Origin of the sequence: Roseomonas acroporae, assembly GCF_023223525.1 — a bacterium.
GTDB classification, from domain to species: Bacteria; Pseudomonadota; Alphaproteobacteria; order Acetobacterales; family Acetobacteraceae; genus Roseomonas_E; species Roseomonas_E acroporae.
The window spans coordinates 1-50,506 of sequence record NZ_JALPRX010000055.1 but is presented as its reverse complement, the minus strand read 5'-3'; the positions used below and the strand labels follow the sequence as shown (position 1 = coordinate 50,506).

Annotated in this window: 40 protein-coding genes; 17 read left to right on the top strand and 23 right to left on the bottom strand. The window is 73.8% G+C overall.

Features of this window, described 5'->3' with window-relative positions; genetic code table 11:
* Positions 1-276: 276 nt before the first annotated feature.
* On the top strand, positions 277-1,314 hold the full coding sequence (gene rfaD / locus M0638_RS13320; RefSeq protein WP_248667482.1) for an ADP-glyceromanno-heptose 6-epimerase: 1,038 nt from the start codon (positions 277-279) through the stop codon (positions 1,312-1,314).
* Positions 1,315-1,560: 246 nt separating this feature from the next.
* Positions 1,561-2,409 carry an S-formylglutathione hydrolase gene (gene fghA / locus M0638_RS13315; protein ID WP_248667481.1) on the top strand — a complete coding sequence of 283 codons (849 nt, stop codon included), beginning with the start codon at positions 1,561-1,563 and terminating at the stop codon, positions 2,407-2,409.
* A gap of 223 nt (positions 2,410-2,632) precedes the next feature.
* Here the strand turns inward: fghA and M0638_RS13310 are convergent, their stop codons facing one another.
* From M0638_RS13310 to M0638_RS13295, 4 genes are all read right to left on the bottom strand, one after another.
* On the bottom strand, positions 2,633-3,319 hold the full coding sequence (locus M0638_RS13310) for a MarC family protein (RefSeq protein ID WP_248667480.1): 687 nt from the start codon (positions 3,317-3,319) through the stop codon (positions 2,633-2,635).
* A gap of 181 nt (positions 3,320-3,500) precedes the next feature.
* Positions 3,501-4,628, bottom strand: a complete 1,128-nt coding sequence (locus tag M0638_RS13305; RefSeq protein WP_248667479.1) for an alpha/beta hydrolase family protein — start codon at positions 4,626-4,628, stop codon at positions 3,501-3,503.
* A 125-nt stretch (positions 4,629-4,753) separates the two neighbouring features.
* Positions 4,754-7,633: an EAL domain-containing protein gene (locus M0638_RS13300; protein WP_248667478.1), complete on the bottom strand. Its 2,880-nt coding sequence runs from the start codon at positions 7,631-7,633 to the stop codon at positions 4,754-4,756.
* Between the two features lie 123 nt (positions 7,634-7,756).
* On the bottom strand, positions 7,757-8,524 hold the full coding sequence (locus tag M0638_RS13295) for an N-acyl amino acid synthase FeeM domain-containing protein (RefSeq protein ID WP_248667477.1): 768 nt from the start codon (positions 8,522-8,524) through the stop codon (positions 7,757-7,759).
* 430 nt (positions 8,525-8,954) lie between these two features.
* Between M0638_RS13295 and M0638_RS13290 the strand changes: the two genes are divergently transcribed.
* Positions 8,955-9,179 (top strand): hypothetical protein, encoded by a 225-nt coding sequence (locus M0638_RS13290; RefSeq protein ID WP_248667476.1) that lies wholly within the window; start codon positions 8,955-8,957, stop codon positions 9,177-9,179.
* 141 nt (positions 9,180-9,320) lie between these two features.
* Here the strand turns inward: M0638_RS13290 and M0638_RS13285 are convergent, their stop codons facing one another.
* Positions 9,321-10,349 carry an amino acid ABC transporter substrate-binding protein gene (locus M0638_RS13285; protein WP_248667475.1) on the bottom strand — a complete coding sequence of 343 codons (1,029 nt, stop codon included), beginning with the start codon at positions 10,347-10,349 and terminating at the stop codon, positions 9,321-9,323.
* 895 nt (positions 10,350-11,244) lie between these two features.
* Between M0638_RS13285 and aceE the strand changes: the two genes are divergently transcribed.
* The 3 genes from aceE to lpdA are packed head-to-tail and all read left to right on the top strand — an operon-like array spanning position 11,245 to position 17,463.
* Entirely contained in the window at positions 11,245-13,923 is a 2,679-nt protein-coding gene (gene aceE / locus M0638_RS13280) for a pyruvate dehydrogenase (acetyl-transferring), homodimeric type (RefSeq protein WP_248667474.1), read from the top strand.
* Entirely contained in the window at positions 13,920-15,383 is a 1,464-nt protein-coding gene (gene aceF / locus M0638_RS13275; RefSeq protein ID WP_248667488.1) for a dihydrolipoyllysine-residue acetyltransferase, read from the top strand. Before aceE ends, aceF begins: the two co-directional genes overlap by 4 nt.
* A 16-nt stretch (positions 15,384-15,399) precedes the next feature.
* Positions 15,400-17,463 (top strand): dihydrolipoyl dehydrogenase, encoded by a 2,064-nt coding sequence (gene lpdA / locus M0638_RS13260; protein WP_345893025.1) that lies wholly within the window; start codon positions 15,400-15,402, stop codon positions 17,461-17,463.
* Between the two features lie 85 nt (positions 17,464-17,548).
* Here lpdA and M0638_RS28820 read toward each other — a convergent pair whose 3' ends face one another.
* Both M0638_RS28820 and denD read right to left on the bottom strand, forming a co-directional pair.
* Positions 17,549-17,677 (bottom strand): hypothetical protein, encoded by a 129-nt coding sequence (locus tag M0638_RS28820; protein ID WP_282571992.1) that lies wholly within the window; start codon positions 17,675-17,677, stop codon positions 17,549-17,551.
* 224 nt (positions 17,678-17,901) lie between these two features.
* Positions 17,902-18,897, bottom strand: a complete 996-nt coding sequence (gene denD / locus M0638_RS13255) for a D-erythronate dehydrogenase (protein WP_248667473.1) — start codon at positions 18,895-18,897, stop codon at positions 17,902-17,904.
* Positions 18,898-19,077: 180 nt separating this feature from the next.
* On the opposite strand from denD, the gene M0638_RS13250 reads away from it, so the two are divergent.
* From M0638_RS13250 to M0638_RS13225, 6 genes are all read left to right on the top strand, one after another.
* A complete protein-coding gene (locus tag M0638_RS13250) occupies positions 19,078-19,815 on the top strand; it encodes a FadR/GntR family transcriptional regulator (protein ID WP_248667472.1) in 738 nt (245 codons plus the stop codon).
* Between the two features lie 73 nt (positions 19,816-19,888).
* Positions 19,889-20,953: a phosphotransferase family protein gene (locus M0638_RS13245; RefSeq protein ID WP_248667471.1), complete on the top strand. Its 1,065-nt coding sequence runs from the start codon at positions 19,889-19,891 to the stop codon at positions 20,951-20,953.
* 39 nt (positions 20,954-20,992) lie between these two features.
* Positions 20,993-22,216 carry an acyl-CoA dehydrogenase family protein gene (locus M0638_RS13240; protein WP_248667470.1) on the top strand — a complete coding sequence of 408 codons (1,224 nt, stop codon included), beginning with the start codon at positions 20,993-20,995 and terminating at the stop codon, positions 22,214-22,216.
* A 230-nt stretch (positions 22,217-22,446) separates the two neighbouring features.
* Positions 22,447-24,024 (top strand): class I adenylate-forming enzyme family protein, encoded by a 1,578-nt coding sequence (locus M0638_RS13235; RefSeq protein WP_248667469.1) that lies wholly within the window; start codon positions 22,447-22,449, stop codon positions 24,022-24,024.
* Positions 24,021-24,800, top strand: coding sequence for an enoyl-CoA hydratase-related protein (locus tag M0638_RS13230; RefSeq protein WP_248667468.1), 780 nt, complete (start codon positions 24,021-24,023; stop codon positions 24,798-24,800). Before M0638_RS13235 ends, M0638_RS13230 begins: the two co-directional genes overlap by 4 nt.
* A gap of 178 nt (positions 24,801-24,978) precedes the next feature.
* On the top strand, positions 24,979-26,208 hold the full coding sequence (locus M0638_RS13225; RefSeq protein WP_248667467.1) for an ABC transporter substrate-binding protein: 1,230 nt from the start codon (positions 24,979-24,981) through the stop codon (positions 26,206-26,208).
* A 106-nt stretch (positions 26,209-26,314) separates the two neighbouring features.
* Here the strand turns inward: M0638_RS13225 and M0638_RS13220 are convergent, their stop codons facing one another.
* From M0638_RS13220 to M0638_RS13195, 6 genes are all read right to left on the bottom strand, one after another.
* Positions 26,315-27,070, bottom strand: coding sequence for a tyrosine-protein phosphatase (locus tag M0638_RS13220; RefSeq protein ID WP_248667466.1), 756 nt, complete (start codon positions 27,068-27,070; stop codon positions 26,315-26,317).
* Positions 27,067-28,065: an acyl-CoA dehydrogenase family protein gene (locus M0638_RS13215; protein ID WP_248667465.1), complete on the bottom strand. Its 999-nt coding sequence runs from the start codon at positions 28,063-28,065 to the stop codon at positions 27,067-27,069. Before M0638_RS13215 ends, M0638_RS13220 begins: the two co-directional genes overlap by 4 nt.
* Before the next feature lie 39 nt (positions 28,066-28,104).
* Positions 28,105-29,256: an acyl-CoA dehydrogenase family protein gene (locus M0638_RS13210; protein ID WP_248667464.1), complete on the bottom strand. Its 1,152-nt coding sequence runs from the start codon at positions 29,254-29,256 to the stop codon at positions 28,105-28,107.
* Between the two features lie 4 nt (positions 29,257-29,260).
* Positions 29,261-30,265 carry a Bug family tripartite tricarboxylate transporter substrate binding protein gene (locus tag M0638_RS13205; protein ID WP_248667463.1) on the bottom strand — a complete coding sequence of 335 codons (1,005 nt, stop codon included), beginning with the start codon at positions 30,263-30,265 and terminating at the stop codon, positions 29,261-29,263.
* A gap of 242 nt (positions 30,266-30,507) precedes the next feature.
* Complete coding sequence (locus M0638_RS13200; RefSeq protein ID WP_248667462.1) at positions 30,508-31,572, bottom strand: phosphotransferase; 1,065 nt, start codon at positions 31,570-31,572, stop codon at positions 30,508-30,510.
* 40 nt (positions 31,573-31,612) lie between these two features.
* The gene (locus tag M0638_RS13195) at positions 31,613-32,875 is read right to left on the bottom strand and encodes an acyl-CoA dehydrogenase family protein (RefSeq protein WP_248667461.1); all 1,263 of its coding nucleotides are present in this window, start codon (positions 32,873-32,875) and stop codon (positions 31,613-31,615) included.
* 233 nt (positions 32,876-33,108) lie between these two features.
* Between M0638_RS13195 and M0638_RS13190 the strand changes: the two genes are divergently transcribed.
* Positions 33,109-34,083 carry an NADPH:quinone oxidoreductase family protein gene (locus tag M0638_RS13190; protein WP_248667460.1) on the top strand — a complete coding sequence of 325 codons (975 nt, stop codon included), beginning with the start codon at positions 33,109-33,111 and terminating at the stop codon, positions 34,081-34,083.
* A 255-nt stretch (positions 34,084-34,338) separates the two neighbouring features.
* Here the strand turns inward: M0638_RS13190 and M0638_RS13185 are convergent, their stop codons facing one another.
* Positions 34,339-35,358, bottom strand: a complete 1,020-nt coding sequence (locus M0638_RS13185; protein WP_248667459.1) for a Bug family tripartite tricarboxylate transporter substrate binding protein — start codon at positions 35,356-35,358, stop codon at positions 34,339-34,341.
* A 344-nt stretch (positions 35,359-35,702) separates the two neighbouring features.
* Between M0638_RS13185 and M0638_RS13180 the strand changes: the two genes are divergently transcribed.
* Entirely contained in the window at positions 35,703-36,266 is a 564-nt protein-coding gene (locus M0638_RS13180; RefSeq protein WP_248667458.1) for a DUF4337 family protein, read from the top strand.
* A 237-nt stretch (positions 36,267-36,503) separates the two neighbouring features.
* Here the strand turns inward: M0638_RS13180 and M0638_RS13175 are convergent, their stop codons facing one another.
* Both M0638_RS13175 and M0638_RS13170 read right to left on the bottom strand, forming a co-directional pair.
* Complete coding sequence (locus M0638_RS13175) at positions 36,504-37,934, bottom strand: amidase (protein ID WP_248667457.1); 1,431 nt, start codon at positions 37,932-37,934, stop codon at positions 36,504-36,506.
* Between the two features lie 255 nt (positions 37,935-38,189).
* On the bottom strand, positions 38,190-38,906 hold the full coding sequence (locus M0638_RS13170; protein WP_248667456.1) for a pyridoxamine 5'-phosphate oxidase family protein: 717 nt from the start codon (positions 38,904-38,906) through the stop codon (positions 38,190-38,192).
* Positions 38,907-39,132: 226 nt separating this feature from the next.
* Here M0638_RS13170 and M0638_RS13165 point away from each other — a divergent pair, with 226 nt between their 5' ends.
* The 3 genes from M0638_RS13165 (at position 39,133) to M0638_RS13155 (ending at position 42,389) form a co-directional block, all read left to right on the top strand.
* The gene (locus M0638_RS13165; RefSeq protein WP_248667455.1) at positions 39,133-39,531 is read left to right on the top strand and encodes a DUF4280 domain-containing protein; all 399 of its coding nucleotides are present in this window, start codon (positions 39,133-39,135) and stop codon (positions 39,529-39,531) included.
* Between the two features lie 22 nt (positions 39,532-39,553).
* The gene (locus tag M0638_RS13160) at positions 39,554-40,882 is read left to right on the top strand and encodes a hypothetical protein (RefSeq protein ID WP_248667454.1); all 1,329 of its coding nucleotides are present in this window, start codon (positions 39,554-39,556) and stop codon (positions 40,880-40,882) included.
* Between the two features lie 148 nt (positions 40,883-41,030).
* A complete protein-coding gene (locus M0638_RS13155) occupies positions 41,031-42,389 on the top strand; it encodes a DUF2169 family type VI secretion system accessory protein (protein WP_248667453.1) in 1,359 nt (452 codons plus the stop codon).
* 102 nt (positions 42,390-42,491) lie between these two features.
* Here M0638_RS13155 and M0638_RS13150 read toward each other — a convergent pair whose 3' ends face one another.
* The 7 genes from M0638_RS13150 to M0638_RS13120 form a co-directional block, all read right to left on the bottom strand.
* Positions 42,492-42,848, bottom strand: coding sequence for a helix-turn-helix domain-containing protein (locus M0638_RS13150; RefSeq protein WP_248667452.1), 357 nt, complete (start codon positions 42,846-42,848; stop codon positions 42,492-42,494).
* Between the two features lie 13 nt (positions 42,849-42,861).
* Complete coding sequence (gene argJ, locus M0638_RS13145) at positions 42,862-44,100, bottom strand: bifunctional glutamate N-acetyltransferase/amino-acid acetyltransferase ArgJ (protein WP_248667451.1); 1,239 nt, start codon at positions 44,098-44,100, stop codon at positions 42,862-42,864.
* 32 nt (positions 44,101-44,132) lie between these two features.
* Positions 44,133-45,134 carry a peptidylprolyl isomerase gene (locus M0638_RS13140; RefSeq protein WP_248667450.1) on the bottom strand — a complete coding sequence of 334 codons (1,002 nt, stop codon included), beginning with the start codon at positions 45,132-45,134 and terminating at the stop codon, positions 44,133-44,135.
* A 213-nt stretch (positions 45,135-45,347) separates the two neighbouring features.
* On the bottom strand, positions 45,348-46,115 hold the full coding sequence (locus M0638_RS13135; RefSeq protein ID WP_456316039.1) for an ABC transporter ATP-binding protein: 768 nt from the start codon (positions 46,113-46,115) through the stop codon (positions 45,348-45,350).
* Complete coding sequence (locus M0638_RS13130) at positions 46,105-46,947, bottom strand: ABC transporter ATP-binding protein (RefSeq protein ID WP_456316038.1); 843 nt, start codon at positions 46,945-46,947, stop codon at positions 46,105-46,107. The genes M0638_RS13135 and M0638_RS13130 overlap by 11 nt, the downstream gene beginning before the upstream one ends.
* On the bottom strand, positions 46,944-48,845 hold the full coding sequence (locus M0638_RS13125; protein ID WP_456316037.1) for an ABC transporter permease: 1,902 nt from the start codon (positions 48,843-48,845) through the stop codon (positions 46,944-46,946). Before M0638_RS13125 ends, M0638_RS13130 begins: the two co-directional genes overlap by 4 nt.
* A 229-nt stretch (positions 48,846-49,074) precedes the next feature.
* Positions 49,075-50,364, bottom strand: a complete 1,290-nt coding sequence (locus tag M0638_RS13120) for an ABC transporter substrate-binding protein (protein ID WP_456316036.1) — start codon at positions 50,362-50,364, stop codon at positions 49,075-49,077.
* Between the last annotated feature and the right edge of the window lie 142 nt (positions 50,365-50,506).

The window sequence follows — 50,506 nt, the reverse complement described above, 5'->3', positions numbered from 1 at the left end:
CCCCGGGGCCCCGGGCCCGAGGAACCATCGGGGGCGCCGTCCCACGCCCCGCCAGGGGGCGAAGCCTCCCTGGCGCCCCCCGATGCGATGCAACGGCCCCGCCAGCGGCGAGGCCGCGAACCCCACAGGGCCCGCCCGCGTGGCAGGGCCGTCCGATCCACCCCGCCCCACCGGCCAACCCACTGGCCACCCCCACCCCGGCGGCCTCCCCGTCGCCAGCACGGCAACCACCCTCCGCCGCCCCCTGTGCCCGCCAACCACACGAAGGCCCCGCGCGTGCCAGACGGCCCCGCCCCCGACACCGACAGCCCACCCGCCATCCCCGCCCCGGACGGCCTCGTCCTCGTCACCGGCGCCGCCGGCTTCATCGGCTCCAACCTCGCCCGCGCCTTCGCCGCCGAGGGCCATCGCGTCGTCGCCTGCGACCGGCTGCGCCAGGGCCCCAAGTGGCGCAACCTCGCCGACGTCGCGCTGCACGACCTGATCACGCCCGAGGCCCTGCCCGACTGGCTCGGCCGCCACGCCGGCGCCGTCTCCCTCGTCCTGCACATGGGCGCCGTCTCCGCCACCACGGAGACCGACGTGGACCGCATCGTGCGCGAGAACGTCCGCACCACCCTGGACCTCTGGGAATGGTGCGCGCGGCAGCGGGTGCGCTTCCTCTACGCCTCCTCCGCCGCCACCTACGGCGACGGCGCGCTGGGCTTCGACGACGACCCCGCGCCCGCGGCGCTCGCCGCGCTGCGCCCGCTCAACGCCTATGGCTGGTCGAAGCACCTGGTCGACCGCCGCCTCCTGGCCGACGCCCGCGATGGCCGCGCCACCCCGCCCGGCTGGGCCGGCCTCAAATTCTTCAACGTCTACGGCCCCGGCGAGGACCACAAGGGCGAGATGCGCTCGGTGGTGAACAAGATCATGCCCGTGGTGCGCGACGGCGGCACGGTGCAGCTCTTCCGCTCCCACCGCCCCGACTACGCCGACGGCGCGCAGCGTCGCGACTTCATCCACGTGGACGACATCGTCGCCGTGATCCGCTGGCTCGCCGCCAAGCCCGAGGTCTCCGGCCTGTTCAACCTCGGCACCGGCGAGGCGCGGAGCTGGAACGACCTCGCCCGCGCCGTCTTCGCCGCGATGGGCCGGGCGCCGCGCATCGCCTACATCGACATGCCGCCCCACATACGCGGCCAGTACCAGTACTTCACCGAGGCGCGCATGGACCGGCTGCGCCGCGCCGGCTGGAACCGGCCCTTCACCTCGCTGGAGGAGGGCGTGCGCCGCTACGTCGAGGCCGCCATGCCGGACGCCGCCGCCTGATCCGGCCGGCGCCGCGCCCTTCCGCCCCGACGGTGCGGCCGGCGCCGATCGCGCGCCCGGCGCGGGACGCAAGCCGGGCCACGGCGATACGCGGCCCCGTGCCGCGGCGCCTTCGCCGGTTCCGTCCCGCCGCCATCGGCGCCAATCTCCGGTGCCGGCCCGGACGCAGCCCGGTGGCCGAACGCGACGGAGACATGCCGATGGATGCCCCGATGCTTCCCCGATCCCTGCCCCGGTAGCCGCCCGATGGACGCCCTCGAGCCGGTTTCCGCCGCGCGCTGCTTCGGCGGCACGCAACACGTCTTCCGCCACCAGTCCCGGGCGACCGGCACGCCGATGCGCTTCGCCGCCTTCGTGCCGCCGCAGGCCGCTGCCGGCCCCGTGCCGGTGCTGTGGTTCCTGGCCGGGCTGACCTGCACGGAGGAGAATTTCACCGTCAAGGCCGGCGCCCAGCGCGTCGCGGCCGAGCTGGGGCTGATGCTGGTCGCCCCCGACACCTCGCCGCGCGGCGAGGGCGTGCCCGACGACCCGGACGGCGCCTACGATTTCGGCCTCGGCGCCGGCTTCTACCTCGACGCCACCGAGGCGCCCTGGTCGACGCACTACCGGATGGAAAGCTACGTCGTGGAGGAGCTGTCCGAGCTGGTGGCCGCCGCGCTGCCGGCCCACCCGGCGCGGCAGGGCATCATGGGCCACTCCATGGGCGGGCACGGCGCGCTGACCCTGGCGCTGCGCCATCCGGACCGCTACCGCTCGGTCTCCGCCTTCGCGCCGATCGCCTCGCCGATGCGCTGCCCCTGGGGCGAGAAGGCGCTCTCCGGCTATCTCGGCCCGGACCGCGCCGCCTGGCGCGGCCACGATGCCTGCGCGCTGATCGAGGACGGGGCCAGGCTGCCGGCGCTGCTGGTGGACCAGGGCACCGCCGACGGCTTCCTGGAGACGCAGCTCAGGCCCGAATTGCTGGAGGCCGCCTGCGCCGCCGCCGGCATCCCGCTGACGCTTCGCCGGCAGGCGGGCTACGACCACTCCTACTTCTTCATCGCCAGCTTCGTCGAGGACCACCTGCGCTGGCACGCGGCGACTCTGGCCACGTAGCGGCGCGCCGCGTCGGCCGGGTAAGGGCGCGCCCGCCGACGGCCCGCGCGACGCGGCCGGGGGGGCGCGCCGGTACGCCCCGGCCTGTCGCCGGACCTCGTGCCGACGGCGCCATCCGTCGGCCCGCCCCGGGCCCCGCCACGGATCCCGCGCCAGGGGATCGCCGAGGGGCGGAACCCCTCCCGAGCGGCCCTTTCCGCAGGGCCGGCCGCCGCCCGTCCGGTCAGCCCGCCCGCGCGGCGCGCAGGATCGGCACCAGCAGGTCCTGCACGCCGGCGCTCAGGATCTGCACGCCGATGCAGAGCAGCAGCAGCGCCGAGAGCCGCGAGACGACCCGCGTGCCGGCCGTGCCGAGCAGGTCGGTCAGCCGGTCCGCCGCGCCGTAGGCGATCCAGACGATCGCCGCGTTGGCCGCCGCCGCCGCGGCCACGCCGGCCGCGAACCACCAGAGGCCGGGCCCCGTCGGCCGCGCCGAGCCCAGCGCGATCGCCACCGAGATGGTGCCGGGCCCGGTGGTGAAGGGCATGGTGAGCGGGAAGAAGGCCGCGTCGTCCAGGTTGCTGGCGGGGGCGGCCTGGCGCTCCTTCTTCGCCTCCAGCGCCTCGGGCGCGTTCAGCATGTTCCAGGCGCGCACCGCCACCACCAGCCCGCCCGCGACGCGCAGTGCCCCGATCGTGATGCCGAAGAAATGCAGCACGTAGGCGCCGATCGAGAGCGAGGCCAGCAGCACCACCAGCGAGTAGAGGCCGACCCGGCGGGCGATGCGCACGCGCTCCGCATGGGTGCGGTCGGCCAGCACCTGGCTGAAGATCAGCGCGCCGCCCAGCGGGTTGACGATGGAGAACAGCGCGGGGAAGGCCAGCAGGAAGGCGCCGGCCATCCCGCCGAAGGGAAGCTCGTCGAACGGCATGGCCGATCATCCCGACGGCGGGTGGGTGCCGCAAGGTGGCTGCCCGCCGGCCAGATCCGCAGGCCGCGCGACGCTGTGGAGGGCAGCCGGCCCGGCCGGTGCCCCCCGTCCCGCGAACGCCGCCCGGGCAGGCGAAGGCAACCGTCCGGGGCCGGAGCTGCCCGCCCCGGCGCCGGAAGCCTCAGCGCCAGAGGCCGCGCGCCGCCAGCCAGTCCTGCACCAGCGCCGCCACCTGGTCGCCGTTGCGGTCCATCATCACCATGTGGCTGTTGCCGTGGATGCCGCGCTCGGGCAGGTCCACCACGTCCACATGCCCGCCGGCCGCGCGGATCTTCTCCGCGAAGGCGACGCCGTTGCGGCGGATGGTCGGCCAGCGCGCATCCTGCGCGATGAAGTCGCCGTAGACGACGAGTTGCGGGATGCCCTTCAGCGCCTCGATCTTCGCCGGGTCGCCGGTGGTCGCGGGCTCCACCAGCACCAGCGCCCTGACGAGGTGCGGCCGCTCCTGCGCCGCGCGCCAGCCGAACAGCCCGGCCTGGCTGTGCACCACCACCACGCAGGGGCCCACCCGGTCGAGCAGGGCGAGATAGGCGTCGAGCGTCCAGTCGTCGGTGGTGGTGAAGCGCGGCACGCACTGGCGGACGAAATTCAGGTAGCTGTCGCGGTCGGTCGGGAATTGCACGCCGGGATTGGTGCTGCCGCGCCGGAAGGAGCCGGCGCCGTCGCCGATGCGGAACCGCTCCCAGGGGTTGTCCACCGGCAGGAAGACCGGCTCGCCCGGGAAGATGTCGGGGAACATCGACCAGCCGGCGCGGCCGCGCTCCACCGCGTCGGAGACGTAGACCGGCCAGCCCTGGCGCAGGAAGAAGTGCTGCCAGCCCTCGCGCCCGTCCGGCGTCGTCTCCCAGGTCACGCCGGTCAGGCCGCCGCCGTGCCAGAGCAGCAGCGGCACGCTGCCGCGCGGCGCCTCCGGGATCATGTACTGCGCGTACATCCCGCCGGCGAGGTAGGTGCCGTTGGGGTCGAGCCGCGCCGGCACGCCGCCCGGGCTGAAGCGCACTTCCTTCACCGGCTTGCCGCTGACCTCCACCTGACGGCCGCCGACGTGGAAGCTGCCCCAGCGCGCCAGCGACACGGGCGGCTTCGCGGCGGGGGTCGCGCCCGGCGCGGCGGCGCCACCGGCCGGTCCGGGGGACGGCCCGGCGGGTGGCGTGGCGGTGGCGGCGGGCTGGGCCTGCGCGGCGATGGCGCGGGCGGTGCCGGCCAGGGCTGCGGCCAGGGTCAGCAGCGGACGACGCAGTACCGACATCTCTCTCCCTCTTCGTTCTTTCCGGGCCGCCCCGCGGGCGGCGATCGGGCCTGGAGCCGTACCATGACGGCGCCCGGGAAGGGGAGGGCGCCGGTCCGGCCGCCTGCGGCTCGGGAGCGGGCGGCTCAGGAAAGGTACTCGGCGTGCCTCGCGGGGGGTGTCTGGAGCGGACGGCCGAGGAGGTAGCCCTGGGCGAACTGGATGCCGTTCTTGCGCAGCCAGTCGAGCTGTTCCGGCTCCTCCACCCCTTCGGCGACGACGTAGATGTTCAGGTCGAGGGCCAGCCGGGCGACCATGCGGTAGATCGCGGCGACCTTGCGCGAGGGCAGCTTGCGCGTGAAGCTCGCGTCGATCTTGATGCCGTCCACGTCGATGTCGTGCAGGTAGCTGAGCGAGGAGTAGCCGCTGCCGAAGTCGTCCAGGATCAGGTTCACGCCGAGGGCGCGGATGCCGCGCAGCTGCTCCAGCGTCCGTTCCGTGCCGTCGAGCAGCAGCGTCTCCGTGACCTCGATGGCCAGGCGCCGCGGCGGCAGCCCGCTCTCCTCCAGCGTCTCGGCGAGGATCTGCAGGAACTGGCCCGAGCGGAGCTGGCGCGGCGAGAGGTTGACGTTCACCTGGATGGCCGGCTCCCAGGTGACGGCGTCGCGGCAGGCGATGCGCAGCACGAGCTCGCCGAGACGCTCCATGAGGTCCGTCCGCTCGGCCGCCGGGATGAACTCGCCCGGCATGACGAGGCCGCGCGTCGGATGCGCCCAGCGGACCAGCGCCTCGCTGGAGACCACCAGGCCGCTTCCGATGTCGACCACCGGCTGGTAGGCGACGACGATCTCGCCGTCGGCGATGCCCCGGCGCAGGTCCGCCTCCTGGCTGATCCTGGTGCGGTACTCCTGCTCCATCCAGTCGGCGTACAGGCAGGCATTCCCCTTGCCCTGCTCCTTGGCCTTGTAGAGGGCGAGGTCGGCCAGCATCATCAGGCGCTGCTGGTCGTCCGCATGGGCCGGCGCCATCGCCACGCCGATGCTGGCCCCCGGCAGGAGGCTGATGCCGCCGACGACGAAGCGCTCGCCGATGACGTCGGCGAGCCGGCGGACGATCGCGAGTCCCTGCGCCTCGTCCACGTCGCAGAGCAGGACGGCGAACTCGTCGCCGCCGAGACGGGCGGCGACATCGTCCGGCCGGACCACCTGGCCGATCCGCCGTGCCACGCATTGCAGCAGGCTGTCGCCGACCTGGTGCCCGTAGGTGTCGTTGACGCCCTTGAAGCTGTCGAGGTCGACGAGGGCGAGGGCGAAGGACCGCCCCGCCTCGCAGTGCCGGGTGAGGGCGTTGAGGAAGCTCTGCCGGTTCACCAGGCCGGTGAGGCCGTCATGGCTCGCCATGAAGGCGATCTTCTCGCTCGCCTTGCGACTGGCGGTGACGTCGCGGCCGATGCCGCGGAAGCCGATGGGCGCGCCGCGGCCGTTGTAGACGGGGTGGCCCGTCAGGGCGAGCCAGCGCCTCCGGCCGTCCCGCTCGTGGCTGACGATGAGGTCGCGGAAGGCCTGCTGGTCGCGCAGGCAGACGGCGAGGTCGAGGTCCTGCGGCTGGCAGTCCTGGCTGCGACGCTCCGTGGCGACGATGTCCTGCAGGCGCATGCGGCCGAGCGCCGCCGGCGCCATGCCCAGGGCGGCGGCGATATGGGCGCCGGGGTCGCGGAGCCGGCCCTGCCGGTCCGTCTCCCAGAGCCAGTCGGACGATCCCTCCTCGTACTCGCGCAGGAACACGTTCACCGTGTCGATCTCGCGCTGCAGCGCGGCGCGCGCCTCGGAACGGCCGGCGAAGGTGGCGTTGGTGTAGGCGATGGCGACCGCCGCGTAGCAGGCGAAGGAGGCGAAGGCGCTCGCCGTCAGCGTGTCGGCCGTCGGCATCACGACGCTGACGGCGATCACGGACAGCACGGCGACCGGGATGAAGAAGCCGTAGGCGATGGCGGTCGGGACGCTGATGATCGGCGTCGAGACGAGGCCGGTCGCCAGCCCGAGCAGCAGCGCGGCCTGCCGCGGCGGACCGTGCAGGGCGTAGAGCATCGTGATGCTGCCCCAGCCGAGGCCCAGCAGCGTGTAGAGGACCCTGGAGCGCCGGAGGAAGCGCAGGTCGTCCTGGTCGCGCCGCCAGCGCAGGGCCGTGACGGTGATGGCGGCGTAGATCACGAGCAGCGCGCCGGCGTTGAGCAGCATCGAGGGATGCCGCATGCCGCCGAAGGCGATCGAGGTCAGCGGCGCGTTGACCGCGCCGGTGGCGCTGAACAGCAGGCAGAGGAAGTAGAGCAGGTTCGCCTGGTCGTGCATGACCGCCGCTTCCTGCTCGGAACGCGGCCGGTCGACGCGCAGGGCGCGTGCCAGGGCCTTCGCCCAGCCGCGCCTGCGCCCCAGCCCGAGGCCCAGCCTGAGCCCCAGCCTGCGCTCCAGCCTGAGCCCCAGTCTGCGCTCCAGCCTGCGCACCAGCGCCACGGCCCGCCGCCAGGGGCGCGCCAGCCAGGCCCCCCGCCTGATTCCCAGGCTGGACACCAGCCTGGCCGGCCGCGGCAGCAGCATGCCGGTGCGGGCCCTGTAGGCGGCATAGGCCCCGGCCAGGGCGGAGCGCCCGAGGCGGCGCTCCTCCGCGCGCGCGATGGTGCAGTACCAGGCGACGATCGGCAGGCTGCCGAGCCACTGCCACGGCCCGGCGGCAACCGCGAGGCCGATCCAGAAGAGGCAGTACGAGACGTAGAACGGGTGCCGGACGAAGGCGTAGGGCCCGGCCTCGTACAGCATGGCCGGTGCCCAGTCGGAGTCGGAGTCGGCGTCGGCATAGGCGATGGCCGGCGGCCGGCGGCGCGTGGTGGCGACCGCCCACCAGAAGACCGCGCACCCCCCGAGCGAGAGGGCGACGGAGACCATCCCCGCCGCGGCCGTGGTGCCGCCGTGCCGCAGCAGCCAGACGAACAGCATGAAGCCCGCCAGGCTGGCCACCGACAAGGCCCGCATGGCGCGCGGCATCGCGCCCTCGACGCGGAAGTGACCATGGATCCCCCAGGCGAACGAGGCGAATGCCACGGAGGCCGCGGCAATGGCGGGAATGGTCCACATGGGGGGCCTTGGGGCGCGTCCTCAGCGGCTGAGATGGAGCGTGACCGGGTCACCGACGAAGAATCCGTCGAGATCGAACGTCGTGCCGGCGAAAGGGTCCATCATCGGAACCGACGCGCGTATCCCGTCGTAGCGTTCCCGGTCGCTGAACATGAGTTGCATCTTGCAACTCAGTCCCGGGTAGGGCCGCGGTTCCGAGGCGGCCTGGTAGCCGAGGCGGCGGTAGAAGGGAGCATGGTTGGTCCGCACGCAGGCCAGGTAGATCTGCGTATGGTGGCAGAGAGAGATGTAGCCGGCCATCCGGTACAGAAGGAAGACCAGCCCCTGGTTGTTCTCGGCCTCCGGGCTGCGCACCAGCCGGGTGACCTCGATCGCGCGGCCGGCGAAGGCGTCGTCCGGATGGGCGTCGAGCAGGGCGCCCACCTCGACGGGGAAGGTGTCCAGGGCCGGGGAGGTCTGGCTGGTGCCCCTCGTCAGCAGGCAGACACGCACCGAGGCCACGGCATTGGCTCCGTCGTAGATCACGACTGTCCTGGCATTCGGCATCTCATCGTACCGGTCCGAGAAAAGCCCGGAGTCATTCGGTTGTATATAGCCCTGGCTCGAATAGCTGCGATAGCGGACCCGGTAGGCATCTCGCCTGACCTCGTCCGAGACGGCGAGGCGTGCCGTGTAGACGGCGCTGCGCGCCGACTTCGAGGGAATGACGCGTTGGGGTGGAGGAGGGGCGGAAATTTGCAACTTTTGGTTGATAACCGCCTGTGGGGCGATCTTGCCGATCAGCGACATGATTCTCTCCTGGGGTGACAGAGGAACGAGTTCGTTCCCCGCCCGACGCTAACGGGGTCGGCACGCCGCAGCACCAGTTCGCTGATTGGTCATGCTTATGGACGGGGCCGCGTCGGCCCCGTGCCCCGATACGGTTCGCGGGCATGGCGCCCCATGGGCCTGGCCCCGTGAGGGTGGCCCACGGGGCACGGGGTGGCCCTGTGCGCGTGGTCCGGAGGAGGCGGCCCCGCGGCGACGATGTCGGGGCCCGCCACGGCCGTGCGGTGAGCGACGGGGCCGGGGTCGAAAACCGTTTGCCGACCGCGCTTTTGCCCGCAGACTTGCCGGCGGCCGGCATCGGGGGACATCGGCCGCGCCGCACGCCTTGCCACGGCGGCGCCGTCGCCGCGGCGTCTCCGGGGGCGGCCCAGGGCGGAGTCTGATTTGCGCTATGCTTCAGCCGGTTAGCACCATCGCGGAGTTCCGCCTGCTCGACGAGGCGGAAGTCCTGAGCGGCTACATGGACGGCATCCGTGGCCTGCCCTGCGTCGTCTCCCAGCACACGCGCTCGTACTGGCACGGCTGGCGGAACGGCGCGGTGGATGCCGGCCTCGTCGAGCCCGACGAGGCGCAATGGGCCCTCGAGGCGGAATTCCTGACCCTGCGCGAGGATTGACGGCCGGCCCCGGCGGGGGGACGGCACGACGGCCGCGCCGGGAGGGTCATCGGGCCGGGGCCGAAGCCGGGTCCGGGCGCGGGCCGGAACCGGAGGGCGGGGGCCGGCGGATCGGCGGAGGCGCGGTCCGCCCGGGCCCGGCTACCGCAGCGGCGGCGCGTACATCAGCCCGCCCTGGCTCCACAGCCGGTTCAGCCCGCGCGGCAGGCCGGTCGGCGCGACGTGCCGCTGCCACATCTCGCCGTAATTGCCGACGGCGCGCAGGATGTTCGCGGCCCAGCGCGCATCGAGGCCCATGCTGGCGCCGATGCCGCCCTCCAGCCCGAGCAGGCGGCGCACGTCCGGCACGGCGCTCGGCCTGTCGGCATCGGCCGCGCCGATCTCGAGCTGCTCCGCCACGACCGGCACCAGCAGGGTCCAGCGCACGATGTCGAGCCAGCCGTCGTCGCCCTTCCTGATGAAGGCGCCGAGCGGCTCCATGGTGATGATCTCCGGCAGCACCAGGAACTCGTCCGGGTCGGGCTGGCGCATGCGGAAGCCGGAAAGCCCGGTCATGTCGCGCGTGAACGCGTCGCAGCGGTTGCTGAGGAAGGCGGACTGGATCTGGTTCGGGTCGTCGATCACCACGGGGCGGAAGGTGCCGCCGTGGCGGCGGAACCAGTCCTGCAGGATGACCTCGGTGGAGGAGCCGGGCGGCACGCAGATCGAGGCGCCGTCCAGCTCGGCGATGCGGTTCACGCCGAGGCTGCGGCGCACCAGGAAGCCCTGGCCGCTGAAGTAGTTGGCGCCGGCGAAGACGAGGCCGAGCGCCGTCTCGCGCGTGGTGAGCCAGGTGGTGCTGCCGAGCAGCACGTCGATCTCGCCGCTCTGCAGCGCCGGGAAGCGGGTCAGCCCGGTGACGGCGCGGATCGTCGCCTTCGCCGGGTCGCCGAGCGTGGCGGCGGCGAGGGCGCGGCAGGAATCCACGTCGAGGCCCTGCCAGCGACCCTGGCTGTCGGGCAGCGAGAAGGGCGGGTTGTCCGCCTGCATGCCGCAGACGACGCTGCCGCGCGCCTGGATGCGCGCCAGGGTGGTCGAGGGATCGGCGGCGCTGGCCGGCGGAGAGGCCAGGAGGGACAGGAGCAGGACGAGCGCGGTCGTGAGGCGGGTGCGGGCGGATGGGCGGTTCATCGGTCCGTGTCGGCTCCCGGCAGAAGTCCCGTGGCCGGCATCGTGTGCCGGCGCGGCGCCCAGGATGACGGGACGGAGGCGGGAAGGCTACGGGGCACGCGCGGGCGGCGGAAGCCGTGCCGCCGCCCGCGCGCAAATCGGACCGGGCGCGCTGCGTCGCCGGCCGCGACGCCGCGCGGCGCGATGCTGCGCCGCACATCGGCGCGGCACGGTCCGGCGAGCTACCGACAGAGAATGGCGCATGGCGAACGGAGTCGCGGCGATGCCGCTCGTTCGCGTGCGTGCGGACACGGCCGGCGATGCCGCTGCGTCCGGCGATGTCGCGACGGCCTCGGCGCCGATGGCCGAGCGTTCCGCGCGGGAGTGCGCCGACGCGAACGAGGCGGGGCGTCGTCGGTGCGGGACGATGTCGGGTGCGGCTTTCGACGCGACGGTGAACCGACGGGATCTTTCCGGCATTGACATCTTCGGGCCGCTGCTTGATGCAATCCGGCCCACGCCGGCACGCGCGCCCGGCGCCGGTCGCACTTCACGATGTGGCAGGCGTGGACGCGGATCGCGTGCCAGGCCGCGTCGGCGGAAGCGACCGCGCGCCGCCGTGCCGAGGAACCGGCGTGCATGATGGAGACATCGGTGGAAGCCGGAAGCGATCCAGGATGATCCATCAACTTGGTGCCGACGGACGGCGTCGCGTGGGACGAAGCCCGCCGGGCCGCATGCCCGATGCCGCGCGCCCGATGCCGCGACCGGTGACCGCGGCACCCGCGGTGCCGACCCGAACGGAGCTGTGCCGCGATGTCGCGCCAGTGTTCGCGCCGATGTCCGGCACGGCCGCTTCCGTGCCGGCCGATGGCCGCGCTAGCCTGCCGCCGACGGATCGATAGGAGGAAGCCGAATGGACCTTTCGCGTGACATCGACCCGGTCGAGACCCAGGAATGGCGGGACGCGCTCGGCGCCGTCATCGCGCTGGAAGGGTCGCAGCGCGCGGGCTTCCTGCTGGAAGCCCTGGCCGACGAGGCGCGGCGGCAGGCCGTCCCGGTGCCCTTCTCGGCCAACACGCCCTACGTGAACACGATCCGGCCGGAGCAGGAGGCGCGCCACCCCGGCGACCGCGCGATCGAGCACCGCATCCGCTCGCTGGTGCGCTGGAACGCGATGGCGACGGTGCTGCGGGCGAACAAGGAATCCTCGGAGCTCGGCGGCCACATCGCCTCCTTCCAGTCCGCCGCGCTGCTCTACGACACCGGCTTCATGCACTTCTGGCGCGGCGAGACGGAGAAGCAGGGCGGCGACCTCGTCTACATGCAGGGCCACTCCTCGCCGGGCTTCTACGCGCGGGCCTTCCTCGAAGGGCGGCTGACCGAGGAGCAGATGGTCAATTTCCGCCAGGAGGTGGAGGGCAATGGGCTGTCCTCCTACCCGCATCCCTGGCTGATGCCGGACTTCTGGCAGTTCCCGACCGTCTCCATGGGTCTCGGCCCGCTGATGGCGATCTACCAGGCGCGCTTCCTGCGCTACCTGCACCATCGCGGCTTCGTCGACACGGAAGGGCGCAAGGTCTGGGCCTTCCTCGGCGACGGCGAGACGGACGAGCCGGAGAGCCTCGGCGCCATCTCGATGGCCTCGCGCGAGCGGCTCGACAACCTGGTCTTCGTCGTCAACTGCAACCTGCAGCGGCTCGACGGGCCGGTGCGCGGCAACGGCAAGATCATCCAGGAGCTGGAGGCGGCGTTCCGCGGCGCCGGCTGGAACGTCATCAAGGTGATCTGGGGCGCGGGCTGGGACCGGCTGCTGGCCAGGGATACCTCCGGCATGCTGCGCAAGCGCATGGAGGAGTGCGTCGACGGCGAGTACCAGGACTTCAAGTCGAAGAACGGCGCCTATGTGCGCGAGAAGTTCTTCGGCAAGTACCCGGAGACGCGCGCCCTGGTCGCCGACATGTCGGACGACGAGATCTGGGCGCTGGCGCGCGGCGGCCACGACCCGAACAAGGTCTACGCCGCCTACGCCGCGGCCGTCGCGACGAAGGGCAGGCCGACCGTGATCCTGGCCAAGACGGTCAAGGGCTACGGCATGGGCGAGGCCGGCGAGGGGCAGAACATCACCCATCAGCAGAAGAAGATGGGCGAGGCGAACCTGCGCGAGTTCCGTGACCGGTTCGGGCTGAAGATCTCGGACGAGGAGCTCAAGAAGGTCCCGTTCATCCGATTCCCGGAGGACAGCGCGGAGCAGCGCTACCTGATGGAGCACCGCCGCGCGCTCGGCGGCTACGTGCCCTCGCGCCGCGCGAAGTCCACCGCGCTGGAGACGCCGCCGCTCGCGGCCTTCGAGGCGCAGCTCAAGGGCACCGAAGGCCGCACCATCTCCACCACCATGGCGATGGTGCGCATCATGAACATGCTGATGCGCGACAAGAGCATCGGCAGGCGCGTGGTGCCGATCGTGCCCGACGAGAGCCGCACCTTCGGCATGGAGGGCATGTTCCGCCAGTTCGGCATCTACAGCCAGGTCGGGCAGCTCTACCAGCCCGAGGACGCCAACCAGCTCATGTTCTACAAGGAGGACCAGAAGGGCCAGCTCCTCCAGGAGGGGCTGAACGAGGCGGGCGGCATCGCCTCCTGGATCGCGGCGGCGACGTCGTACTCCACCAACGACTGCCCGATGATCCCCTTCTACATCTACTACTCGATGTTCGGCTTCCAGCGCGTCGGCGACTTCATCTGGGCGGCGGGCGACATGCGCGCGCGCGGCTTCCTGCTGGGCGCCACGGCCGGCCGCACCACGCTGAACGGCGAGGGGCTGCAGCACGAGGACGGGCACAGCCACCTGCTCTCGGCCACCGTGCCGAACTGCGTCTCCTACGACCCGACCTTCTCCTACGAGGTCGCGGTGATCGTGCAGGACGGCCTGCGCCGCATGTACGCGGAGCAGGAGGACATCTTCTACTACATCACCGTGATGAACGAGAATTACGAGCACCCGGCGCTGCCCGAGGGCGCCGAGGCCGGGATCATCAAGGGGATGTACCTGCTGCGCGCCGCGCCGGAGGGCGAGGCCGAGGGGGAGGGCGGAAGCAAGGGACCGCGCGTGCAGCTCCTCGGCAGCGGCACCATCCTGAACGAGGTGATCGCGGCGGCCGGGCTGCTCGCCGAATTCGGCGTCGCGGCCGACATCTGGAGCTGCCCGAGCTTCACCGAGCTGCACCGGGACGGGATCGACGTCGAGCGCTGGAACCTGCTGCACCCGCTGGAGGAGCCGCGCGTGCCCTACGTCACGCGGTGCCTCGCCGGGCGGCAGGGGCCGGTGATCGCGTCGAGCGACTACATGCGCCTGTTCGCCGAGCAGATCCGCCCCTACGTGCCCGGCCGCTACACCGTGCTCGGCACCGACGGCTTCGGGCGCTCCGACTACCGGCGCCGGCTGCGCGCCTTCTTCGAGGTGGACCGCCACTTCGTCGCCGTCGCGGCGCTGAAGTCGCTCGCCGACGAGGGCGCCGTGCCGCGCTCGGTCGTCGCCGACGCCATCGCGAAGTTCGGCATCGACCCGGAGAAGAGGAACCCGACCCGGAGCTGAGCCCGAGGCGGGGCCCGGCCCGGTGCGCCGCCCGGCATGGCCGGGCGGCGGCCGCGCCGGCGCCCCGCGCCTTCATCTTCACAGCCTACCTTCGCGATTCCGATTTTCCGGACCACCGGGCTTGCGCGCCAGCCCCGGCAGGGCACCGGACGAACGAGACAAGGGAGACGCACGTGGCGGCAGCCGAGGTTACGGTCCCGGATATCGGCGACTTCAAGGACATCCCGATCATCGAGATCCACGTGAAGGAAGGCGACGTCGTCAACGCCGACGACCCGCTGATCACGCTCGAATCCGACAAGGCCACGATGGACGTGCCGTCGCCGCGCGGCGGCACGGTGGAGGCGATCCTGGTCAGGCTCGGCGACCGGGTGAGCGAGGGCACGCCCGTGCTGCGCCTGCGCGGCAGCGAGGAGGGCGCGCTGAGCCAGCCGACCTCGCTGCTGCCGCAGCAGGAGCCGCCGCCGGCGCCGCAGCCCACCCCCGGCCCGGCCCCGGTGGCGGCGGCCGCCCCGGCGGGCGGCGCCACGCCCGCCCTGCCGGATTTCGCCGGCGTGCATGCCTCGCCCGGCGTGCGCCGCGTGGCGCGCGAGCTGGACGTCGACCTGAACAAGCTGAAGGGCACCGGCGAGAAGGGGCGAATCACCAAGGAGGACGTGCTGGCCTTCCTGCGCGGCCCCGCGGCGGCGCCGGCCGCCCCGGCCGCCGCGCCTTCCGGCGGCTCCGGCATCCCCGAGATCCCGGCGCAGGACTTCAGCAAATTCGGTCCCGTCGAGACGAAGCCGCTCTCGCGCATCAAGCGCCTCTCCGGCCCGCACCTGCACCGTGCCTGGCTCAACATCCCGCACGTCACGCAGCAGGACGAGTCCGACATCACGGAGCTGGAGGCCTACCGCCGCGAGCTGGACGCGGCGGGCAAGGAGAAGGGCTACCGCGTCACCCTGCTCGCCTTCCTGCTCAAGGCCAGCGCCGCCTGCCTGCGGCAATTCCCGGAGTTCAACGCCTCCCTCTCGCCGGAGAAGGACGCGCTGATCCTCAAGAAGTACTACAACATCGGCATCGCCGTGGACACGCCGGACGGGCTCGTGGTGCCGGTGATCCGCGACGTGGACCGCAAGGGCATCGTCGAGCTGTCGCAGGAGATGGGCGCGATCTCGAAGAAGGCGCGCGACGGCAAGCTGCAGGCCGCCGACATGCAGGGCGCCACCTTCACCATCTCCTCGCTCGGCGGCATCGGCGGCACCGCCTTCACTCCGATCGTCAACGCGCCGGAAGTGGCGATCCTCGGCGTGGTGCGCTCGAAGATGGCGCCGGTCTGGAATGGCACGGAGTTCAGGCCGCGCCTGATGCTGCCCGTCTCGCTCTCCTACGACCACCGCGTGATCGACGGCGCGCTCGGCGCGCGCTTCGCCCGCCAGCTCTGCCACGTCCTCGAGGATGTGCGGCGGCTGGTGCTCTGAGGGAAGGCGCGCGACCATGACCGTCGAGATACGCGTCCCCGACATCGGGGACTTCAAGTCCATCCCGATCATCGAGATCCACGTGCAGGAAGGCTCCACGGTCAACGCCGAGGACCCGCTGCTGACGCTGGAATCCGACAAGGCGACCATGGACGTGCCGGCGCCGCGGGCCGGCACCGTCGCCGCGTTGCAGGTCAAGCTCGGCGACCGCGTCTCCGAGGGCGACCTGATCCTGCTTCTGGAGGAGGCCGGCGCGCCGGCCACGCCACCCAAGCAGACGGTGCGCCAGGAGGCCGCGCCGCAGCCGGAAGGCCCGCCGCCCAATTACGGCTCGCCCGCCGGCGTCTATCAGGAGGTCGATGTCGTCGTCCCCGATATCGGCGACTTCAAGGGCATTCCGGTGATCGAGGTCCACGTGAAGCCGGGCGACGCGGTGAAGGCCGAGGACCCGCTGCTGACGCTGGAATCCGACAAGGCGACGATGGACGTGCCGGCGCCGCAGGCCGGCACCGTCGCCGCCGTGCTGGTCAAGGTCGGCGACCGCGTCTCGCAGGGCGACCGCATCCTGACGCTGAAGGGCGAGGGCATGGCCGCCCCCGCCGACAGGGCGCCGCCCGCCGCCCTGCCGCCCGCGCCGGCCCCGAAGCCGGCCGCCACCGCGCCGGGCGACCTGCACGCCGAGGTGCTGGTGCTCGGCGCCGGCCCCGGCGGCTACAGCGCCGCCTTCCGCGCCGCCGATCTCGGGAAGAAGGTGGTGCTGGTCGAGCGCTGGGAGACGCTGGGCGGCGTCTGCCTCAACGTCGGCTGCATCCCCTCCAAGGCGCTGCTGCACGCGGCCAAGGTGGTGGACGAGAGCCAGGAGATGGGCGAGCACGGCATCAGCTTCGGCGCGCCCGCCATCGACATCGACAGGTTGCGCGGCTGGAAGGAGGGCGTGGTGAAGCGCCTGACCGGCGGGCTGTCCGGCCTCGCGAAGCAGCGCAAGGTCACGGTGGTCCGGGGCACCGGCCAATTCCTGTCGCTCAACCAGGTCGAGGTGCAGGGGCCGGAGGGCAGGAAGGTCGTCAGCTTCGACCAGGCCATCATCGCCGCCGGCTCCGAGCCGGTGACGCTGCCCTTCATCCCGCATGACGACCCGCGCGTGATCGACAGCACCGGCGCCCTCGCGCTGGACGGGGTGCCGGAGCGGCTGCTGGTGCTCGGCGGCGGCATCATCGGGCTGGAGATGGCGACGGTCTACCACGCGCTCGGCGCGAAGGTGACGGTGGTCGAGCTGATGGACCAGATCATCCCCGGCGCCGACAAGGACGTGGTCGCGCCGCTGATGAAGCGCATCAGCAGGAAGTACGCGGCGATCTACCTCAGGACCAAGGTGACGAAGGTCGAGGCGACGCCGGAAGGGCTGGTCGCGCATTTCGAGGGCGGCAGCGCGCCGGCCACCGGGACCTACGACAAGGTCCTGGTCGCGGTCGGCCGCCGCCCGAACGGCAGGCTGATCGGCGCCGAGAACGCCGGCGTGCGGGTGGACGAGCGCGGCTTCGTCCCGGTGGACCGGCAGCAGCGCACCAACGTGCCGCACATCTTCGCCATCGGCGACATCGTCGGGCAGCCGATGCTGGCGCACAAGGCGGTGCACGAGGCGCATGTCGCGGCCGAGGTCGCCGCCGGCCACAAGGCGGCGTTCGACGCCAAGGTGATCCCCTCGGTCGCCTATACCGACCCCGAGGTCGCCTGGGTGGGGCTGACGGAGAACGAGGCCAAGGCGAAGGGCATCAAGGTCGGCAAGGGCGTGTTCCCCTGGGCGGCGAGCGGCCGCTCGCTCTCGCTCGGGCGCGACGAGGGCATGACCAAGCTGCTGTTCGACGAGGCGACGCACCGGCTGCTCGGCTGCGGCATCGTCGGGCCGAACGCGGGCGACCTGGTGGCCGAGGCGGCGCTCGCCATCGAGATGGGGGCGGACGCGCAGGACATCGCGCTCACCATCCACCCGCATCCGACCCTCTCGGAAACCATCGGCATGGCCGCCGAGATGTTCGAGGGCACCATCACCGACCTGATCCCGCCGAAGAGGAAGGGGTGAGCGCGAGGCGCGGTCCGCGCCCCCGTCGGGGCATGGCCCGCGCCTCGTTCCCGTGCCGGCGGCGTCCGGCCGCCTGCCGCCCGGCTCAGTGCGCCGGGCCGGCGCCGATCAGCGCCTCGACCGCGATCGGGAAGCGGCGGACGCGCCGCCCCGTCGCGTGCCAGACCGCGTTGGCGATCGCGCCCGCCGTGCCGGTGATGCCGATCTCGCCCACGCCCTTGATGCCCGGCGCGGCCTGACCGGAACGGAGGCGGGGCAGGCGGCGGCCGCTCGCGCCGGCGTCGCGGAAGGCCGGTCCGGGGGCTGGCCGACGGGGCGGGGCGCGGAAGGCGCGCCCCGTGGCGGACCGCGGTCCGGCCGGGACGGCGGCCCTCCACGGGGCGTTGCCCCCGGCCCGGCTTCGCGCCTCCGGGCGCGCCCGCCCGCCTGCGATCCGCCCTACAGCCCGCGCTCCGCTCGCGTCGCCGCCAGGTCCTCGTCGACGAAGGCGCGCACCACCTCGTCCAGGGGCTCCTGCTCGGCGAAGCCCAGCTTGCGGGCGCGCGTGGCGGTGAAGGCGGCCGGCCACTCGCCGACGATCGCCGCCACCGCCGGGTCCGGCACGTGCCGCACCAGCGCCCGCGCCTCCGGCCCGGCCACGTCGGCCAGCGCCTCCAGCAGCTTCGCCACCGTGGCCGAGCGCCCCGGCGGGTTCACGCCGCGATCGGCCCCGAGCAGCGCGGTATCCATTCCCGCCGCGTGCAGGAACCATTCCACCGCCGCGCGCGGCGAGCAGACCCAGAGCGCGAAGGCCTCGCCCACCGGGCATTCCGCCGGCAGGCCCAGCAGCGGCTCGCGCAGGATCGCCGAGACGAAGGAGGAGGCGGCCTTGTTCGGCCGCCCCGGCCGCACGATCACGGTGGGCAGGCGGATCGACACCGCGTCCAGCAGCCCGCGCCGCGTCGCGTCGTGCAGCAGCAGCTCGCCCATCGCCTTCTGCGCGCCGTAGCTGTTGGTGGGAAGCTGCCGCGCATCGTCCGGCAGCCGCGCCTCCTGCCCGCCGTCGAAGCTCGCCACCGAGGAGGTGAACACCACGCGCGGCGGCGCGGGCAGCGCCCGGCAGGCCTGCACCACCGCCAGCGTGCCCTGCAGGTTGACGTGCAGCCCGAGGTCGTAATCGGCCTCCGCCGCCGCGCTGACCACGGCGGCGAGGTGGAAGACCACGTCCGTGCCCGGCGGGATCGCCGCGGCCAGCGCCGCCGGGTCGGCGACGTCGCCGCCCAGGGTGCGGACGGGGAAGGGGGCCTCGACCGGCGCCGGGGCGGCGAGGTCGAACAGCGTCAGCGCCTCGATGCGCCGCTCGCCGCCGGCGGTGCGCAGCACGCCGTCCGCCGCGAGCCGGCGCGCCAGCCTGCGCCCGAGGAAGCCGCCGCCGCCGAGGATGGTGATGCGCATCGCCGTTCCCTGTGCCTTTCCGCCGGTCCTGGGCAAGCCCGGCCGGCTCCGTTCCGTGTGCCGGCGCAGCTTGCGGCCTGCGGCCCGTCCGGCAAAGCGCCCGGCGTGCGGATTCGCTTGACGCGTGGGGATGTCCGATGGTCTGGTTGTCGGACAACGGGACCGACCGGACCGTCCCGCATGGAATTCCGCCGCCTCCAGCCGCAGCCCGCCTACCGCCAGGTCTCCGCCGAGATCGAGCGGCGCATCCTCGCCGGCGCGCTGAAGCCGGGCGAGGCGCTGCCGTCCGAGGCGGAACTGGCCGCCGGCTTCGGCGTGAACCGTTCCACCGTGCGCGAGGGCATCCGGGCGCTGGAGAGCGAGGGGCTGCTGCGCCGCGCCGCCGGCAAGCGGCTGGTGATCGCGGCACCCCGCGCCGCCGACCTCGCGCCGCGCGCCGCCCGGGCGCTGGCCATGCAGCGCGTCACCTTCGAGGAGCTGTGGTCCGTCGCCCTGGCGCTGGAGCCGATGGCCGCGCGGCTCGCCGCCCGCCACGCCGCGCCGGCGGAGGTGGCGGCGCTGGCCGACACCATCGCGCGCACCGACGCCGTGCTGGCGCGCGGCGAATCCCCGGCGGCGCTCGACACCGAATTCCACGCCCTGGTCAGCGAGGCCGCGCACAACCGTGCCCTGCTGCTCTCGCGCGAGCCGGTGGGCGCGCTGCTCTATCCGGCCGCCGAGCCGCTGATGCCGAGGCTGCCCCAGGCCAACGACCGTATGCAGGCCGCGCACCGCCATGTCGTCGAGGCCATCGGCCGCCGCGACGAGGCCGGGGCCGAGTTGTGGATGCGCCGGCACATCGTCGATTTCCGGCGCGGCTACGAGATGGTCGGCCTCGCGCTGGACGCCCCCGTGGCGCCGCCGGCGCGGCCCGAATGATCGAGGGAGGGGAGGAAGGGATGGCTGCGACGCAGGACCGGCCGGTGCGGGCCACCCCATGGGCCGAAGCGCGATGAGCCACGCCGCCGCGCCCGCTGCACCGCCCGCTGGCCCATCGGCGGCAGGGACGGAATTCGATCCCGCCCGCCTCGATGCCTTCCTGCGCGGGGCGATCCCCGGCCTGGAAGGCCCGATGACGCTCGCGCGCATCAGCGGCGGCCAGTCCAACCCCACCTTCTTCGTCACCTACGCCAACCGCCGCCTCGTGCTGCGCAAGCAGCCGCCGGGCGAGATCCTGCCTTCCGCCCATGCCGTGGACCGCGAGCACCGCATCCTGACGGCGCTGGCCGGCACCGCCGTTCCGGTGCCGCGCGCGCTGCTGTTCCATCCCGGCCGCGAGGTGGTCGGCACGCCCTTCTACGTGATGGAGCGGGTCGAGGGGCGGGTCTTCGACGCCGCCTCGCTGCCCGGCGCCGATGCCGGCGAGCGCCGCGCCATGGTGATGCGTTTCGCGGAGACCCTGGCCGCGCTGCACGACGTGGACTGGCGCGCCGCCGGCCTCGAAGGCTACGGCCGCCCCGAGGGCTTCTTCGCCCGGCAGGTCGCGCGCTGGGTCCGGCAGTGGCAGGCCGCGCGGGGCCGCGACATCCCCGACCTCGCCCGCCTCGCCGAGTGGCTGCCCGCGCACATGCCCGAGGATGACGGGCAGTGCACCATCGTCCACGGCGACTACCGCCTCGGCAACGTGATGTTCGCGAACGGCGCGCCGGATGTCGTGGCCGTGCTGGACTGGGAGCTTTCCACCATCGGCCACCCGCTCTCCGACGTCGCCTTCGCCGCGATCGCCTGGCGCAGCCGGCCGGAGGAGTATGGCGGCATCCTCGGCCTGGACTGGAACGGGCTCGGCATGCCCACCGAGGCCGAGTTCGTCGGCCACTACCTCGCGAGCCGGCGCACCCGCTGCGCGCCGCCGCAGCCCTTCCACTTCGCCTTCGCCATGTTCCGCTTCGCGGTGATCTTCGAGGGCATCGCCGGCCGCGCCCGCGCCGGCAACGCCGCCGGCGCCGATGCCGCGAGGGTCGGCGACCTCTCCATCGCCTTCGCCCGCCACGGCGCCGCCATCATCGAAGCCGCCTGAAGAACGGGGCCCGCGCGCCACCGACAGGGAAACGCCGACATGGAATTCGAGCACTCCGAGAAGACCCAGGCCCTCCAGTCGCGGCTGCGGGCCTTCATGCGCCGGCACGTCTTCCCGGCGGACGCCGAATGGCACGCCGAGGCCGCGGCCGGCCGCTACCCGCTGGCGCTGGTGGACCGGCTCAAGTCCTTCGCGCGCGAGGAGGGGCTGTGGAACCTGTTCCTGCCCGGTCTGCGCGAGGACGAGCCCGGCACGCGCCTCTCCAACCTCGAATACGCGCCGCTGGCCGAGATCATGGGCCGCATCCCCTGGGCCCCCGAGGTGTTCAACTGCAACGCGCCGGACACCGGCAACATGGAGGTGCTGCACCTCTTCGCCTCGCCGGCCCAGCGCGAGCAGTGGCTCATGCCGCTGCTGCGCGGCGAGATCCGCTCCTCCATCGCGATGACGGAGCCCGATACCGCCTCCTCCGATCCCACCAACATCCGCGCCCGCATCCGCCGCGAGGGCGACCACTACGTCGTCAACGCGCGCAAGTGGTTCATCACCGGCGCGGCGCACCCCAACGTGAAGGTCGCGATCCTGCTCGGCGTCACCGACCCGGAGGCGGACCCGCATTCGCGCCACTCCATGGTGCTGGTGCCCTTCGACACGCCCGGCGTGCGCGTGCTGCGCAACATCCCGATCATGCACCACGTGGCGCCCGACGGGCATTGCGAGGTGGTGTGGGAGGATGTGCGCGTGCCCGTCTCGAACCTGCTCGGCGAGGAGGGGAAGGGCTTCGCCATGGCGCAGGCGCGGCTCGGCCCGGGGCGCATCCACCATTGCATGCGCACCATCGGCCAGTGCGAGCTGGCGCTGGAGCTGATGGTGGCGCGCGCGAGGGAGCGCGAGGCGTTCGGCCGCAAGCTGGCGGATTTCGCCAACGTGCGCGACGCCATCGCCGAGTGCCGGCTGGAGATCGACCAGGCGCGGCTGCTGACGCTGCAGGCCGCCTGGATGATGGACAAATACGGCAACAAGGCCGCGCGCACCGAGGTCTCGGCGATCAAGGTCGTCGCGGCGCGCATGCAGACGCGCGTGGTGGACCGCGCCATGCAGGTGTTCGGCGCGATGGGGCTGACGCCGGACACGCCGCTCTCCTACCTCTGGACCTGGGGCCGCGCGCTGCGCTTCATCGACGGGCCGGACGAGGTGCACCTCAACGTGGTGGCCAAGCGCGAGCTGAAGCGCGAGCCGGAGGGGCCGGTGCTGGGGGGCTGATGGCCGGGGGTGAGGGCATCGGGGCGCTGCCCCGAACCCCGCCGAAGGGCGAAGCCCCTTTGGGAAACCCCTTTCGTTCCAGGGTATCCGGCGAAGCCGGACAACGCCGGCGGAGGTCCAGGAACCTGAGGTTCCTGGCGGGTGGATCCAAAGGAGGGCGGCGCCCTCCTTTGCGGAGGGTGCAGGGAGGCGGAGCCGCCCTGCCATGCCGCGTCGCGAGGGAGGAACCCATGCCGGAAATCCGGCCCGAGGCGCATTTCGGCGACCGCGTGGTGCGCTGCTTCGCCCCGCGCCCGCCCGATCTGCACGCGCTGCTCGCCGAGGCCGCCGCCCGCAACCCCGAGGGCGAGGCGCTGGTCCAGGGCGATGCCCGACTGACCTACGCCGCGCTGGAATCCAGGGTCGCGCGCCTCGCCGGCGGGCTGGCCGCGCGCGGCATCGGTGCCGGCGACCGCGTGGCGCTGCTGCTCGGCAACCGTGCCGAGTTCGTGGTGGCGCTGTTCGCCGCGGCGCGCCTCGGCGCCGTCTTCGTGCCGCTCTCGGAGCGCGAGGCGACGCCCGGGCTCGCCTATCTGCTCGCCCATTCCGGCGCCGCCGTGCTGCTGCACGACCCCGCCTTCGCCGACCGCCTGCCGCCGCCCGCCGAGACCCCCGTGCTGCGGCTGCGCGTCGCCGTACCGGGCCCGGCATGGGACGCGCTGCTCGACGCCGCGCCGCTGCCGCCGGCGCGCGCCGGCGAGGAGGACGTCGCCGCGCTGTTCTACTCCTCCGGCACCACCGGCCGGCCGAAGGGCGTGATGCTGACGCATCTCGGCTTCGTGCATTCCGCGATGCACTACGAGCGGGCGATGCGGCTCGGCCCCGCCGACCGCTCTGTGGTCGCGGTGCCGCTCAGCCACATCACCGGCACGGTGGCGCAGGTGCTGGCGCTGGTGCGCGCCGCCGGCACGCTGATCGTGCTGCCGCAATTCAAGGCGCGCGAATTCCTCGCCCTCGCGGCGCGCGAGCGCATGACGCACACGCTGATGGTGCCGGCCATGTACGCGCTCTGCCTGCTCGACCCGGAATTCGCGCGCCACGATCTCTCGGCCTGGCGCATCGGCGGCTATGGCGGCGCGCCGATGCCGGAGGAGACGGTGCGCCGGCTTGCGGAAGCCCTGCCCGGGCTCGGGCTGATGAACGCCTACGGCGCCACCGAGACCACCTCGCCCGCCACGCTGCTCGCGCCCGAGGACGCGCTGGCGCGCCGCGACACGGTGGGCCGCGCCGTGCCCTGCGCCGAGCTGCGCGTCACCGACCTCGACGGCAGCGACCTGCCGCCCGGCGAGGCGGGCGAGATACGCATCCGCGGCCCGATGGTCGCGCGCGGCTACTGGAACGATCCCGCCGCGACCGCGGCCGCCTTCGAGGCCGGCTGGTGGCGCTCCGGCGACATCGGCGCGCTCGACGCCGAGGGCTTCCTGCGCGTGCTCGACCGCAGCAAGGACATGATCAACCGCGGCGGCCTCAAGGTGTATTCGGCCGAGGTGGAGAACGCGCTGCTCGCGCATCCCTCGGTGGTCGAGGCGGCGGTGGTCGCCTATCCCTGCCCGGTGCTGGGCGAGCGCGTCCGCGCCTTTGTGGTGGCGCGCGAGCCGGTGCCGGAACCCGACGAGTTGCGCGCCCTCTGCGCCGCGCGCCTCGCCGACTACAAGGTGCCCGAGCGGATCCTGCTGCGGGACGCGCCGCTGCCGCGCAACGCCGCCGGCAAGGTGCTCAAGCGCGAATTGCGCATGCTGGACGAGACAACGACCGAGGCAATGCCATGACCGAATCCCCGCTTCTGGTCTCGCACGAGGACGGCGTCGCGCATCTGCGCTTCAACCGCCCCGCCTCGCTGAACGCGCTCGACCAGCCCACCGCCGAGGCGTTCCGCGAGGCCGTCGCCGGCCTCGACGGCACGGTGCGCGCCGTGCTGCTCACCGGCGCCGGGCGCGCCTTCATGGCCGGCGGGGACATCGCGGTCTTCCACCGCGCCGGCCCGGACGCACCGGCCATGATCGCCCCCGTCATCGCGTCGATGCACGAGGCGCTGCTGGCGCTCGCCGCGCTGCCGGCGCCGGTGATCGCCGCGGTGCAGGGGGCGGCGGCCGGCGGCGGTTTCAGCGTGGCGATGGCGGCCGACCTCGTCATCGCCGCCGAGGATGCGCGCTTCAGCGTGGCCTATCTGCGCCTCGGCACCAGCCCGGATTGCGGCGGCTCCTGGATGCTGCCGCGCCTCGTCGGCCTGCGCCGCGCGCTCGGCATGGCACTGCTGGACGAGGTGGTGGACGCGGCGACGGCGTTGCAGCTCGGCCTCGTCAACCGCGTGGTGCCAGTGGACGCGTTGCAGGACGAGGCGCTCGCCATCGCCCGCCGCCTCGCCGCCGGCCCGCGCGAGGCCATCGCCGGCACCAAGGCGCTGCTGCGCGCCGCCACCGGCCGCGACCTCGCCGCGCAGCTCGACGCCGAGCGCGACGGCTTCCTCCGCTGCGCCGCCACCGCCGACTTCGCCGAGGGTGTCGCCGCCTTCATGGGCAAGCGGCCCGCGCGCTTCGGCGGCTAGAGCGGAACGCCGGCGGGCGGACCCGCCCGGCGGCGTGAATCCGCGCCGAGAACAACGAACTACAGCGAACCGCAGTCCCAACCGGACTGCGGTTCGCCGTGGTGCGTCGGAACGGGCTTGCAACGCGCCGGCCGGGCCGCGTTATGCTCGGTCTCACAAGCAAGAACAGGAACCGTCCATGTCCCTGAACCGTCGTGCCCTGCTCGGCGTGGGCACCGCCGCGCTGCTGCCGACCCGCCTGCGCGCCCAGGCCGCCGCCACCATCCGAATCGGCGTCATCACCGACGCCACCGGCCCCTATCGCGACGTCGCCGGCCCCACCGCCGCCGCCTGCGCGCGGCAGGCCGCGACCGAGTTCATGGCCGCCAACCCGGGCGTGCAGGTCGAGGTGCTGATGGGCGACCACCAGAACAAGGCCGACCTCGGCGTCGCCATCGCGCGCGAATGGTTCGACCGCGGCAACGTCGACGTGCTCGCCGACGTCAGCAACTCCGCCGTGGCGCTCGCCTGCGGCAACATCGCGGTGCAGAAGGACAAGGCGGTGCTCGCCACCGGCACCGGCTCCTCCGAGATCACCGGCCGCGCCTGCAACCCGAACACCGTCCACTGGACCTACGACACGTGGTGCACCGCCAACGCCACGGGCGGCGGCCTCGTGCGCGCCGGCGGCAACCGCTGGTACTTCATCACCGCCGACTACGCCTTCGGCAAGGCGATCCAGGCCGACACGACGCGCTTCGTGGAGCGCATGGGTGGCCGCGTGCTGGGCAGCGCCGCCTATCCGTTCCCCGGCACCACCGACTTCTCCTCGATGCTGGTGCAGGCGCAGGCCAGCGGCGCCAACGTGATCGCCTTCGCCAATGCCGGCGCCGATCTCGTCAATTGCGTCAAGCAGGCGGGCGAGTTCGGCATCACCCGGCGGGGCACGAAGCTCGCGGCGATGGTCGGCTTCATCCAGGACGTGCACGGCCTCGGCCTGCAGGCGGCGCAGGGGCTGACGCTGACCGAGCTGTTCTACTGGGACATGAACGACCGCACCCGCGCCTTCACCGCGCGCGTGAAGCCGCGCCTGCCCGGCGGCCTCTACCCCAACATGAGCCAGGCCAGCGCCTACTCCGCCACGCTGCACTACCTGAAGATGGCGAAGGAGGTCGGCTTCGAGCGCGCCAGGGCCTCCGGCCGTGCCGTGATCGAGCAGATGAAGCGCGTCCCCGCCGAGGATGACTGCTTCGGCACCACCACCGTCCGCCGGGACGGCCGCGCGCTGCATCCCGCCTATCTGTTCGAGGTGAAGAAGCCCGAGGAGAGCCGCGGGCCGTGGGACTACTACAGGCTCGTCGCCACCATTCCCGCCGACCAGGCCTTCCGCCCGCTGAACGAGGGCGGTTGCCCGATGGTCGCGGGCTGATACGCGCGGCGACGGAAACGAGAGAGGGTCTCGCAGGGGGCTTCGCCCCTTCGCGGCAGGGGCCGCAGGGGAGGGCGGTGCCCTTCCCCGCCGGGGCCCCCGCCCGTCAGTCCAGCAGCATCGCCCGCAGCCGCGCCAGCCGCGCCGCGTCGAGACCCAGCCCGTCGCGCAGCAGCCCGTCCACGCCGCCATGCCGCTCGGCGGCGAGGTCGAGCGCCATCTCCAGCAGCGGCCGGTGCGCGGAGAGCAGCGCGTCGCGCACCTCGGCCGGCGTGTTCTCCGGCAGGGCGTTCTCGCGCCCCCAGATGCGGTTGGTGGCGAGGTAGTCCTCGATCACCGTCGCGCGCGGCACGCCGAGCGCCGTCAGCAGCAGCGCCGCGCCGAAGCCGGTGCGGTCCTTGCCGGCCGAGCAGTGGAACAGCAGCGGCAGCCGCTCCTCGCGCAGCAGCAGGTCGAACAGCGTGCGGTAGCGCGGCAGGTGGTCGGTCGCGTAGGCGGTATAGGCGATGCGCAGCAGGTCGCGCACATCCTCGCCCGTGGCCTCCTCGCGCGCCAGCATGTCGCGCAGCGAGGCGCCGACGCGCGGCTCGATCGACAAGGGCACGATCTCCGGTGCCTCCGACCTGGGCAGCACCGAGGGCGCCTTCTCGCTCTCGCGCACGCCGCGCAGGTCGCACACGGTGCGTAGGCCGAGCGCCGCGAGGCAGGGCAGGTCCGCCGGCGTCAGCCGCGCCAGCGAGGCGGAGCGGAACACGCGGCCGAAGCGCACCGACCGCCCGTCATCGGTGCGGTAGCCGCCGAGGTCGCGCAGGTTGGTACAGCCTTCCAGCGCGACGACGCGGGGCAGGAGCGCGTCGCTCATGCCTCGGCCGGCGCCAGCCGCTCCTGCACGAAGCCGAGGCTGGTGACGGCCGGCCCGTCCAGGCAGGCCCGACCCAGCACGCCATGCCAGTACGCCTCGGAGCCGAAGGCCAGCCGGCCCCGGTGCAACTGCTCCGTCATCAGGTGCAGCGGCACTTCCTCGGTGATGCCCATCGCCCCCAGTACGCCATGCGCGATGGCGGCGACGCGGATGGCCGCCTCGCCGATGCGCGCCTTGCCCGCCGCGACGCGCAGCGGGTCCAGTGACGCCTCGCCGGCGCTTGGCAGCGAGGCGAGCTGCGCCGCCATGCGGCCCGCGAACACCTCCTCGGTCAGCACGGAAAGCTGCTGCTGCACCGCCTGGAAGCCGGCGATGGGGCGGCCGAACTGCACGCGCTCGCCGGCATAGCGGATCGTGTCCTCCAGGATGCGGTCCATCGCCCCCGCCATGCGGCACAACTCGGCCCAGGCGCCCGCCACCAGCCAGTCCGTGCCGCCCTCCAGCGCCGCTTCCGGCTCCGGCTGCTCCCACGTCATCGTCGCCGCCGTGTCGTTCACGTAGTCGGTGCCGGGCAGCGCCGGGCGCGGCAGCAGCAGCGCCGCCTCGCCGCGCGGCACCAGCACCCGGCGCGACTGCCGTGCCCAGGCGGCGCGCGCGCGCCACGCCGCGTCCGCCGCGACCGGCTGCGCCAGCGCCACCGGCCCTTCCGGCGCCGCCTGCCTGGCGGCGGCGAAGGCCGCGCGCACCAGCATCGTCTCGCCCACCGGCACCGGCGCCGCGAAGCGCCCGGCCGCGAGCAGCACCGGCAGCGTGTCGATCGGCCGCAGCCCGGCGCCGCCCGCCGCCTCCGGTACCAGCGCGTCGAGGAAGCCGGATTCCTCGATCGCGTCCCACAGCGCCGCCGCGCTGCCGCCATGGCGGATGGCGCGCGCCACCTCGGGCGGGCAGGCGCGGGTGAACAGCTCGCCCGCGGAATTCGCCAGCAGATCGTCCATCGTGCCCTCCCTCACCGCAGGCCCCTCATCGCAAGCCCCTCATCGCAAGCCCATGCCGCGCGCGATCATCCCGCGCAGGATCTCGCGCGTGCCGCCGCGCAGCGAGTAGGAGGGCGCCATGGCCTGGCTGTAGGCGAGCGTCCGCAGCAGCCCGTCCGGCGGCACGCGGTCGGGCTCCGCCCCCAGCGCGTCGGCGATCGCGGTCGGGATGAGCTGCTCGAATTCCGTGCCGAGATCCTTCACCAGCGCCGCCTCGGTGATCGGGCTCTCGCCCGCCACCAGTCGGCTCGTCACCGCGATCGACATGGCGCGCAGCGTGGCGAGATGCGCGAGCAGCCGCCCCAGCAGGGCCTCGGAAGCCGGCGTGCGCGGCCCTTCCGTGCGCAGCCAGTCGATCCAGGTGTCGAGCAGCACGGCGGAGGACAGCACCCGCTCCGGGCCGGAACGCTCGTAGGCCAGCTCCGCCGTCACCTGCGCCCAGCCGGCGCCCTCCTCGCCCACCAGCGCGTCGGCGGGGAGCCGCACCTCCTCGAACACCACCTCGTTGAAGTGCGCGTCGCCCGCGAGATCGCGGATCGGCGTCACCTTCACGCCGGGCAGCGACAGATCGACGATGAACTGCGACAGCCCCTTGTGCCGGTCCGCCGGTACGCCGGAGGAGCGCACCAGCGCGATCATGTAGTGCGAGTGGTGCGCGTTGGTGGTCCAGATCTTCCGCCCGTTCAGCCGCCACCCGTCGCCGTCGCGCACGGCCCGCGTCGTCACGCTGGCGAGGTCGGAGCCGGTGTTGGGCTCGCTCATGCCGATGCAGAAGAAGGATTCGCCGCGGCTGATGCGCGGCAGGTGGAATTGCCGCTGCGCCTCGTTGCCGAAGCGCTGGATCAGCGGCCCGCTCTGCCGGTCGCCGATCCAGTGCGCCGAGACCGGCGCGCCGGCGGCGAGCAGCTCCTCCACGATCACGTAGCGCGCGAAGGGGCCGAGCGCCGCGCCGCCGTACTCCTTGCGCAGCGTCAGCCCCACCCAGCCGCGCGCCGCCAGCCGGCGGCTGAAATCGGCGTCGAAGCCCATCCAGGAGCGCGCGCGCCGGTCCGGCGGCAGGTCCGGCAGCGCCTCGCGCAGGAATTCGCGCACCTCGGCGCGCAGCGCCTCGGCCTCGGGCGGGATGATGGCGAGCGGAAGGTTTCCGATCATGGCGTCAGTCCAGCCTCACCCCGTTCTCCGCGATCACCCGGCCCCAGCGTGCCAGCTCCGTGCGCAGATAGGCGCCGTAATCCTCCGGCGTGCCGCCCAGCGGCGTCGTGCCCTGCTCGGCGAGCTTCGCCAGCACCTCCGGCTCGCGCAGCGCCAGCATCACGGCGGCGTTGAGGCGGCGCACCACCGCGTCCGGCGTGCGCGCCGGCACCATGATGCCCTGCCACGCCCCCACCTCGAAGCCCGGCATCACCGTCTCCGAAAGGGTCGGCACGTCCGGCAGCGGCGCGATCCGCTCCTTCGAGAACATGGCGAGCGCCTTCAGCCGGCCCTCGCGCACCAGCGGCAGCGCCGAGTTCACCGTGTCGGTCAGGAACTGCACCTGCCCGGCGGCCGCGTCCACCAGCGCCGGCGCGCTGCCGCGATAGGGCACGTGCACCGCTTCCAGCCCGTTGGCGCGCAGGAACATCACCGCGCCGAGATGCGTGACGTTGCCGTTGCCCGAGGAGCCGTGGCTGAGCTGCCCCGGCCGCGCGCGGACATGGGCGATGAACTCCTGCACCGTGCTCACCGGCAGCGAGGGATGCAGCACCAGCACCAGCGGGATGGTGGCGGTGAGCGCCACGGGCGCGAGGTCGCGCATCACGTCGTAGGAGAGCCGCGTGTACAGCGCCGGGCTCAGCACGATCGAGGAGGTGTTGTAGAGCACGGTGTAGCCGTCCGGCTCCGCCCGCGCCGCCGCCTCGTTGCCGATGTTGGCGTTGGCGCCCGGCCGGTTCTCCACCACCAGCGGCTGGCCCAGATCGCGCGCCATGCGCTCGGCCAGCACGCGCGCCACGATGTCGGTCGGGCCGCCGGGCGGGAAGGGAACGATCACGCGGATCGGCCGCGACGGCCACGTCTCCTGCGCCTGTGCCGCGAATGGCGCCAGCAGCGCGGCACCCAGCACGCCGCGCCGCGTCGCCGCCATGTTCCGCTGCCGTGTCAGCATGTCGGCGTATGGCCGCATGGCTTCCTTCCCGACGTTCCCCGATGGCCGCAGGATGCGCCGTCGTGGACGGGCTGAACAGGGGGACGCGGGTGGAACGTTCGAGCCGCCGTACCTTTTCCGCTTCGCCCCATGCCGCGCGTTTCGTGCGTTGTCGCTTCCGGAGCGCCGCCCCGGACCCCGCGCCAGGGGAATGTGGGGACGAAGCCCCCTTCGAGCCCCCCTTTCCCATGAAAGGGGCCGCTCGCTTCAACCGCCCCGTGTCACCCGCCGGCCGCCGCACGCTGCGCCAGCGCCCAGGCCCGTTCCGCCATGTTGCGATAGCGCTCGCGGTAGCCGATGGCGCGCGGATCGGCCGCGTTGCCGTCCAGCGCCCGCCGCCACACGCCGGCGACGATCGAGGCCAGCCGGAACATCGAGAACACCACGAACACGTCCAGCGCCGCCGGCACCGGCCGCCCCGCCGCCGCGCAGTAGGCGGCGACGAATTCGGCCTCGGTCGGGATGCCGGTGCCGGTCAGGTCCTCGCCCAGCACGCCCGAGACGCCGGCCGGCCCCGGCGGGAAGTGGTAGGTCAGGCAGGCATAGCCGAGATCGGCCAGCGGGTGCCCGATCGTCGCCAGCTCCCAGTCCAGCACCGCGACGACGCGCGGCTCGGTCGGGTGCACCAGCACGTTGCCGAGGCGGTAGTCGCCATGCGCGATGCGCGCCGGCTCGTCGGGCGGCAGGTGCGCGGGCAGCCACTCGGCCAGCCGGTCCATCGCCGGCATCTCCTCGACCTTCGCGGCCTCCCATTGCCGCGTCCACAGCGCCACCTGCCGCGCCATGTAGCCTTCCGGCCGGCCGAATTTCCCGAGGCCCGCCGCGCGCCAGTCCACCGCGTGCAGCGCCGCCAGCACGCGCGCCATGTCGGCGTAGAGCGCCGCGCGCTCGGCGGGCGACGCGTCGCGCATCACCCGGTCGGGGAAGACGCGGCCGGGCACGTTGTCCATCACGAAGAAGGCGGTGCCGATGACCTCCGCCTCCTCGCAGAGCAGGCGCGCGCGCGGCACCGGCACCGCGCTGCCCTCCAGCGCGCGCATCACCTGGTACTCGCGCTCCACCTGGTGCGCGCGCGGCAGCAGCTTCCCGGGCGGCTTCTTGCGCAGCACGTAGTCGCCCGCCGGCGTCGCGACGTGGAAGGTCGGGTTGGACTGCCCGCCCTGGAACTGCCGCACCTCGAAGGCGCCCTCGAAGCCCGGCAGCCTGCCGCGCAGGTAGCGCCCCAGCGCCGCCTCGTCGAAGCGGTGCTGTGGCAGCACCGGCACCAGCTCTGGGATGCCGCTCATCGCGCGGCCTCCCGCCTGCCCCCCTCGCGCCGCATCGCCGTCAGTGCGCCGGGCGCGGGGCCGCGGCGGCCGCGCCTTCCGCCTCGTTGCGCCGCGCCTTGTACTTGGCCAGCTCCAGCCGGCCGAGCTGGTGGCGGTGAACCTCGTCCGGCCCGTCCACGATGCGCAGCGTGCGGGCGATCTTGTAGAAGTAGGCGAGCGGGAAGTCCTCCGTCACGCCGGCCGCGCCGTGCATCTGGATCGCCCAATCCACCACCTGGCAGGCCATCGCCGGGGCGGCCACCTTGATCTCGGCGATCTCGGCCTTCGCCACCTTGTTGCCCACCGTGTCCATGCGCCACGCCGCGTGCAGCGTCAGCAGCCGCGCCTGGTCGATCAGGATGCGCGACTGGGCGATGCGCTCGATGGTCACGCCCTGGTCGGCGAGCGGCTTGCCGAAGGGCTTCCGCACCAGCGCCCGCCGGCACATCATCTCCAGCGACCGCTCCGCCAGCCCGATCGCGCGCATGCAGTGGTGGATGCGCCCCGGGCCGAGCCGCCCCTGCGCGATCTCGAAGCCGCGCCCCTCGCCGAGCAGGATGTTCTCCGCCGGCACGCGCACGTTCTCGAACAGCAGCTCGGCATGGCCGTGCGGCGCGTCGTCGAAGCCGAACACCGGCAGCATGCGCTTGATGGTCAGCCCCGGCGTGCCGCGCGGCACCAGGATCATCGACTGCTGCCGGTACTTGTCCTCGCCGTCCGGCGCGGTCTTGCCCATCACGATGAAGATGGCGCAGCGCGGGTCGCCCGCGCCCGAGGACCACCACTTGCGTCCGTTGATGACGTAGTGGTCGCCGTCCCGCTCGATCCGCGTCTGGATGTTGGTGGCGTCCGAGGAGGCGACGTCCGGCTCGGTCATCGCGAAGCAGGAGCGGATCTCGCCCGCCAGCAGCGGGTCCAGCCATTGCCGCTTCTGCGCCTCGGTGCCGTAGCGGTCGATCGTCTCCATGTTGCCCGTGTCGGGCGCCGAGCAGTTGAACACCTCCGAGGACCACGGCACGCGGCCCATGATCTCGGCCAGCGGCGCGTATTCCAGGTTGGTCATGCCCGGGCCGCGGTCGGAATGCGGCAGGAACAGGTTCCACAGCCCCGCCTCGCGCGCCACCGGCTTGAGCTGCTCGACGATCGGCACCGGCTGCCAGCGGTCGGGCGCCGTCTCGTGCTGGTGGATGTAGGTCGCCTCGTTGGGGAGGATGTGCTCCTCCATGAAGGCGGTCAGCTTCTCGCGCAGCTGCTCCACCTTCGGCGTGTAGGCGAAATCCATCGTTGCCGTTCCTCCCCTTGCCGGCGCAGGGAGTCGTCCCGCAACCGTCACCAACCTTCCGGACCTGATTACCGCCAGGCGGAACCGTGGCGCAACCGGCCGGAACGGGCAAGCCGCTTCGCCGTCCCGCCCCCTCGCCAGAACCGCCCGCTTCGGCTGCAATGGCCCACCCGGCGCCGGGCCGAAGCGACGAGCCGGCGCCTCGACCACACGCCCCGACCGAGGAGACGCCCATGAAGGCCGTGCTGTGCCGCCAATTCGGCCCCCCCGAGACGCTGGAACTGGCCGAGGTGCCCACCCCCGAGCCCGGCCCCGGCGAGTTGCTGATCCGCGTCGAGGCCTGCGCGGTGAATTTCCCGGACACGCTCATCATCGAGAACCGCTACCAGCTCAAGCCGCCGCTGCCCTTCTCCCCCGGCGGCGAGGTGGCGGGCCGGGTCGCGGCGCTCGGCGCGGGCGTCGCCGGCCCGCCGGTGGGGACGCGCGTCATCGCCGTCACCGGCCATGGCGGCTTCGCCGAGGCGGTCTCCGTCCGTGCCGATGCGGCGGTGCCGGTGCCCGAGGGCGTCGATCCGGTCGCCGCCGCGACGGTCACCTATGCCTACGGCACCACCATGCACGCGCTGGAGGACCGCGCCGCGCTGCGCCCCGGCGAGACGCTGCTGGTCCTCGGCGCCTCGGGTGGCGTCGGCCTCGGCGCGGTGCAACTCGGCAGGCTGCTGGGCGCGCGGGTGATCGCCGCCGCCTCCACGCCGGAGAAGCTCGCCGTCTGCCGCGAGCACGGCGCCGACGCGCTGGTGGACTACACGCGGCCCGACTGGCGCGAGCAGCTCCGCTCTCTCACCGACGGCCGCGGCGTGGACGTGGTGTACGACCCCGTCGGCGGCCCCTACGCCGAGCCCGCGCTGCGCTCGATGGCCTGGCGCGGCCGCTACCTCGTGGTCGGCTTCGCGGCGGGCGAGATCCCGCGCATCCCGCTCAACCTCACCCTGCTCAAGGGCTGCGGCATCCTCGGCGTGTTCTACGGCGACTATGCGCGGCGCGAGCCGGAGTCGAACCGCGCCATGCTGGCCCGGCTGCTCGGCTGGATCGCGGAAGGCCGGCTGCGCCCGCACGTCTCCGCCGTGCTGCCGCTGGCCGAGGCGGGGCGCGGGCTGCGGATGCTGCTGGAGCGTGGCGTGACCGGCAAGGTGGTGCTGACGACCTGAGCCGGGGCGCCGCCCCGGGCCCCGCCCCGGGCCCTGTCGGGAAGCGCGCCGCCCTTCCCTGGACCCCTCCCGCCGAAGGGCGAAGCCCCTTTGGAGACCCCGTTCGCATCCACCGCCCGGCGGCGGATCCGTCGAGGCCGGAAAACGCTGGCGGAGGTCCGGGAGCCCGGTCGGACGCGGTGCGTGCGACCCTGGCGGGTGGGGGCGGGGAGGGTGCTGCCTTCCCCGCCCGGACCGGTACCCGCGGCGCGCCCCCTACCGCCTTGCCTCCCCGCCCGAGGACAGGCGCGCCACCACCGGCCGCCACCGGTCCGCCTCCACCCGCAGGAAGGTCGCGAACTCCTCCGGCGTGCCCGACGCCACGAACTGCCCCTCGCCCAGCAGCCGCTCCTGCAGCGCCGGCTCGCGCAGCGCCACGCGTACCGCGCCGTTCAGCCGCTCCACCACCGGGCGCGGCGTGCGCGCCGGCGCCAGCAGCCCGAACCAGGTCTGCGCCACGAGGCGCGGGTCGGTCTCGGCGAAGGTCGGGATGTCGGGCGTCACCGGCAGCCGCGCCTCGCCGGTCCAGCCGATGATCCGCCCCTGCCCGTTGCGGTGCGCCGGCAGGGCGGAGCTGCCGCCCACCACCATCACGTCCAGCGTGCCGGCCACGAGGTCGTTGAGCTGCTGCGAATCGCCCCGGTAGGTCACGTCCTGCATGCGGAAGCCGAGGCCGTCCATCAGCACCAGGGCGGCGATGTTGTTGAAGCTGCTCGGTCCGTTGGTGCCGTAGTTGAGCTGCCCCGGTCGCGCGCGCGCCAGCGCCACGAATTCCGGGATCGTGGCCGGCAGGCCGGGCCGCACCACCACCCCGAAGGGCAGCTTGGTGACGAGCGAGATCGGCGCGAAGTCCTCGACGCGGTAGGGCAGGCGCTCCGGCAGCAGCGGGTTGATGGTCAGCGTGGTGCCGGCCGACATCAGCATGGTGTGCCCGTCCGGCGCCGCGCGCGCGACCGCCTCGGCGCCGATCACCGTGGCCGCCCCGGGCCGGTTCTCGATCACCACGGGCTGGCCGAGCAGCGGCGCCATGCGCTCGGCCAGCAGCCGCGTCATCACGTCGGTGGAGCCGCCGGGCGGGAAGGGCACCACGATCGTCACCGGCCTGGCGGGGAAGGGGGCGCCGGGGGAGGCGGGAGTCTCGGCGGCGGCGCGCCGGGGCGCCAGGGCGGCGGGCGGCAGGGCGGCGGGCAGCAGCCCGGCGAGCAGTGCCCGCCGGGACAGGGACCTGTGGGACATGGTTTCCTCCGACATCGCTCTTGTCGCGCCAGGATGACGTCCCGCAGGGGGATGGCGGAAGCCCCGGCGCCGCGCCGCGCCGGCATTCCCCCCCCCCGTCTCCGCCGGCCCTGCTCCCCACCGGCCCCGCTCCCCGGCGGGCGCGTTCCCCCGGCACCGCCCGCTGCCCACGGGCATCGTCCGCCGCCGGCCCCGTCCGCCACGGCCCGCCGCACCGGCCCGCCGCGCGGCGCGGGCGGACCTCCCTCGTCGGCCCGCCCGGCGGCCCCCGCCGCCGCTGGCGAGCCCGGGCTCGCCTGGGCAGGATCGCGCCGCTTCGCCAACCGATTCGCCGGGAACGATCGATGTCCGACCATCCAGCCGCCGAGGCCGCGGAGAAGGCGCGCGAGAACAAGCGCACCGCCCTGCTCATCGCCGCCCTGGCCCTGGCCCTCGCGCTCGCCCAGGTCGCGGGCGACGACGCCAAGACCGAGGCGCAGATGCGCAACGTCGAATCCGCCAACCTCTGGGCCTTCTTCCAGGCCCGCACCGTCCGCCAGACCGTGCTCGGCGCTGCCGCCGACCGCGCCGTGCTCGATGCCGCGCTGGCCCCCGGACCCGAGGCGCGCCGCGCCCTGGAGGCGCAGGTCGCGACGTGGCGCGCCACGATCGCCCGCTGGGAGAGCGAGCCCGAGACGCGCGAGGGCCGCCGCCAGCTCATGGAGCGCGCGCGCGAGGCCGAGACGGCGCGCGACCGGGCCATGCACGAGGATGGCCGCTACGACGCCGCCTCCGCCGCCATCCAGATCGGCATCGTGCTGGCCTCGGCCGCGATCATCACCGCCGCGCCGGCGCTGGCCTGGGTCGGCGGCGCGCTCGGCCTCGGCGGCGCCGCGCTCGCCCTGCTGACCCATCTCGGCCTGGCCTGACGCGCCCGGCGGACGGGCCCGGCCGGGGCGGCGTGCCCCGGCCGCCTTCGCCGTGGCGCGCGGCAGGTCACGGCCCGGCCATGCCGCCGGCGGCGGACGCCCGGCCCGGGCACGCCCGCCCGCCGGCGGCCCGCCCCGGCGCCGTTCCGGCTGACCGTATCGGGCCGGAACGGCTCCGGCCCCTGATCCGGCGCATCTTCCGAGGCGCCGGGCGAGTGCGCCCGGCTCGGGAACGCCCTACCCGAGCGCCGGCCGCCTCTCCGCCCAGGGCCGCGCCCGCTCCCAGGCCGCCGCCGCGCGCAGCACCGTCACCTCGTCCAGCCGACGCCCGACGATCTGCAGGCCCACCGGCAGCCCGTCCGGCGTGAAGCCGCAGGGCACCGAGATCGCCGGGTTGGCCGAGAAGTTGAACGGGTAGGAGAATTCCGCCCAGCGCTCCCAGTCCCATTCGTGCTGCGGCCAGTGCTCGGGGATGTTGCGCTCGGCCGGGAAGGCGGCGACCGAGGCGCTGGGCGTCAGCAGCAGGTCCCAATCCTCGAACCAGCGGTTGATCGCGACGCCGTAGGCCAGGCGGCGCACCCGCTTCTCCATGAAGTCGCGCAGCGGGATCCGCACGCCCTCGCGGACGCAGGCGGCGAAGCCGGGGTCCATGCGGTCGCCGAATTCGTCGAGGTACTGGGCGTAGCCGGCGCACATGGCGAGCCAGAAGAAGCGCGAGACCTCGGGCCCCTCGGACGCCCAGGGCGGCGTCACCTCCTCCACCGTGGCGCCCAGCTCCTGCGCGAAGGCCTCGGCGGCGGCGCGCACCGGCGCCGCCACCTCGGGATCGACGCGGGCGAAGCCGAGATCGGGGCTGTAGGCGATGCGCAGCCCGCGCACCCCGCCGCCCAGCAGCGCCGGGTAGTCGGCGGGCGGCGCCTCCAGGCTGAGGAAGTCGGCCGCGTCCGGGCCGCTCATCACCCGCAGCATCAGCGCCGAATCGGCGACGGTGCGGGTGATCGGGCCGATATGCGAGATCAGGTCGTTGTTCGGCATCGGCGTGTAGGGCACGCGGCCGAAGCTCGGCTTGATGCCGACCACGCCGGAGAAGTGCGCCGGCAGGCGGATGGAGCCGGCGCCGTCGCTGCCCTGGTGCAGCGGGCCGAAGCCGGCGGCGGCGGCGGCGCCCGCCCCGGCCGAGGAGGCGCCGGCGTTGTAGCCGTGCCGCCACGGGTTGTGCGTGATGCCGGTGAGCGGCGAGCGGCTGATCGCGCTCCAGCCGAATTCCGAGGAGGTGGTCTTGCCCAGCACGATGCCGCCGGCCTGCTTCAGCCGGCGCACCATCGTCGCGTCCTCGGGCGGCACGTAGCCGCGGCGGATGTGCGAGCCGCACTCCATCGGCAGGCCGGCGACGGGCGCCATGTCCTTCACCGTGAAGGGCACGCCGAGCAGCGGCGCCGTCTCGCCGCGCATCACCGCCGCCTCGGCGGCGCGGGCGCCGGCGGTGGCGCCCTCGGCGTCGAGCGTCGCGAAGGCGTTGACGCGCGGTTCCGCCGCCTCGATGCGGCGCAGGATCGCCGCCATCGCCTCGACCGGGGAGAGCCTGCGCGCGCGGATCAGCGCGGCGAGGTCGGTGGCGGGAAGGTAGCCGAGATCGGCGTCGCTCGTAGGCAGGGCGGGCTCAGCCATGGTGCCGCCCCGCCTCTGCCGCCGCGTTGCGCTTGCCCATGGCCAGACCCCTTCGCGCGGGAGGAACCGTCGCGGTCCGGCCGCCTCCCGCCCTGGCGCCCGGCCGCGTGGCGGTTGGCCGGCACCGCCCGCGGGCGGCATGCGGACGCGACGTCCGGATGCACCGTCCCGGGAGCACTTCCCGCCGGGCCGCGCCCGCGTCGCCAGGGCATCCTGCCCGGGGCGCGGCCGGCGCCTCAGGCGCCGGCGCGGACCTCACTCGCCATAGTGCTTCCGGTACGCCTCGGCGAACACCTCGTCCAGCCTCGCGCCCTCGCGGTAGCCGGCGAGGCCCTCGGGGCGCGCGAGGCCGGGAAGCTGGCGCTCGCACGGCACCGGCGCGCCGAGCACGGTGTGGACCGGCATCAGCTCGGTCCAGGCCGGCACCTGGTAGTCCTCCTCGTCGTCATGGACGCCGAGGCTGCGGATCTTGCCGGAGGCGTTCTCCATCACCATGCCGACCAGCGTCGTCGCCTTGAATTCCTGCGGCGTGGGCTGGCGGATCTCCTTCGAGCGGCCGGGGAAGAAGCGGTCGATGAAGCCGTCCATCAGCTTCAGCTTCTCCGCCGGGTCCTCCACCTTGAAGGCGGTGCCGAAGGCCATCACCGAGCGGTAGTTGACCGAGTGGTTGAAGCCGCAGCGCGCCAGCACGATCGCGTCCATGTGCGAGACGGTGAGGCAGACCGGCAGGCCCGCCGCCTGCTGGCGCACCATCCGGCTGGCCGAGGAGCCGTGCCAGTAGAGGTGGTCGCCCTCGCGCCAGAAGGCGGTCGGCGTGCAGTAGGGCTGGCCGTCGATCACGTAGGCGATGTGGCAGAGCATCGCCGAATCGAGGATGTCGTAGACGGTGGCCTTGTCGTAGCGGCCGCGCTCGTGCTTGCGGCGCAGCTTGTTGCGCTCGGTGACGGGGAAGGAATCGACGGCGTCGGGCATGGGGCGCATCCGGTTGGTCTTGCCGCGCCGGTCTAGCGGGCCGGCAGGCCCCGTTGGAAGAACCAATCCGGCCCGAATGACGGGGCCACCCGGGCGGCCGGCCGCCGGTGCGGGACCCCGCTTGTGCGACCAAGGCAAGCTGCCAGAATGGCCGGGCGGGGGCGGCCCGCCCGCAGCCGGGGCGCAGGCGCGGAGAACGGGCGTGCCCCGGGGAGGATCGGTCGCGATGCCGGAGTTCCTGACCACCGGCTGCCTGCTGACCTGCAGCTTCGGCCTGGCCCCTTCCGTGTTCGTCGCCGAGGAGCTGCCGGGCAAGCCCGTGATCGAGGGCGGCTTCGTCACGGCGACGGTCGCCGAGATCATCCCCGAGGACAACGTCCCCTCCTTCGCCATGTGCAGCAGCATGGAGAACCCGGAGGTGGCGGCGGCCACCGCCGCCGCCGAGGGCGTGCTGACGCCGATGCCCTGCGTGCCGGTGATCGTCGACCCCTGGGAGCCGCCCTCGGAACTCGTCAGCTACGACGGGCTGCCGCTGGCGACGGTCGAGAGCAAATGCCTCTGCGCCTGGGGCGGCGAGATCGCGGTGGACGCGCCGATGGAATTCATCTGCGCCACGCAGGGCTGAGCCGGCAGGGAGGAGACGGCGCATGAGCGGCAGCGGCAACGACCCGGTCGAGGAGAACAGGGACGGCACCTTCCTCGTCGCCGTCCCGGCCGCCAACGCCGTCTCGCCGCCGCTCTACGGCTACATGCTGCGCCTCGGCACCCCGAATTACGACGCGTCGACGCTGGACGTGGAGGATCTCCTGGCCGACGCCGCCGGCAAGAAGCTCGCCCAGGCGACGGAAGGCAAGGATGCCAGGCGGCTCGACGGCATCACCATCTACTCCAGGGACAACTACACGGTCACCAGCCCCACCATCACCATGGTCGCGGACGCGGCCTCGACCTGGGCGTCGGACAGCGTCAGCGTCACCACCAACGGCGGCCGGGTCTCCGCCGCCAGCTACTCGGGCAGCGACTTCCTGGCGAGCTACGCCTCGGTCGCCCAGATGTCGATCAACAACAGCGACCTGTTCAGCCTGAACGGCGGCAACACCATGACGGTCTGGGCGGGCAACGACGCCTCGACCGGCGTGGGCGGGCTGCTCTGGTCCAATTACGGCGCGACGCAGAACATCTTCGGCGGCCAGGTCGTCAACGTCACGCAGACCGGGCTGAGCACGGCGGACATCGAGGTCCAGGGAATCGGCTCGACCAAGATCACGCCCTCCGTGTCGATGATCGCCCAGAACGGCATCTCGCTGAGCGTCAGCCCGGTCAGCCGGAGCGCGCAGTCGACGATCGGCTACGCCGACAAGCTGAAGATGGTGACGCTGGGCGGCATCGGCGTCGCCTCGGCGCTGCTGGCCGTGAACGACCTCGCCATGGGCCTGGAGCTCGATTCCCGCAGCGACGACGACACCGTCAAGGCCGCCATGCGGACCGACTTCGACGTCACCGCGGCCCTCACCGGGGCGATCGTGGTGCTCCAGGCCATGGGGGCCCTCTCCGGGGCGCTGCTGAAGAGCGCGAGCGAGGGCTACTACCTGGCCAGCAACGCGTCGCTCGACATCGCCGGCAACCAGGCCAGCCTGTACACCGGCTCGCCCGCCGCGACCCAGGGCCTGGTGATCGCGACCGCCAGGAGCGCGTCGCTCATGGCCGGGACGATCCCGCCATCCGCGAACGGATTCCGGCCGCTCAATCCGATCGTGAACTTCGCGACCGCCGCGACCACCGCGCAGGTCACGGTCGACAGCACCGTCAACCCGAACGTCCAGATCGCCGCGAACCGCGTGACCGTGACGGCCAACCAGTCCCTCTCGCTGCAATGCGGCGCGGCCGTCTCGATCACGATGACCCCTGGCAGCATCCAGATCACGGCCCCGACGATCAACCTCAGTGGCGCGAACCAGTCCCACATGCTGACCTGACGGCCCCGCCCGACGCCCGTGCCGTCCCCGCGCCGGGCGCGGAACTCCCGCGGCGCCAGGCCCGCGGCGCCAGGCCAGCGGCGCCAGGCCCGTGGCGCCAGGCCAGCGGCGCCAGGCCCGTGGCGCCAGGAAGGACCGCCCCGCCTCCATGCAGACCATCAACGCCACGCCGTTCCCGCTGCTCCTGCGCGAGAGCGAGGGGGACGGCTCCTCCCCCGCGGTCACCTGCATCCTGAAGGCCACCTTCGACCTCGTGCCGGACGGCCCCTGCACGCCGGCCAGGACGCAGCGGAAGCCGGAAGGCGACCTGCGCCACATGGACGAGCTGGGCCGCAGCCTGAGCTGGGCGACCGACTTCGCCCCCTACAAGCCGCACACGGACGTGCTGATCCAGGGCAGCTTCCACCAGCCCGGCGGCCTCGCGGCGCCGACGGGCCGCGCCGGGTTCGAGCTCGGGCCGCTGCGGAAGGAGCTGCTGATCCACGGCCCGCGCTTCGCGACGCCGGCCCCCCCTGGGGGGCTTTCAGGCCGCTGGAGCGTGAGCGCCGCGACGCCGATCGTCAGCCTGCCGCTGCGCTGGGAGTACAGCTACGGCGGCCTGAACGACCGGCGCAACCCGATGGGCCGCGGGCAGGACGTGCTGACCGGGCCGGACGGGCGCCGGCAGGTGCCGCTGCCGCAGATCGAGCATCCGGACCACCCGCTCCGCCTCCTGACCGAGCGCCCGCCGCCGGCGAATTTCGCCCCGGTGCCGCCCGGCTTCGCCGAACGCCGGGCTAAGCTCGGCACGCGCGACCGGCGCTGGTCCACCTTCCGCGCCCCGCTGCCGCCGGCGGACTTCGACCCGAGCTACCACAATGCCGCGCCCGCCGGCCAGCAGGCCGGCAACTACCCGCGCGGCGACGAGCTGCTCACGCTGCGCAACCTGCACCCGCGCCATCCCGTGCTGCGGACCTACCTGCCCGGCCTGCGCGCCAGCCTCGCCGTGCTGTGGGAGGTGGACGGCAGGGCCTCGGCGGAGGTGGTGCCGATGAACCTCGACACCATCGTCGCCCTGCCGGACGAGGACCAGCTCGTGCTGGTCTGGCGGGGCAACGCGCCGCTGCGGGACGGGCGGGACATGGCCGCGCTGACCGCGGTCGCCTGCGAGGCCGAGCCGCTGGCGGCGCCGCCGGCCCGGCCCGACCTGGCGGCCCGCCTGCTCGCCGGCTGGCGGGCGGAACGCGAGCAGCTCGAGGCGCAGGCGGCGGCGCAGGCCGCCCAGGTGGCGGCGCAGGCCGAGCTGCGGGCCAGGGCCGAAGCGGCGCAGGCGGCGCTGCTGGCCGCGACCATGGGCGAGGTCCGCAGGATGCTCGGCAAGGTGTCGCTGCCGGCGGCGCTGCGCAAGGTCGTCGAGACGGAGACGGACCCGCAGCTCCTCTACGACCATCTCGACCGGTACGTCACCGAGACACTGGCCGAGATCGAGGCGCGCCATCCCGGCCTGCTGCCTGGTCGCGGCCCCTGAGGCGTTTCCCTTGGGACGTTTCCCTGGGGCGTCTCTCTGGGGCGGCCGTCCACGGCGCCGGCCCCCAGGCGCTCCCCCCGCCCGCCGTGGCCCGGCCCCGCCTCATCCCTCCGGCGGCAGCAGCGCCGCCAGCGCCTCGATGGTCTCCGGCGGCAGGTCGCGAATCGCCGCCGCCAGCCGGTTGGCGAACTCCGTCGCCGCCGGGCTCAGCCCCGCCGTGTCCAGCACCACGCGCGGCGCGGAGCGGCGCGCGAGCCCGGCCATCTCGTCCGCCTCGTCCCAGATCAGGCCGAAATAGGCGTTGATCTGGTGCACCAGCCCGCTGGTCGGCCGGCCGCGATGCCCGTGCTCGAGCGCCGAGAGGTAGGCGGCGGAGACGTCCAGCGCCGCCGCCATCTCCTTCAGCGTCACGCCGCGCGCCTCGCGCAGCGCGCGCAGCCGGGCGCCGAAGGGGGTCACGGCGCGCCCGGGGTCAGGAGCGGTAGCTGCCGTTGATGTCGATGTAGCCGTGCGTCAGGTCGCAGGTCCACACCGTGGCCTGGCCGCTGCCGAGGCCGATGTCGACCGCGATCTCCACCTCGCGCCCCTGCATGTGCGCCACCACCGGCGCCTCGTCGTAGCCCGGGATCACGCCGCCCTCGCGCGCCATCCAGGTGCCGCCGACGCCGACGGCGAGCCGGTCGCGGTCCGCCGGCTCCCCCGCCTTGCCGACGGCCATGACGATGCGGCCCCAATTGGCGTCGCCGCCCGCGATCGCGGTCTTCACCAGCGGCGAGTTGGCGATGCTCATGGCGATGCGGTGGGCGGAGCGGGCGGAGGTGGCGCCGGTCACGTCGATGCGGATCAGCTTCTGCGCGCCCTCGCCGTCGCGCACCACCTGCAGGGCGAGGTCGAGCAGCAGCTCGGAGAGGGCGCGCGAGAAGTCGCGCAGGATCGGCCCGCCCTCGGTGGTGACGCGCGGATGCCTCGCGGCGCCGGTCGCGAAGAGCAGCACCGTGTCGGAGGTGGAGGTGTCGGAATCGACCGTGGTGCGGTTGAAGCTGCGGTCCACGGCGCGCTTGAGGATCGGCTGGAGCGCCGCGGGCGGGATCTTCGCGTCGGTGGCGACGAAGCAGAGCATGGTCGCCATGTCGGGCGCGATCATGCCGCTGCCCTTGGCGATGCCCATGATCGTCACCGTCTCGCCGCCGATCCGCGCGGTGCGCAGGCAGGCCTTGGGGAAGGTGTCGGTGGTCATGATGCCGCGCGCCGCCTCGGCCCAGCGGTCGTCGGCGAGGCCGGCGTGCAGCGCCGGCAGGGCGGCGGTCAGGCGCTCGTGCGGCAGCGGCTCGCCGATCACGCCGGTCGAGGCCAGGAACACCTCGCGCGGCTTGCAGCCGACCAGCGCGGCGGCGGCCTCGGCGGTGGCCTCGGTCGCCTCGCGGCCGGCGCGGCCGGTGAAGACGTTGGCGTTGCCCGCGTTCACCACCAGGGCGCGGGCCTTGCCGCCGCGCAGCGCCGCGCGGCACCAGTCCACCGGCGCGCCCGGGCACTTGTTGCGCGTGAACACGCCGGCGACCGAGGTGCCGGGCGCGAACTCCATCATGGTGAGGTCGGCGCGCGCCTTGTAGCGGATGCCGGCCTCGGCCGTGCCGAGGCGCAGCCCGGCGAGAGTCGGCAGCTCGGGGAACGGCACCGCGAGGGGGGAGACGGGGATGTCCTTGCCGGCCATGGCGATACGGCGTCTCTCTGGTTCGGCCCGGTTCAGCGGCCCGCGGGCCGCGCGGGGGTGGCGGGGGCCGGCGCGCGGCCGGCCGGGGCGGGGGCAGGCGTGGGGGCAGGCGCGGGGGCCGGCGCGGCGGCGGGCGGCGCGGCGGGGGCGGCGGGCGCCTCGGCGGGGGCCGCCGCCATCGGCGTGCCGTCCATGTTGAAGCGCTCCACCCGCGCCTCGCCGCGGATGCGCTGCACGACGGCGCGGACGGCCTCCTGCACCATCGTCTCGCGCAGCTGGTCCTTGGCTTCCTCGAAGCTCTCGCGCTCGGCGGTGCGTCGCGCCTCGACGCGGATCAGGTGCCAGCCGAAATCGGTGTGCACCGGCTCGCTCACCTGGCCGGGCTGCAGCGCGAAGGCGGCCTCGGCGAAGGCGGGCGGCACGTCCGCGCGCTTGAGGAAGCCGAGGTCGCCGCCCTGCTCCGCGCCGGGGCCGGAGGCGCGCCGGCGCGCGATCTCGGCGAAGTCGGCGCCGCCGCGTATCTCGGCCAGCACCGTGCGCGCCTCGGTCTCGGTGGGCAGCAGGATGTGGCGCGCGTGCACCTCCTCCTCGGGCGGGCGGGCGGCGACGTCGCGCTCGTAGCGCTGGCGCAGCGCCTCCTCGGTGATGCTGCCGGCGACCTCGCGGGTCAGCAGCGCCTGGCGCAGCTCCGCTTCCTCGGCACGGAGGATCCGCCGCCGCACCGATTCGTCGCGGTCCAGCCCTTGCCGGCGCGCGGCGACGGCCAGGGCCTTCTGGGAGATGAGCTGGTCGAGCAGGAGCGGGTAGACCACCTGCGCCGGCAGGCCGCGCAGCTGCTCCGGCAGGCCGGCGGCGGCGTCGGCGATGTCGCTGAGATGGATCTCCTCGTTGTCGACCCGCGCCACCACGGGATCGCCGGGCGGCTGCGCCGGGACGATCTGCGCGCGGCTGGGGGCGGCCAGGCCGGGAGCGAGCAGCGCGGCGAGCAGCGCGGCGCGGGCGAGGCGGGAGACAGGCGGCGCGAGGCGACGCATCGGGGGGGTCCTCCGGGGGCGGCGGAACATGGCCGAAGCCTCGCCGGGCCACAAGGCGCGGACCGGCCGGCCACCGTCGCGGCCATCCTTCCGATCGGTCGGGCCCGGCCTCTCTGCCGCCCGCCCGTGTCCCGGGTCCGGGGTGGCAGCCCGTGGGCGGCCCGCCGGGCGCCCCGGGGAAGGTCCGGGGACGGAGCCGGGCCGGGCGCGCCGCTACACCGAGAGGTACTGCGCCTGCGCCGCGGCATCCGCTTCCAGCGCCGCGAAGGTGCCGGACCAGCGGATGCGCCCCTGCTCGATCACCGTGGCGCGGTCCGAGACGAGGCCGGCGAAGTGCAGGTTCTGCTCGGAGAGCAGCACGGTCAGCCCCTCGCGCTTGAGCTGGAGGATGGTGTTGGCCATCTGCTCGACGATCAGCGGCGAGAGGCCCTCGGAGGGCTCGTCGAGCAGCAGCAGGCGCGGGTTGCCCATCAGCGTGCGGGCGATGGTCAGCATCTGCTGCTCGCCGCCCGACATGCGTCCGCCCGGCCGGTTGCGCATCTCGCCGAGGTTGGGGAACAGGGCGAAGAGCCGCTCCGGCGTCCAGGGCGCGAGGCACGCGCGCGGCGGCCGGCGGCCCACGGCGAGGTTCTCCATCACCGTCAGGTCGGTGAAGATGCGCCGCTCCTCGGGCACGTAGCCGATGCCGGCGCGCGCGATCACGTGCGGCTCCTGCCCCGCCAGATCCGCGCCGTCGAGGCGCACCTGCCCGGCGCTGGGCGGCACGAGGCCCATGATCGCCTTCATGGTGGTGGACTTGCCGGCGCCGTTGCGGCCGAGCAGCACCAGCACCTCGCCCTGCCGCGCCTCCAGCGCCACGTCGGACAGGATGTGCGCGCGGCCGTAATGCGCGTGCAGCCCCGAGACCGCCAGCAGCACCGGCGGCGCCGCGCCCGCCGCCGCTCCCCCCGGCTCCGGCATCGTCGCCGTCTCAGTGCCCACCGGAGGTCTTCCCCGTGCCGAGATACACCGCCCGCACCTCCGGGTGGTTGCGCACCGTCTCCGGGTCGCCGGCGGCGATCGGGCGGCCGCGGCTCATCACCAGGATGCGGTCGGCATGGGCGAACACCACGTCCATGTCGTGCTCCGTGAACAGCACGGCGATGCCGCTCTCGCGCGCCACGCGGGCGGTCAGCGCCATCAGCGCCACGCGCTCGCGCGGGGCCATGCCGGCGGTGGGCTCGTCCATCAGCAGCAGGCGCGGGGAATGCGCCATCGCCACCGCCAGCTCCACCCGCTTGAGGTCGCCGTAGGCGAGCACGCCGCAGCCGCGCTCCGCCTGGTCGAGGATGCCGACGCGCGCCAGCAGCGCGTCCGCCTCCGCCGCATGCCGTTTCGCGACCGGCCGCCACAGCCCGGAGAGCTCGCCGTGGTGCGAGAGCAGCGCCATCTGCACGTTCTCGCGCACCGTCATCGAGGCGAAGGTGGCGGTGATCTGGAAGGTGCGCCCCACCCCGAGCTTCCAGATGCGGCGCGGCGGCAGCCCGGTGATGTCCTGCCCCGCCAGCCGCACCCGGCCGCCATCGGGGCGGAGCTGCCCGCCCACCATGTTGAAGGTGGTGCTCTTGCCCGCGCCGTTCGGGCCGATCAGCGCCAGCAGCTCGCCCGCGCCGACCGCGAAGGAGATGCCGGCCACGGCGTGCACCCCGCCGAAGCGCTTCTCCAGCCCCTCGACCGCCAGCACGGGCGCGCCACCGGGCATCCCGTCCGCCATCCCGTCCGCCATCCCGTTCGCCGCGCGCGCGGCGGCCGCCGCCCCTGCCTCCGCCGTCATGCCGCCCGCTCCGCCTCGCCCCGCTCCGTCCCCGCGGCCGCCGGCCCGGTCCCCGCGCCGCGCCGCTGCCACCAGGCCTGCGCCGCCCCCGCGATGCCCTGCGGGAAGGCCAGCACCAGCAGCAGGATCGCGGCGCCCAGCACCGCGCGCCAGTAGTCGGTCAGGCGCAGCAGTTGCTCCTCCAGCCCGCGGAACACCACCGCGCCGACGATCGGTCCGCTCACGGTCTGCACGCCGCCCAGCAGCACCATCATCAGCCCGTCCACCGAGCGCGAGATCTGCATGTAGGTCGGGAAGACGCTGCCCTTGCCGTAGGCGAACAGCCCGCCCGCGACGCCCGCCGCGGCGGCCGCCAGGATGAAGGCGCGCCACTGCACGCCGCGCACGCCGATGCCGATCGCCTCGGCCCGCAGCGGGCTGTCGCGGCCGGCGCGCAGCGCGTAGCCGAAGGGCGCGTAGATCACCCGCCGCAGCAGCAGCGTCACGCCGATCGAGACGGCGAGGGTGAGGTAGAGGAACGGCAGCGGCCCGGCCAGGAAGCCCTCGGGCCAGACGCCGAGGATGCCGTTGTCGCCGCCCGTCAGCTCCACCCACTGGAAGGCGCCGGACCAGGCGATCTGCGCGAAGGCCAGCGTCAGCATGGCGAGGTAGACGCCGGAGAGGCGCACGCAGAACCAGCCGAACACCGCCCCGGCGATGGCCGCCACCACCGGCGCGGCGACGAGGCCGCCCAGCATCGGCACGCCGAAATTCGTCACCAGCAGCGCCACGCCGTAGGCGCCGAGGCCGAAATAGGCCGCGTGCCCGAAGGAGGCCATGCCGCCCGGGCCCATCATCAGGTGCAGGCTGGCCGCGAACAGCACGAACACCGCGATCTCGCCCAGCACCGAGACCGCGTAGCTGCCGAGGAAGGGGGGCAGCACCAGCAGCAGCGCCAGCACGGCGAGGCCGAGGCGGCGCAGCGCCGGCGGGGCGGGGCGGATCACCGCCTCGACCCCCGCGCCGAGCGCGCGCGCCGCGCCCTGCGGCCGGCCCAGCAGCCCGTGCGGCCGCACCACCAGCACCGCCGCCATCACCAGGAAGGTCAGCACCAGCGTGATCTTGGGGAAGACCAGGATGCCGTAGGCCTGCAGCATGCCGATCAGCAGCGCGGCGAGGAAGGCGCCCGGCACGCTGCCCATGCCGCCGATCACCACCACGGCGAAGGCCTCGGTGATGACGTCGAGGTCCATGTGCAGCGTCGCCGGCTGGCCGCGCGGCAATTGCAGCGCGCCGCCGAGCCCGGCGAGCAGGCTGCCCAGGAAGAACACCGTGGTGAACAGCCAGCGCTGGTTGACGCCGAGGGCCGCCACCATCTCGCGGTCCTGCGTCGCCGCGCGCACCAGCGTGCCCCAGCGCGTGCGGTTGAACAGCAGCCAGAGCAGCGCGAGCACCACCGGCCCCACCGCGAACAGGAACAGGTCGTAGAGCGGGATGCGCGCCTCGCCGACATAGACCGCGCCGCGCAGGCCCGGGGCGCGCGGCCCGAGCAGGTCCTGCGGCCCCCAGATCAGCAGCGCCGCGTCCTGCACGATCAGCACCACGCCGAAGGTGGCGAGGAGCTGGAACAGCTCCGGCGCGCCGTAGAGCCGGCGCAGCACCAGCCGCTCCAGCAGCGCGCCGAGCAGCCCGGCGGCGACGGCCGAGAGCAGCACCGCGCCCCAGAAGCCGAGCTGGTCGCGCGGCAGCACCGCGAACAGAGTCACCGCGATGTAGGCGCCCAGCATGTAGAGGCTGCCATGCGCGAAGTTCACGATGCGCGTGACGCCGAAGATGATCGACAGGCCGGCGGCCACCAGGAACAGCGAGGCGGCGCTGGCCAGCCCGTTCAGCCCCTGGACGAGCAGCAATTCCATCATCGCGCGATTCCCGCCGAGGGTCCCGGGGCCGGCGGGGCCGCCCCGGTCGAGAACACCAACGCCGCGCCGGGCGGCCGGCGCCGCCACCCCGGGAGGACGCCCCCCGGGGCAACCCGGCCCGCGGGAGCCAGAGCGGATCGCCGGCGGGCGGCTACGCCCGTAGGCGTGAATCCGCTCGGAAAACAATGGGATGGGGCGGCGCGCAGTCCCAACTGGCCTGCGTTCCGCTCTAGCCCTGGGGGCGGAGCTGGCGCACCACCTCGTCGGGCGGCAGGTACTTGGCGCCGTCGGCGTAGCGCCAGTCCACCATCACGCCCTTGCCGCTCTTCAGCGCCAGCTTGCCCACGAAGGCGCCCATGGTGGACTGGTGGTCGATCGCCCGGTACTCGACGTCGCCGAACACCGCGTTGAAGCGAAGCCCGCTCGCCGCGTCGACCATCTTCTCGGTGTCGGTCGAGGCGGCGCGGCGCAGCATCGCGGCGATGCTGCCGACCAGGTCGTAGCCCACCACCGAGCCGAGGCGCGGATAGTCGTTGAAGCGCCGCCGGTAGCCGTCGCGGAAGGCGACGTGGCGCGCCGTGTTGAGATCGGCCCAGGGATAGCCGGTGACGATCCAGCCCTCCGGCGCCTCGTCGCCGAGCGGATCGAGGTATTCCGGCTCGCCCGAGAGCATGCTCACCACGCTGCGCCGCTCGAACAGGCCGCGTATGTTGCCCTGGCGGACGAAGGCGGTGAGGTCGGAGGCGAAGGTGGCGTTGAAGATCGCCTCCGGGTTGGCGCTGGCCAGCGCCTGCACCGTGGCGCCGGCGTCGATGCGCCCCAGCGCCGGGAACTGCTCGCTGACGAACTGCACGTCCGGCCTGGCGCGGCCCAGCAGCTCCTTGAAGGAGCGCACGGCGGACTGGCCGTACTCGAAATTCGGCGCCACCACGGCCCAGCGCTTGGCCGGCAGCTTCGCCGCCTCCTCCACCAGCATCGCCGCCTGCATGTAGGTGGAGGCGCGCAGCCGGTAGGTGTAGCGGTTGCCCCTGGCCCAGACCATCGCGTCGGTCAGCGGCTCGCCGGCCATGTAGAGGCGCTTCGCCTGGGCGCAGGCATCGGCGATGGCGAGGCCGACATTGGAGAGGAAGCCGCCCGCGATCAGGTCCACCTTCTCGCTGTTGAGCAGCTCGCCGACATGGCGCACCGCGTCCTCGGGCTTGCCGTTGTCGTCGCGGAACACCGTCTCCAGGCGACGCCCGCCGATGCCGCCGGCGGCGTTCACCTCGTCCAGCGCCATGTTCCAGCCGTTGCGGTAGGGCTGGAGGAAGGCGGGCTGGCTGCTGTAGCTGTTGATCTCGCCGATCCGGATCGGCGCCCCGCCGCTCCCCTGGCCGCCCCCCTGGCCCGCCGTCCCCTGGCCCGCCGTCCCCTGGGCCGCCGTCCCCTGGGCCCGTGGCAGGCCCGGCGCCGCCAGCATCGCCGCTGCCGCCGCGCCACCGGCGAGCAGCCCGCGCCGACGCATCCCCTGATCGATCACCGGCTCCGCTCTCCTGCGCTCGGGACTGGACGCGCCGACACGCGCGCTCCGGGTCCCGGTCCGGACCGCGCGGCCGGAGGCTAGCCGCGCCCCGCTCGGGGTGTCGAGGGGCCGCGGCGCCGCTTCCGTGGCGCCGCGGCCC

Excerpts from the sequence above, each read along its gene's own strand:
- fghA (WP_248667481.1), top strand. The coding sequence starts at position 1,561 with ATGGACGCCCTCGAGCCGGTTTCCGCCGCGCGCTGCTTCGGCGGCACG.
- M0638_RS13310 (WP_248667480.1), bottom strand. The coding sequence starts at position 3,319 with ATGCCGTTCGACGAGCTTCCCTTCGGCGGGATGGCCGGCGCCTTCCTG.
- M0638_RS13305 (WP_248667479.1), bottom strand. The coding sequence starts at position 4,628 with ATGTCGGTACTGCGTCGTCCGCTGCTGACCCTGGCCGCAGCCCTGGCC.
- M0638_RS13300 (WP_248667478.1), bottom strand. The coding sequence starts at position 7,633 with ATGCGGGCCTTGTCGGTGGCCAGCCTGGCGGGCTTCATGCTGTTCGTC.
- M0638_RS13295 (WP_248667477.1), bottom strand. The coding sequence starts at position 8,524 with ATGTCGCTGATCGGCAAGATCGCCCCACAGGCGGTTATCAACCAAAAG.
- M0638_RS13290 (WP_248667476.1), top strand. The coding sequence starts at position 8,955 with ATGCTTCAGCCGGTTAGCACCATCGCGGAGTTCCGCCTGCTCGACGAG.
- M0638_RS13285 (WP_248667475.1), bottom strand. The coding sequence starts at position 10,349 with ATGAACCGCCCATCCGCCCGCACCCGCCTCACGACCGCGCTCGTCCTG.
- aceE (WP_248667474.1), top strand. The coding sequence starts at position 11,245 with ATGGACCTTTCGCGTGACATCGACCCGGTCGAGACCCAGGAATGGCGG.
- lpdA (WP_345893025.1), top strand. The coding sequence starts at position 15,400 with ATGACCGTCGAGATACGCGTCCCCGACATCGGGGACTTCAAGTCCATC.
- denD (WP_248667473.1), bottom strand. The coding sequence starts at position 18,897 with ATGCGCATCACCATCCTCGGCGGCGGCGGCTTCCTCGGGCGCAGGCTG.
- M0638_RS13250 (WP_248667472.1), top strand. The coding sequence starts at position 19,078 with ATGGAATTCCGCCGCCTCCAGCCGCAGCCCGCCTACCGCCAGGTCTCC.
- M0638_RS13245 (WP_248667471.1), top strand. The coding sequence starts at position 19,889 with ATGAGCCACGCCGCCGCGCCCGCTGCACCGCCCGCTGGCCCATCGGCG.
- M0638_RS13240 (WP_248667470.1), top strand. The coding sequence starts at position 20,993 with ATGGAATTCGAGCACTCCGAGAAGACCCAGGCCCTCCAGTCGCGGCTG.
- M0638_RS13235 (WP_248667469.1), top strand. The coding sequence starts at position 22,447 with ATGCCGGAAATCCGGCCCGAGGCGCATTTCGGCGACCGCGTGGTGCGC.
- M0638_RS13230 (WP_248667468.1), top strand. The coding sequence starts at position 24,021 with ATGACCGAATCCCCGCTTCTGGTCTCGCACGAGGACGGCGTCGCGCAT.
- M0638_RS13225 (WP_248667467.1), top strand. The coding sequence starts at position 24,979 with ATGTCCCTGAACCGTCGTGCCCTGCTCGGCGTGGGCACCGCCGCGCTG.
- M0638_RS13220 (WP_248667466.1), bottom strand. The coding sequence starts at position 27,070 with ATGAGCGACGCGCTCCTGCCCCGCGTCGTCGCGCTGGAAGGCTGTACC.
- M0638_RS13215 (WP_248667465.1), bottom strand. The coding sequence starts at position 28,065 with ATGGACGATCTGCTGGCGAATTCCGCGGGCGAGCTGTTCACCCGCGCC.
- M0638_RS13210 (WP_248667464.1), bottom strand. The coding sequence starts at position 29,256 with ATGATCGGAAACCTTCCGCTCGCCATCATCCCGCCCGAGGCCGAGGCG.
- M0638_RS13205 (WP_248667463.1), bottom strand. The coding sequence starts at position 30,265 with ATGCGGCCATACGCCGACATGCTGACACGGCAGCGGAACATGGCGGCG.
- M0638_RS13200 (WP_248667462.1), bottom strand. The coding sequence starts at position 31,572 with ATGAGCGGCATCCCAGAGCTGGTGCCGGTGCTGCCACAGCACCGCTTC.
- M0638_RS13195 (WP_248667461.1), bottom strand. The coding sequence starts at position 32,875 with ATGGATTTCGCCTACACGCCGAAGGTGGAGCAGCTGCGCGAGAAGCTG.
- M0638_RS13190 (WP_248667460.1), top strand. The coding sequence starts at position 33,109 with ATGAAGGCCGTGCTGTGCCGCCAATTCGGCCCCCCCGAGACGCTGGAA.
- M0638_RS13185 (WP_248667459.1), bottom strand. The coding sequence starts at position 35,358 with ATGTCCCACAGGTCCCTGTCCCGGCGGGCACTGCTCGCCGGGCTGCTG.
- M0638_RS13180 (WP_248667458.1), top strand. The coding sequence starts at position 35,703 with ATGTCCGACCATCCAGCCGCCGAGGCCGCGGAGAAGGCGCGCGAGAAC.
- M0638_RS13175 (WP_248667457.1), bottom strand. The coding sequence starts at position 37,934 with ATGGCTGAGCCCGCCCTGCCTACGAGCGACGCCGATCTCGGCTACCTT.
- M0638_RS13170 (WP_248667456.1), bottom strand. The coding sequence starts at position 38,906 with ATGCCCGACGCCGTCGATTCCTTCCCCGTCACCGAGCGCAACAAGCTG.
- M0638_RS13165 (WP_248667455.1), top strand. The coding sequence starts at position 39,133 with ATGCCGGAGTTCCTGACCACCGGCTGCCTGCTGACCTGCAGCTTCGGC.
- M0638_RS13160 (WP_248667454.1), top strand. The coding sequence starts at position 39,554 with ATGAGCGGCAGCGGCAACGACCCGGTCGAGGAGAACAGGGACGGCACC.
- M0638_RS13155 (WP_248667453.1), top strand. The coding sequence starts at position 41,031 with ATGCAGACCATCAACGCCACGCCGTTCCCGCTGCTCCTGCGCGAGAGC.
- argJ (WP_248667451.1), bottom strand. The coding sequence starts at position 44,100 with ATGGCCGGCAAGGACATCCCCGTCTCCCCCCTCGCGGTGCCGTTCCCC.
- M0638_RS13140 (WP_248667450.1), bottom strand. The coding sequence starts at position 45,134 with ATGCGTCGCCTCGCGCCGCCTGTCTCCCGCCTCGCCCGCGCCGCGCTG.
- M0638_RS13130 (WP_456316038.1), bottom strand. The coding sequence starts at position 46,947 with ATGACGGCGGAGGCAGGGGCGGCGGCCGCCGCGCGCGCGGCGAACGGG.
- M0638_RS13125 (WP_456316037.1), bottom strand. The coding sequence starts at position 48,845 with ATGATGGAATTGCTGCTCGTCCAGGGGCTGAACGGGCTGGCCAGCGCC.